The sequence below is a fragment of the Streptomyces sp. NPDC058741 genome, from assembly GCF_042746715.1.
Lineage (GTDB): Bacteria > Actinomycetota > Actinomycetes > Streptomycetales > Streptomycetaceae > Streptomyces.
The window spans coordinates 1-54,734 of sequence record NZ_JBHYQH010000003.1; the positions used below are offsets into that span (position 1 = coordinate 1).

General features: G+C 69.3%; 47 protein-coding genes and 2 tRNA genes. 23 read left to right on the plus strand and 26 right to left on the minus strand.

The genetic code is table 11. From position 1 onward, the window contains the following. The 7 genes from ACFW6P_RS02835 to ACFW6P_RS02865 all read left to right on the plus strand — a co-directional run. A partial coding sequence (locus ACFW6P_RS02835) for an FHA domain-containing protein (RefSeq protein WP_386422789.1) occupies window positions 1-473 on the plus strand: 473 nt, incomplete at its 5' end. Window positions 474-483: 10 nt separating this feature from the next. Then, the gene (locus ACFW6P_RS02840; protein WP_356441868.1) at window positions 484-993 is read left to right on the plus strand and encodes an FHA domain-containing protein; all 510 of its coding nucleotides are present in this window, start codon (window positions 484-486) and stop codon (window positions 991-993) included. A gap of 140 nt (window positions 994-1,133) precedes the next feature. Next, window positions 1,134-2,672: a Stp1/IreP family PP2C-type Ser/Thr phosphatase gene (locus ACFW6P_RS02845; protein ID WP_386422793.1), complete on the plus strand. Its 1,539-nt coding sequence runs from the start codon at window positions 1,134-1,136 to the stop codon at window positions 2,670-2,672. A gap of 27 nt (window positions 2,673-2,699) precedes the next feature. Continuing rightward, a complete protein-coding gene (locus tag ACFW6P_RS02850; RefSeq protein WP_386349317.1) occupies window positions 2,700-4,154 on the plus strand; it encodes an FtsW/RodA/SpoVE family cell cycle protein in 1,455 nt (484 codons plus the stop codon). Beyond that, on the plus strand, window positions 4,151-5,629 hold the full coding sequence (locus tag ACFW6P_RS02855; protein WP_386349314.1) for a peptidoglycan D,D-transpeptidase FtsI family protein: 1,479 nt from the start codon (window positions 4,151-4,153) through the stop codon (window positions 5,627-5,629). The genes ACFW6P_RS02850 and ACFW6P_RS02855 overlap by 4 nt, the downstream gene beginning before the upstream one ends. A 168-nt stretch (window positions 5,630-5,797) precedes the next feature. Then, on the plus strand, window positions 5,798-7,825 hold the full coding sequence (gene pknB / locus ACFW6P_RS02860) for a Stk1 family PASTA domain-containing Ser/Thr kinase (protein ID WP_386349311.1): 2,028 nt from the start codon (window positions 5,798-5,800) through the stop codon (window positions 7,823-7,825). 167 nt (window positions 7,826-7,992) lie between these two features. Then, the gene (locus tag ACFW6P_RS02865; RefSeq protein WP_386422794.1) at window positions 7,993-9,018 is read left to right on the plus strand and encodes a restriction endonuclease; all 1,026 of its coding nucleotides are present in this window, start codon (window positions 7,993-7,995) and stop codon (window positions 9,016-9,018) included. Here the strand turns inward: ACFW6P_RS02865 and ACFW6P_RS02870 are convergent. The 5 genes from ACFW6P_RS02870 to ACFW6P_RS02890 all read right to left on the minus strand — a co-directional run bounded on the left by ACFW6P_RS02870 (window position 9,015) and on the right by ACFW6P_RS02890 (window position 12,807). Continuing rightward, on the minus strand, window positions 9,015-9,761 hold the full coding sequence (locus tag ACFW6P_RS02870; protein WP_386349305.1) for a class E sortase: 747 nt from the start codon (window positions 9,759-9,761) through the stop codon (window positions 9,015-9,017). The two genes, ACFW6P_RS02865 and ACFW6P_RS02870, sit on opposite strands and share 4 nt — an antisense overlap. 13 nt (window positions 9,762-9,774) lie before the next feature. Continuing rightward, entirely contained in the window at window positions 9,775-10,938 is a 1,164-nt protein-coding gene (locus ACFW6P_RS02875; protein WP_386422795.1) for a class E sortase, read from the minus strand. Beyond that, entirely contained in the window at window positions 10,935-11,573 is a 639-nt protein-coding gene (locus ACFW6P_RS02880) for an aminodeoxychorismate/anthranilate synthase component II (RefSeq protein ID WP_386349299.1), read from the minus strand. Before ACFW6P_RS02880 ends, ACFW6P_RS02875 begins: the two co-directional genes overlap by 4 nt. Next, complete coding sequence (locus tag ACFW6P_RS02885) at window positions 11,570-11,767, minus strand: hypothetical protein (RefSeq protein ID WP_033309918.1); 198 nt, start codon at window positions 11,765-11,767, stop codon at window positions 11,570-11,572. The genes ACFW6P_RS02880 and ACFW6P_RS02885 overlap by 4 nt, the downstream gene beginning before the upstream one ends. A gap of 260 nt (window positions 11,768-12,027) precedes the next feature. Next, window positions 12,028-12,807, minus strand: coding sequence for a DUF881 domain-containing protein (locus tag ACFW6P_RS02890; protein ID WP_386349296.1), 780 nt, complete (start codon window positions 12,805-12,807; stop codon window positions 12,028-12,030). Between the two features lie 139 nt (window positions 12,808-12,946). Between ACFW6P_RS02890 and crgA the strand changes: the two genes are divergently transcribed. Then, window positions 12,947-13,201 (plus strand): cell division protein CrgA, encoded by a 255-nt coding sequence (crgA, locus tag ACFW6P_RS02895; protein WP_386349293.1) that lies wholly within the window; start codon window positions 12,947-12,949, stop codon window positions 13,199-13,201. 254 nt (window positions 13,202-13,455) lie between these two features. On the opposite strand, the gene ACFW6P_RS02900 is transcribed toward crgA, so the two are convergent. Both ACFW6P_RS02900 and ACFW6P_RS02905 read right to left on the minus strand, forming a co-directional pair. Next, on the minus strand, window positions 13,456-14,346 hold the full coding sequence (locus tag ACFW6P_RS02900; RefSeq protein WP_386349290.1) for a rhomboid family intramembrane serine protease: 891 nt from the start codon (window positions 14,344-14,346) through the stop codon (window positions 13,456-13,458). A gap of 91 nt (window positions 14,347-14,437) precedes the next feature. After that, complete coding sequence (locus ACFW6P_RS02905; protein ID WP_386349287.1) at window positions 14,438-14,965, minus strand: peptidylprolyl isomerase; 528 nt, start codon at window positions 14,963-14,965, stop codon at window positions 14,438-14,440. Window positions 14,966-15,303: 338 nt separating this feature from the next. Between ACFW6P_RS02905 and ACFW6P_RS02910 the strand changes: the two genes are divergently transcribed. Beyond that, window positions 15,304-16,005 (plus strand): DUF5324 family protein, encoded by a 702-nt coding sequence (locus tag ACFW6P_RS02910; RefSeq protein WP_386349284.1) that lies wholly within the window; start codon window positions 15,304-15,306, stop codon window positions 16,003-16,005. Window positions 16,006-16,187: 182 nt separating this feature from the next. On the opposite strand, the gene ACFW6P_RS02915 is transcribed toward ACFW6P_RS02910, so the two are convergent. Then, window positions 16,188-16,260 (minus strand) — tRNA-Ala (locus ACFW6P_RS02915). A 179-nt stretch (window positions 16,261-16,439) separates the two neighbouring features. Here ACFW6P_RS02915 and ACFW6P_RS02920 point away from each other — a divergent pair. Together ACFW6P_RS02920 and ACFW6P_RS02925 are read left to right on the plus strand one after the other, a co-directional pair. Further along, the gene (locus ACFW6P_RS02920; protein WP_386349281.1) at window positions 16,440-16,988 is read left to right on the plus strand and encodes a helix-turn-helix domain-containing protein; all 549 of its coding nucleotides are present in this window, start codon (window positions 16,440-16,442) and stop codon (window positions 16,986-16,988) included. A gap of 311 nt (window positions 16,989-17,299) precedes the next feature. Then, on the plus strand, window positions 17,300-18,820 hold the full coding sequence (locus ACFW6P_RS02925; RefSeq protein ID WP_386349278.1) for a protein kinase: 1,521 nt from the start codon (window positions 17,300-17,302) through the stop codon (window positions 18,818-18,820). Window positions 18,821-18,849: 29 nt separating this feature from the next. Here ACFW6P_RS02925 and ACFW6P_RS02930 read toward each other — a convergent pair whose 3' ends face one another. Beyond that, a complete protein-coding gene (locus tag ACFW6P_RS02930) occupies window positions 18,850-20,199 on the minus strand; it encodes a hypothetical protein (RefSeq protein WP_386349275.1) in 1,350 nt (449 codons plus the stop codon). A gap of 143 nt (window positions 20,200-20,342) precedes the next feature. After that, complete coding sequence (locus ACFW6P_RS02935; protein WP_003999697.1) at window positions 20,343-20,471, minus strand: DLW-39 family protein; 129 nt, start codon at window positions 20,469-20,471, stop codon at window positions 20,343-20,345. A 337-nt stretch (window positions 20,472-20,808) separates the two neighbouring features. On the opposite strand from ACFW6P_RS02935, the gene ACFW6P_RS02940 reads away from it, so the two are divergent. Continuing rightward, complete coding sequence (locus tag ACFW6P_RS02940; RefSeq protein WP_386349272.1) at window positions 20,809-21,162, plus strand: DUF6344 domain-containing protein; 354 nt, start codon at window positions 20,809-20,811, stop codon at window positions 21,160-21,162. A gap of 319 nt (window positions 21,163-21,481) precedes the next feature. Beyond that, window positions 21,482-22,618, plus strand: coding sequence for an FUSC family protein (locus tag ACFW6P_RS02945; protein WP_386349269.1), 1,137 nt, complete (start codon window positions 21,482-21,484; stop codon window positions 22,616-22,618). A 145-nt stretch (window positions 22,619-22,763) separates the two neighbouring features. Here ACFW6P_RS02945 and ACFW6P_RS02950 read toward each other — a convergent pair. From ACFW6P_RS02950 to dnaA, 9 genes are all read right to left on the minus strand, one after another. Beyond that, window positions 22,764-22,840: transfer RNA gene (locus ACFW6P_RS02950), tRNA-Ile, on the minus strand. Between the two features lie 123 nt (window positions 22,841-22,963). After that, the gene (locus tag ACFW6P_RS02955) at window positions 22,964-23,725 is read right to left on the minus strand and encodes a DUF3566 domain-containing protein (RefSeq protein ID WP_386349266.1); all 762 of its coding nucleotides are present in this window, start codon (window positions 23,723-23,725) and stop codon (window positions 22,964-22,966) included. An 18-nt stretch (window positions 23,726-23,743) separates the two neighbouring features. Next, window positions 23,744-26,335, minus strand: coding sequence for a DNA gyrase subunit A (gyrA, locus tag ACFW6P_RS02960; protein ID WP_386349263.1), 2,592 nt, complete (start codon window positions 26,333-26,335; stop codon window positions 23,744-23,746). A 42-nt stretch (window positions 26,336-26,377) separates the two neighbouring features. After that, window positions 26,378-28,438 (minus strand): DNA topoisomerase (ATP-hydrolyzing) subunit B, encoded by a 2,061-nt coding sequence (gene gyrB / locus ACFW6P_RS02965; protein WP_386349260.1) that lies wholly within the window; start codon window positions 28,436-28,438, stop codon window positions 26,378-26,380. Window positions 28,439-28,825: 387 nt separating this feature from the next. After that, window positions 28,826-29,356: a DUF721 domain-containing protein gene (locus tag ACFW6P_RS02970; RefSeq protein WP_386349257.1), complete on the minus strand. Its 531-nt coding sequence runs from the start codon at window positions 29,354-29,356 to the stop codon at window positions 28,826-28,828. Then, entirely contained in the window at window positions 29,353-30,474 is a 1,122-nt protein-coding gene (recF, locus tag ACFW6P_RS02975; protein WP_386349254.1) for a DNA replication/repair protein RecF, read from the minus strand. Before recF ends, ACFW6P_RS02970 begins: the two co-directional genes overlap by 4 nt. A 36-nt stretch (window positions 30,475-30,510) precedes the next feature. Beyond that, window positions 30,511-31,386, minus strand: coding sequence for a phosphogluconate dehydrogenase (NAD(+)-dependent, decarboxylating) (gene gnd, locus ACFW6P_RS02980; protein WP_386349252.1), 876 nt, complete (start codon window positions 31,384-31,386; stop codon window positions 30,511-30,513). A 208-nt stretch (window positions 31,387-31,594) separates the two neighbouring features. Then, window positions 31,595-32,725 carry a DNA polymerase III subunit beta gene (dnaN, locus tag ACFW6P_RS02985; RefSeq protein ID WP_386349249.1) on the minus strand — a complete coding sequence of 377 codons (1,131 nt, stop codon included), beginning with the start codon at window positions 32,723-32,725 and terminating at the stop codon, window positions 31,595-31,597. 924 nt (window positions 32,726-33,649) lie between these two features. Beyond that, a complete protein-coding gene (gene dnaA / locus ACFW6P_RS02990; protein WP_386349246.1) occupies window positions 33,650-35,740 on the minus strand; it encodes a chromosomal replication initiator protein DnaA in 2,091 nt (696 codons plus the stop codon). 375 nt (window positions 35,741-36,115) lie between these two features. Here dnaA and rpmH point away from each other — a divergent pair, with 375 nt between their 5' ends. The 9 genes from rpmH to ACFW6P_RS03035 all read left to right on the plus strand — a co-directional run bounded on the left by rpmH (window position 36,116) and on the right by ACFW6P_RS03035 (window position 43,050). Further along, a complete protein-coding gene (gene rpmH / locus ACFW6P_RS02995; RefSeq protein ID WP_003956500.1) occupies window positions 36,116-36,253 on the plus strand; it encodes a 50S ribosomal protein L34 in 138 nt (45 codons plus the stop codon). A gap of 21 nt (window positions 36,254-36,274) precedes the next feature. Further along, on the plus strand, window positions 36,275-36,646 hold the full coding sequence (gene rnpA / locus ACFW6P_RS03000) for a ribonuclease P protein component (protein ID WP_386349242.1): 372 nt from the start codon (window positions 36,275-36,277) through the stop codon (window positions 36,644-36,646). Beyond that, window positions 36,643-37,017, plus strand: coding sequence for a membrane protein insertion efficiency factor YidD (gene yidD / locus ACFW6P_RS03005; RefSeq protein ID WP_386349239.1), 375 nt, complete (start codon window positions 36,643-36,645; stop codon window positions 37,015-37,017). Before rnpA ends, yidD begins: the two co-directional genes overlap by 4 nt. A 3-nt stretch (window positions 37,018-37,020) precedes the next feature. Then, a complete protein-coding gene (gene yidC, locus ACFW6P_RS03010; protein WP_386349237.1) occupies window positions 37,021-38,304 on the plus strand; it encodes a membrane protein insertase YidC in 1,284 nt (427 codons plus the stop codon). A 15-nt stretch (window positions 38,305-38,319) separates the two neighbouring features. Continuing rightward, the gene (locus tag ACFW6P_RS03015) at window positions 38,320-38,832 is read left to right on the plus strand and encodes a protein jag (RefSeq protein ID WP_386349234.1); all 513 of its coding nucleotides are present in this window, start codon (window positions 38,320-38,322) and stop codon (window positions 38,830-38,832) included. 123 nt (window positions 38,833-38,955) lie between these two features. Then, window positions 38,956-39,672 (plus strand): 16S rRNA (guanine(527)-N(7))-methyltransferase RsmG, encoded by a 717-nt coding sequence (rsmG, locus tag ACFW6P_RS03020; protein ID WP_386349231.1) that lies wholly within the window; start codon window positions 38,956-38,958, stop codon window positions 39,670-39,672. Window positions 39,673-39,937: 265 nt separating this feature from the next. Continuing rightward, window positions 39,938-41,014: a ParA family protein gene (locus ACFW6P_RS03025; RefSeq protein ID WP_386349364.1), complete on the plus strand. Its 1,077-nt coding sequence runs from the start codon at window positions 39,938-39,940 to the stop codon at window positions 41,012-41,014. After that, on the plus strand, window positions 41,011-42,111 hold the full coding sequence (locus ACFW6P_RS03030) for a ParB/RepB/Spo0J family partition protein (protein ID WP_386349228.1): 1,101 nt from the start codon (window positions 41,011-41,013) through the stop codon (window positions 42,109-42,111). Before ACFW6P_RS03025 ends, ACFW6P_RS03030 begins: the two co-directional genes overlap by 4 nt. A 321-nt stretch (window positions 42,112-42,432) precedes the next feature. Further along, the gene (locus ACFW6P_RS03035) at window positions 42,433-43,050 is read left to right on the plus strand and encodes a GNAT family N-acetyltransferase (RefSeq protein WP_386349225.1); all 618 of its coding nucleotides are present in this window, start codon (window positions 42,433-42,435) and stop codon (window positions 43,048-43,050) included. A gap of 94 nt (window positions 43,051-43,144) precedes the next feature. Here the strand turns inward: ACFW6P_RS03035 and trxA are convergent, their stop codons facing one another. The 7 genes from trxA to ACFW6P_RS03070 all read right to left on the minus strand — a co-directional run bounded on the left by trxA (window position 43,145) and on the right by ACFW6P_RS03070 (window position 52,850). Continuing rightward, complete coding sequence (gene trxA, locus ACFW6P_RS03040) at window positions 43,145-43,477, minus strand: thioredoxin (RefSeq protein WP_356441927.1); 333 nt, start codon at window positions 43,475-43,477, stop codon at window positions 43,145-43,147. Window positions 43,478-43,518: 41 nt separating this feature from the next. Further along, a complete protein-coding gene (trxB, locus tag ACFW6P_RS03045; RefSeq protein WP_386349221.1) occupies window positions 43,519-44,487 on the minus strand; it encodes a thioredoxin-disulfide reductase in 969 nt (322 codons plus the stop codon). A gap of 165 nt (window positions 44,488-44,652) precedes the next feature. After that, window positions 44,653-45,576, minus strand: a complete 924-nt coding sequence (locus ACFW6P_RS03050) for an anti-sigma factor family protein (RefSeq protein WP_386349218.1) — start codon at window positions 45,574-45,576, stop codon at window positions 44,653-44,655. Then, a complete protein-coding gene (gene sigM, locus ACFW6P_RS03055) occupies window positions 45,573-46,298 on the minus strand; it encodes an RNA polymerase sigma factor SigM (protein WP_386349214.1) in 726 nt (241 codons plus the stop codon). The genes ACFW6P_RS03050 and sigM overlap by 4 nt, the downstream gene beginning before the upstream one ends. Before the next feature lie 27 nt (window positions 46,299-46,325). Then, window positions 46,326-48,023, minus strand: a complete 1,698-nt coding sequence (locus tag ACFW6P_RS03060; protein WP_386349211.1) for a protein kinase family protein — start codon at window positions 48,021-48,023, stop codon at window positions 46,326-46,328. A gap of 140 nt (window positions 48,024-48,163) precedes the next feature. After that, window positions 48,164-50,431, minus strand: a complete 2,268-nt coding sequence (gene murJ / locus ACFW6P_RS03065) for a murein biosynthesis integral membrane protein MurJ (protein ID WP_386422796.1) — start codon at window positions 50,429-50,431, stop codon at window positions 48,164-48,166. 43 nt (window positions 50,432-50,474) lie between these two features. After that, window positions 50,475-52,850, minus strand: a complete 2,376-nt coding sequence (locus ACFW6P_RS03070; RefSeq protein ID WP_386422798.1) for a DUF6049 family protein — start codon at window positions 52,848-52,850, stop codon at window positions 50,475-50,477. 258 nt (window positions 52,851-53,108) lie between these two features. Here ACFW6P_RS03070 and ACFW6P_RS03075 point away from each other — a divergent pair, with 258 nt between their 5' ends. Further along, window positions 53,109-54,554, plus strand: a complete 1,446-nt coding sequence (locus ACFW6P_RS03075) for a CCA tRNA nucleotidyltransferase (protein WP_386422800.1) — start codon at window positions 53,109-53,111, stop codon at window positions 54,552-54,554. The last annotated feature ends 180 nt before the right edge of the window (window positions 54,555-54,734 follow it).

Sequence of the window (54,734 nt, forward strand, 5' to 3'; positions counted from 1 at the left end):
CAGCAGCGCGGCGAGCAGGACGAAGGGGTTCGCCAGACGGGGGCGGGGGGCCGGTGCCGTCTCCAGTTCCGGTTCCGCGTCCGCGACCGCCTCCGGGCTTCGCCGGCGGCGGAGGATTCGGGCCAGGCGGCGGCGCTGCAGGGCGTCGGCCCGCCCCCGGCGGAGCCGCTCCCGCGTCCTCCCCGGGCGCCCCGCGACGCCACTGGATCGAGATCAACGGCACCCGCCACCAGATCTCCCGCCCGACGCTCGTGCTGGGCCGCAGCACCGACGCCGACGTGCGGATCGACGACCCCGGTGTCTCCCGCCGGCACTGCGAGATCCGGACCGGAACGCCCTCGACGATCCAGGATCTCGGGTCCACCAACGGCATCGTGGTGGACGGGCAGCACACCACCCGCGCTACGCTCCGCGACGGCTCGCGGATCGTCGTGGGCAGCACCACCATCATTTACCGGCAAGCCGAAGGGTGAAGCGGGGGCAATGTCAGAGCTGACCCTCACGGTCATGCGGCTGGGTTTCCTGGCCGTACTGTGGCTGTTCGTGATCGTGGCCGTGCAGGTCATCCGGAGCGACCTGTTCGGCACGCGGGTCACGCAGCGCGGTGCACGTCGCGAGGCCGGCCGGCAGCAGGCCGCCGCCCGCCAGGCGCCGCCGCAGCAGCGCCAGCAGTCCGGCGGCGGCCGGCGCGGCCGCAACGCCCCCACCAAGCTGGTCGTGACCGAGGGCACCCTCACCGGCACCACGGTCGCGCTCCAGGGCCAGACGATCACCCTGGGCCGGGCGCACGACTCCACGATCGTGCTGGACGACGACTACGCCTCCAGCCGCCATGCCAGGATCTACCCGGACCGCGACGGCCAGTGGATCGTCGAGGACCTCGGCTCCACCAACGGCACGTACCTGGACCGGAACCGGCTGACGACTCCCACACCGATCGCGCTGGGCGCGCCGATCCGCATCGGCAAGACCGTCATCGAGCTGCGGAAGTAGTGCTACATCATGGATAGGCGCGAGCGGAGCGAGCACGCGGTGGCGGGCCCCATCCCGGCCCCCCGCGCGCTCCCGACCGGAGGGTGGGCAGTGTGGCTCGACACGACCGGCTGTACCCGGAGCCGACGGGCGAGGTGCGCATGAGTCTGTCACTGCGCTTCGCGGCCGGATCACACAAGGGCATGATCCGGGAGGGCAACGAGGACTCCGGTTACGCAGGCCCCCGCCTGCTCGCCATCGCCGACGGCATGGGCGGCGCCGCGGCCGGTGAGGTCGCCTCCTCCGAGGCCATCTCCACGATCGTCGCGCTCGACGACGACGTCCCCGGCTCCGACCTCCTCACCTCGCTCGGCACCGCGGTCCAGCGCGCCAACGAACAGTTGCGCTCCATGGTCGAGGACGACCCCCAGCTGGAGGGCATGGGGACCACCCTGACCGCCCTGCTGTGGACGGGCCAGCGCCTCGGCCTGGTGCACGTCGGCGACTCGCGCGCGTATCTGCTGCGCGACGGCGTCCTGACGCAGATCACGCAGGACCACACCTGGGTGCAGCGCCTGGTCGACGAGGGCCGCATCACCGAGGAAGAGGCCACGACCCACCCGCAGCGCTCGCTGCTGATGCGCGCGCTCGGCTCCGGCGACCACGTCGAGCCGGACCTGTCCATCCGTGAGGTCCGCGCCGGCGACCGCTACCTGATCTGCTCCGACGGCCTGTCCGGCGTGGTGTCCCACCAGACCCTGGAGGACACCCTCGCCAGCTACCAGGGCCCGCAGGAGACCGTCCAGAACCTGATCGAGCTGGCCCTGCGCGGCGGCGGCCCGGACAACATCACGGTGATCGTCGCCGACGTCCTCGACCTGGACACCGGTGACACCCTCGCCGGGCAGCTGTCCGACACCCCGGTCGTGGTCGGCGCGGTCGCCGAGAACCAGCACCAGTTGCACGACAACGGCATCATGCAGACCCCGGCCGGCCGCGCCGCCGGGCTCGGCCGCCACGGGCAGGGCGGAGGCGGCGAGTTCGGCCCGCCCGGCTCCGGCGACACCACCGGCTACATCCCGGCCGCCGGTTTCGACTACGGCGACGACGACTTCAGCAAGCCCCGCAGGAAGGGCCGCTGGCTGAAGAGGTCCTTCTACGGCGTGCTCGCGCTGGCCGTCGTCGGCGGCGCCCTGTACGGCGGCTACCGCTGGACACAGACGCAGTACTACGTCGGCGTCGAGGACGAGCACGTCGCACTGTACCGGGGCATCAGCCAGGACCTGGCCTGGGTGTCGCTGTCGAAGGTCGAGCAGGACCACCCCGAGATCGAACTCAAGTACCTGCCGCCCTACCAGCAGAAGCTGGTCGAGGCGACCATCGCCGAGGGCGGGCTGAAGAACGCCCGGGCGAAGATCCAGGAACTGTCGGTGCAGGCCTCCGCGTGCAAGAAGCAGGCGCAGCGGCGCGAGGCCGAGAGCAAGAACAACGCCAGGACCGGCGAGGGCGAGGCCGGGGGCACCACGGGAACCACTCCCGCCTCCTTCACGTCCAAGGCCACACCGACACCGAACCCGTCGGGCTCCCCGTCGGCGCCGGAGAAGTCCACGCCCCCGACCACGACCGCACCCACTCCCAGCCCCGGCCCCAGCCTCTCGGAGGAAGAGCAGAAGGTCGTCTCGCTGTGCGGTAAGCAGTAGGCAAGCCGTGAGAGGCCCTGTCACAAGATGAGCGGTACGAACACGTCGCACTCGGCGACGCACCACACGTCCACGATCGGCGCGATCGGCGCGCCGAGCAGACGCAACACCGAACTGGCGCTGCTGGTCTTCGCCGTCGTCATCCCGGTGTTCGCCTACCTCAACGTCGGCCTGGCCATCAGCGACGAGGTGCCCTCCGGACTGCTGAGCTACGGCCTGGGTCTGGGCCTGCTGGCCGGGGTGGGGCATCTCGTCGTACGGAAGTTCGCACCGTACGCGGACCCGCTGATGCTGCCGCTGGCGACGCTGCTCAACGGCGTGGGACTGGTGGTCATCTGGCGGCTGGACCAGTCGAAGCGGCTGCAGGCGAGCAACTCCTTCGTCGAGGCGGCACCGCGCCAGCTGCTGTACTCCGCGATGGGCGTCGCGCTGCTGGTGGCCGTACTGATCTTCCTCAAGGACCACCGCGTCCTGCAGCGCTACACCTACATCTCCATGGCGGGCGCGCTGTTCCTGCTCGTCCTGCCGCTGGTGCCGGGCCTCGGCGCGAACATCTACGGCGCCAAGATCTGGATCAAGATCCCCGGCCTCGGCACGCTGCAGCCCGGTGAGTTCGCGAAGATCGTCCTCGCGGTGTTCTTCGCCGGCTACCTCATGGTCAAGCGGGACGCCCTGGCGCTGGCCAGCCGCCGCTTCATGGGCCTGTACCTGCCGCGCGGCCGCGACCTGGGCCCGATCCTCGTGGTCTGGGTGATCTCGATCCTCATCCTGGTCTTCGAGACCGACCTCGGCACGTCCCTGCTGTTCTTCGGGATGTTCGTCATCATGCTGTACGTCGCCACCGAGCGGACCAGCTGGATCGTGTTCGGTCTGCTGATGTCCGCGGTCGGCGCCGTGGGCGTGGCGAGCTTCGAGCCGCACATCCAGACGCGTGTGCAGGCCTGGCTGGACCCGATGCGCGAGTTCGAACTCTCCCGCGCGGGCGTCCAGGACGGCATCGTCCACTCCGAGCAGGCCATGCAGGCGCTGTGGGCGTTCGGCTCCGGCGGCACCCTCGGCACCGGCCTCGGGCAGGGCAACTCCGATCTCATCGGCTTCGCCGCCAACTCCGACTTCATCCTCGCCACCTTCGGCGAGGAGCTCGGGCTGGCCGGCGTCATGGCGATCCTGCTGCTCTACGGGCTGATCGTCGAGCGCGGTGTCCGGACGGCGCTGGCGGCCCGCGACCCGTTCGGCAAGCTGCTGGCCATCGGCCTGTCCGGTGCCTTCGCCCTCCAGGTCTTCGTCGTGGCCGGCGGTGTCATGGGCCTCATCCCGCTGACCGGTATGACCCTGCCCTTCGTGGCCTACGGCGGTTCCTCCGTGATCGCCAACTGGGCCCTGATCGGCATCCTGCTGCGCATCAGCGACACCGCACGCCGTCCCGCCCCGACCCCGGCAGGCAACCCCGACGCCGAGATGACTCAGGTGGTCCGCCCGTGAACAAGCCCCTGCGCAGAATCGCGATCTTCTGCGGTCTGCTCGTCCTGGCCCTGCTGATCCGCGACAACTGGATCCAGTACGTCCAGGCCGACGAGCTGAAGTCCGACAAGAACAACCGGCGCGTGGTCATCCAGCGCTACGCCTCACCGCGCGGCGACATCATCGTCGACGGGAAGCCCGTCACCGGCTCCACGGAGACCTCGGGCAGCGACTTCAAGTTCAAGCGGACCTACAAGGACGGCGCCATGTGGGCGCCGGTCACCGGCTACGCCTCGCAGGCCTTCGGCGCCACCCAGTTGGAGTCGATCGAGGACGGCATCCTCACCGGCAACGACGACCGGCTGTTCTTCCGCAACACCCTCGACATGCTCACCGGCAAGAAGCAGGAGGGCGGCAACGTCGTGACGACGCTCAACACCGCCGCGCAGAAGGCCGCGTACAACGGCCTGAAGCAGCAGGGCGGCAAGGGCGCCGTCGCCGCCATCGAGCCGTCGACGGGCAAGATCCTGGCCCTGGCCTCCTACCCGTCCTACGACCCGTCGTCCTTCGCGGGCAACTCCACGACGACGGACACCGAGGCCTGGCAGAAGCTGCAGAAGAAGAACAACCCCAACGACCCGATGCTCAACCGGGCGCTGCGCGAGACCTACCCGCCCGGCTCCACCTTCAAGGTGCTCACCGCGGCCGCGGCCCTGGAGGACGGGCTGTACACGGACCCGGACGGCAAGACCGACTCGCCGGACCCCTGGGTCATGGAGGGCACCACCACGAAGCTGCCCAACGAAGGCGACATCCCCTGCGAGAACGCGACTCTGCGGGTGGCCCTCCAGTACTCCTGCAACACCGTCTTCGGCAAGATCGGTTCGGACCTCGGCAACGACAAGATGCTGGACATGGCGAAGAAGTTCGGCTTCGGCGAGGAGCACTTCACGCCCGTCCGCTCCAACGCCTCGGTCTTCTCCGACGACATGAACCCGTCGGAGACCGCGCTGTCGTCGATCGGCCAGTTCAACACCGCCGCGACCCCGCTGCAGATGGCCATGGTCGCCTCGGCCGTCGCCAACAACGGCACGCTGATGAAGCCGTACATGGTCGACGAGCTCCAGGCCCGCAGCGTCGACACCATCGAGAAGACGGACCCGGAGGAGTACAGCCGGCCCCTGTCCTCCGAGAACGCCCAGAAGCTGCAGTCGATGATGGAGACGGTGGTCGAGGAGGGCACGGGCTCGAAGGCCAGGATCCCGGGCGTCACGGTGGGCGGCAAGACCGGTACCGCCCAGCACGGCGTGGACAACAGCGAGAACCCCTACGCGTGGTTCATCTCCTACGCCAAGACAGAGGACGGCAGCTCGCCGGTGGCCGTGGCGGTCGTGATCGAGGACGACAACGCCGTCCGTGACGACATCTCCGGCGGCGGCCTCGCGGCGCCGATCGCGAGGAGCGTGATGGAGGCGGTCGTCGACAGCAAGAAGTGACCCCGCTCACGTCTGCTTCACATCGCCGCACGTTGCGATACCGGTCCTGTATCGGCTGACGGGCTTGGCCAGGTCACACAATGCGAGCCGGGTACGGTAGGCCCGGACGGCAGTCTCCGACCGCACAGACTTCCGGTCGGGACCGACGGAGAGGGCTGGTAGGTAGCTATGGAAGAGCCGCGTCGCCTCGGCGGCCGGTACGAACTGGGCCAGGTGCTCGGGCGTGGTGGCATGGCGGAGGTCTACCTCGCGCATGACACCCGCCTCGGCCGCACCGTGGCGGTGAAGACGCTGCGCGCGGACCTCGCGCGTGACCCTTCCTTCCAGGCCCGGTTCCGCCGGGAGGCCCAGTCGGCCGCCTCGCTCAACCATCCCGCGATCGTCGCGGTCTACGACACGGGCGAGGACTACATCGACAACGTGTCGATCCCGTACATCGTGATGGAGTACGTCGACGGCTCCACCCTCCGTGAGCTCCTGCACTCCGGCCGCAAGCTGCTGCCGGAGCGGGCCATGGAGATGACCATCGGCATCCTCCAGGGCCTGGAGTACGCCCACCGCAACGGCATCGTCCACCGTGACATCAAGCCCGCGAACGTCATGCTGACGCGCAACGGCCAGGTCAAGGTGATGGACTTCGGCATCGCCCGCGCCATGGGCGACTCCGGCATGACGATGACGCAGACCGCGGCCGTCATCGGCACCGCCCAGTACCTCTCCCCGGAGCAGGCCAAGGGCGAGCAGGTGGACGCCCGCTCGGACCTGTACTCCACCGGCTGCCTGCTGTACGAGCTGCTGACCGTCCGTCCGCCCTTCGTCGGCGACTCCCCGGTCGCCGTCGCGTACCAGCACGTGCGGGAGGAGGCGCAGGCCCCCTCGGTCTTCGACCCCGAGATCACGCCCGAGATGGACGCGATCGTCCTCAAGGCGCTCGTCAAGGACCCCGACTACCGCTACCAGTCGGCGGACGAGATGCGCGCCGACATCGAGGCCTGCCTGGACGGCCAGCCGGTCGCGGCGACGGCCGCGATGGGCTCCGTGGGCTACGGCGGCTACCCCGACGACCAGGCGACGACGGCCCTGCGCGCGGACTCCGGCGCGCCCACGTCGATGCTGCCGCCCATGAACCCGAACGACGGCGGCTACGGCTACGACGAACGCCCCGACCGGCGCCGCGGGCAGCAGCGCAAGTCGAACACCTCCACGGTCCTGCTCGTGGTGGCGGGCGTCCTGGTGCTCGTGGGGGCCATCCTGATCGGGCGCTGGGCGTTCAGCGGCGACGGGATCGACAACAAGACGATCCCCGCTCCGCGCCTCGTCGGGGAGAAACTGGCCGACGCCCGGCAGTTGGCGAAGAACAGCGATCTCAAGCTGAGCACCACCGACAAGCCCTGCGAGAACCAGAGCAAGGGCAAGATCTGCGAGCAGGACCCGAAGGCGGGGGTGGACGTCAAGAAGGGCGACACCATCAACGTCGTGGTGTCCACCGGGGCGCCGAAGGTGGCGGTGCCGAGTGTCGTCGGCGACAGCCTCGACGACGCCAAGGCGACGCTGGAGAGCGACAAGTACGAGTTCGAGGTCGAGACCAGGACGAAGGTCTCCGGCGAGGAACCCGGCACCGTCCTGGCGCAGGACCCGGAGCTCGGCGCGGAGGTGGAGAAGGGTTCCACGATCACCCTCACCGTCGCCAAGGCGGAGGAGAAGTCCACCGTGCCGGACGTCCTCGGCCAGTCCTGTGACGCGGCCAAGCAGCAGATGCAGGCCAGCGACCTGGTCGGCAACTGCACCGAGGTGGAGACGGACGTCGACAACCAGGTCGGCAAGGTCATCGCGACCACGCCGCAGGCCGGCTCCTCCGTCGACAAGAACTCGTCGGTCAACATCCAGATCGGCAAGAAGAAGCAGAAGCAGAAGACCCGCGTGCCTCAGGTCGTCGGCCAGACGGTCGGCCAGGCCAAGCAGACCCTCGCGCAGGCCGGCTTCACCAAGATCCAGTTCGCGGGCGGCAGCGACCAGAGCGACAACGCCCTCGTCGCGGCGCAGAACCCCCAGCCCAACCAGGAAGTCGACGACCCGGCGGGCACGACGGTCACCCTCCAGACCGTGGGCCTCGGCGGCAACAACGGCGGAAACGACAACGGCGGCGGCAACAACGGCGGCATCTTCGGCGGCATCACCGGCCGCCAGGAGAACTGACCCCAGGACCCCCGCGACTCGCCCGACCAGGGCCCCGGCCCCCTCGAGGGGCCGGGGCCCTGGCGTGTGGGTGCGTCCGACGATCGTGTCTTCACATGTGACGACTCGTTCACCGGGTGGGGTGGGTCATCGGGACCGGCCCCGCGTCGCGAGTCGAAGGGCAGGACGTGATCGACGAAAGGGCTCTGCTGGAGTCGCAGACTCTGCGCAGCAGTGTGCTGGAGCGCACCGACGTACTCGACAAGGTCAAGACGCTGTCGTTGCTGCCGGACGGGCTGCATGTGACGACGGCGATGGTGGCGGCGTACTTCGAGGTCGGTCTCGAGGCCGTCAAGTCACTCGTCAAGGACCACCGAACCGAACTGGAGGCCAGCGGCTACCACTTGCTGACCGGTGAGGAACTGAGGTTCTTCAAGAACCTCAGTGGAACTCAGTCACGCACCCGCTCCCTCGCCCTCTTCCCCCGACGTGCCGTCCTCAACGTCGCCATGCTGCTCCGCGACAGCGAAGTCGCACGTCAGGTGCGTGTGTACCTGCTGGACATGGAGCACCTGGCGCGTACACAGCCTGTGGACAACCCGTCCTCGCGGGAGGACGGCACGTCCCTCGACCATCGCATCGACCGGCGTATCAGCCACATCCTCGGCAAGAGCGTCCTGCCGTTGTTCAACGCCCTCATCGAGTCCTCCGGCGAGCAGCGCCGTGAACTGGTGGAGCTGCGCGCGGACATCGAGAACGTCGAACGCCGGCTCTGCCTGCACCACAGGCGCCTCAGCGCCGTGGAAGGGGGGACGTCGACGGGCCGCGCCGCGGTCACGCTCCCGACCATGACATGGCAGGCCCTGGAGCGTCATGTCGCCGGACTGCTAAGCCGGGACGGCTGTACGGAGGTCGTGATCCGGCGGGTCCGTGACGACCGGGGTGTCGACGTCACCGCGCGCACCGCCGACGGCCGCTGCGTCGCCGTCCGGTGTGCATCCCGGGCCGGGCGGGCGTTCCTCCCCGGCGCGGACATGCGGAAGTTCACGGGTGCGGTGCGGACCGTCGACCGCGTAGACGTCGCCCTGTTCGTCACCACCTGCGCCTTCAGCCGCGAGGCGCAGGCGATCGCCGGCCTGACCGGCGTCGTCCCGGTGGACCGCGCCGCGCTGCAGACGTGGAGTGCCGGCGAGCGGCTCGACGCGCTGCGCTAGGAGCGCAGTTCCTTCGGCGGTGTCCGGTCCTCATCGACCTTCTCCACCCGCTCCAGCTCGCCCCACACGACGTACCGGTACGTGCTCGTGTACAGGGGCGTGCACGTCGTCAGCGTGATGTAGTGGCCCGGCTTCTTCCTGCCGGACTCCTTCGGGATCGGCGACAGGACCTCGACGTTGTACTTCGAGGTCTCCGGGAGGATGCCGTAGACCTTGTAGACGTACCAGTCGTCCTTCGTCTCGAAGACGATCGGGTCGCCCTTCTCGATCTTGTCGATGTTGTGGAACTTGGCGCCGTGGCCGTCGCGATGGGCGGCCAGGGAGAAGTTGCCGGTCCTGCCCGACATCGGCAGGGTCGCCTTGACGGGGTCGGTGTAGTAGCCGGCGACACCGTCGTTGAGGATCTTGCTCGAAGTGCCCTTCTCGACCAGGACCTCGCTGCCGCTCATCGCGGGCACGTGCAGGAAGCCGATCCCGTTCTTCGTGTCCAGCGCACCCGGACCGCCTCGCCCGCGCGCCCAGTCGTCACGCACCTGGTCGGCCTGCTTGCCCGCGGCCCGGTCGGCGACGACGTTCGTCCACCACAGCGAGTAGACGACGAACAGGCCGAGGATCAGGCCCGTGGTGATGAGGAGTTCCCCGAAGAGGCTGACCGCCGTCGCGGTCGGGCCGGAGCGGCGCCGTGCCGCGGGGGGCCTGGACGCCGTGCCGGTGTGCTCTTCGTGCTCGGTGGTCGCTGCCACTGGTCATCTGCCCTTAACTGACGAGCGCATCCGGCTTGCCCTTGCTGCGCGGCCGTTCCTCGACCATCTTGCCCCAGACGATCATCCGGTACTTGCTGGTGAACTCCGGCGTGCACGTGGTCAGCGTGATGTAGCGGCCGGGCTCGGTGAAGCCGGACCCCGCGGGGACCGGGTTCAGGACGCTGGTGTTGCTCGGTGGTGTCACCGGCAGGATCGACGCCATCTTGTAGACGAAGTACTCGTCCTGCGTCTCCACGACGATCGGATCGCCGGGCGAGAGCCTGTTGATGTACCGGAACGGCTCCCCGTGCGTGTTGCGGTGCCCCGCCAGACCGAAGTTGCCGGTCTTGTCGCCGGGCATCGCGGTCTTCAGCGCGCCCTCGGCGTAGTGCCCGACCATGCCGCGGTCGAGGACGCCCTTGCTGCTGGTGCCCTCCGCGATCGGCACCACGACGTCCAGCTTCGGGATGTGCAGGATGGCGAACCCCTGCCCCGGCTCGAAGGCGCCCGGGTTGCGCTTGCCGTTGGCCCAGTCGTTCTGGAGGCTGCTGGCCTCCTTGCCCGCCTGTGCGTGGGCCCGGACGTTCGTCCACCACAGCTGGTAGGTGACGAACAGCAGCATCAGCACGCCGGTGGTGATGAACACCTCACCGATGGCCCGGCTGGCCATGACGGCCGCCCCCGGCTTGCGCGCCCGCGCCTGCCGCCGGGCCTCGACCCGCGACAGCGGCGCCCCGGACGCCGCCCGGGCCGGGACCTGCCCTCGCGGGGACGCCTCCGCGGCCCCGCCATGACGCCCGTGGCGGCCCTTGGCGGCCTTTCTGCGGGCCGCGCGGCCACCGGGTGAGGGTCCGTCGCGGCGCACGGCCGACGCGGCGCGAGAGCCCGCTGCGGACTCGCCCGCCCCGGGCGGCGGATCCGGGATCCGCAGCGCCACCGTCTCCTCGTCGATCACGGGCGGCGGCCGATACCCCTCCTCCGCGGCGGGCTGGTACGGCGCCGCGTACGGCTCCGGCTCCGGCACGTGGGGCCGCGGGCCGGGCCCGGGCGCGTACGGCTGCCGCGCGGCGGCCTCGTACGCCCCTGTCCCCGACCAGTCCTCGAACGCGCCCGGCGCCCCGTACGACTGCTGCCCGTACGAGGTGTCGGACTCGCGCTCGGGGCGCAGCGCGGTCACGCCGTGGCCCTGCCCACCACCGGGGCGAGCCCGGCCGACCTCGCCACCGCGTCCTGGTCGCCGCACTCCACCAGCCAGTTGGCCAGCATCCGGTGCCCGTGCTCGGTCAGCACCGACTCGGGGTGGAACTGCACGCCCTCGACGGGCAGTTCGCGGTGCCTGAGGCCCATGACGATGCCGTCGTGCGTCCGGGCGGTGACCTCCAACTCGGGCGGGACCGTGGCCGGCTCGGCGGCCAGCGAGTGGTACCGCGTCGCCGTGAAGGGCGAGGGCAGGCCCGCGAAGACGCCCCCGCCGTCGTGCTCGACCAGGGACGTCTTGCCGTGCAGCAGCTCCGGAGCGCGGTCCACCACACCGCCGTACGCCACCTGCATCGACTGCATGCCCAGGCAGACGCCGAAGACCGGGACGCCCGTGCCGGCGCAGTGCCGGACCATGTCGACGCACACACCGGCCTGCTCGGGCGTGCCCGGTCCCGGGGAGAGCAGGACACCGTCGAAGCCGTCCTGCGCGTGCGCCGTCGAGACCTCGTCGTTGCGCAGGACCTCGCACTCGGCGCCCAGCTGGTACAGGTACTGGACCAGGTTGAAGACGAAGCTGTCGTAGTTGTCGACGACGAGAATGCGCGCGCTCACTGGTTGTCCACCGTCACATCGTTGAAGGGCAGCAGCGGTTCCGCCCACGGGAAGACGTACTGGAAGAGGACGTAGACCACGGCCACGACCAGGACGAGCGAGATCACTGCCTTGACCCACGTGTTACCCGGCAGATGCCGCCAGATCCAGCCGTACATGCCGTCCCTTCCGTCGTACCACGGCACCAGACCCACGCCGTACAGCCACCAGACTAGCGGCGCGACCCCTGCGGTTTCCCGGCCTCCGCCGGCTGGGCCGAGTCCGGATGCGCCCGGACGGTCAGCCGACGACCGCGCCCGCTCCGGTTCGCACCCGCACGCCTGCACCCCGAAGTACGGGTGACGGGGCCGATCACCTCGATGTCCGAGGGCACTCTCCTGCGCGGACTCGGTGACGCGCGGTTCCCCGAGTGCCCCGACGGTCGGCGCCGGCCGGCGGCTCCCCGGCCCGGCCGCTACTCCACGGGCTCCGCGTAGTGCAGGTCCACCGTGCCCGAGTACCCGGGAAGCGTCACCGGGCCGTTCTCCTCGACCTTCCAGCCGAGCCCGTAGACGTTGACGTAGACCATGTAGTTCTGGATCGCCGGGGACTCCGCGAGCGCCTTCCTCAGCCTGCCCGGCTCCCCGACCGCGGTGATCTTGTACGGCGGTGAGTAGACGCGGCCCTGGAGGATCAGGGTGTTGCCCACGCAGCGCACCGCGCTGGTGGAGATCAGCCGCTGGTCCATGACCTTGATGCCCTTGGCCCCGCCGAGCCACAGCGCGTTCACCACGGCCTGCAGGTCCTGCTGGTGGATGACCAGGTAGTCGGGCTGCGGCTCGGGGTAGCCGGGGAGCTTGGCCGTGGCGTCCGGCGGGGCGTCGTTGAGTGTGACGGTGACCGACTCGCCCGTGAGCTTCTGCGTGCCCGCGCGCTTCTCCAGGGCGGCGAGCTTGGCGTCCTCCGCCCGGGTGGACCCGTCGTCGCGCTCGGCCAGGGCCTCTATGTCGTTGCGCAGTACCCCGTTCGTCTCGTCCAGCCGGCCGTTCGCACGGCTGCGCTCCTGGATGAGGTCGGACAGCTTCAGCAGCGAGGTGTCCGTGCGGATGTTGGTGCCCTTGGCGGTGTCGAAGCTGGTGAAGAAGATGAGCCCGGCGAGCGCGAAGACGGCGGCCGTGAGGATCCGCACGGGCCGGAAACGGCGCACGCGCCCAGGGGTGGATCCCGTCCCGGGGGAGTCGGCAGAATTGCTCAACGTACCCTTATCTCCTTCGGCGCGGCGGAAGCACTACGCTAACGGACGCCCGGGGGAGCAATCGGAATCCCCTCACGCTGCCCCGAGACCGACCCAGATACCTGCGCGGCCACGCAGCGCATCGACAGGAGAGACCCTCGTGCCGAAGTCACGTATCCGCAAGAAGGCCGACTACACGCCGCCGCCGTCGAAGCCGACGACCGCGATCAAGCTGAACAGCCGCGCCTGGGTCGCCCCGGTCATGCTGGCCATGTTCCTCGTCGGTCTGGCCTGGATCGTCGTCTTCTACGTCACCGACGGCACGCTGCCCATCGACACGCTGGGCAACTGGAACATCGTGGTGGGCTTCGGTTTCATCGCCGCCGGATTCGGCGTCTCGACCCAGTGGAAGTAGCGGCCACCGGAAGGTGAACGCAGCTCTGCCCAGGCCTGTCCGCCGAGTTATCCACAACCGTTATCCACAAGTGGAAAAGAAAGACGATCTGTGGATAACTCGTCGGACGTTGACGCCGGTATGACGGAAGTACTAGCTGTCGAAAGTATGTTCGCCCCCTGCCTCACCTGCGGAAACGTAGGTCAGTGACAGGGGGCACATGTGTTCCCGCACCCTATGCACAAGATCCGGCACCCGCTGTGGATAAGCCCTGCTCAGCTGAGCTGCGCAGTCCTCAGCAGGGTCAGCAGAACGACCACGCCCAGCACCAGCGCGCAGGTGCCGTACTGGACCAGGGCGCGCCGCTCGCGCGGGGCGTGGACCATGGCGTATCCCACCACGACACCGGCGACGAGGCCGCCGATGTGGGCCTGCCAGGAGATGTTGAACCCCGGGGCGAAGGTGAAGATCAGGTTGATCGCCAGCAGCGCGATGATCGGCCGCATGTCGTAGTTGAGCCGGCGCATCAGCACGGCCGTGGCCCCGAAGAGGCCGAAGATCGCTCCGGAGGCGCCCAGCGTGGCCGTGCTCGGCGAGGTCAGCAGATAGGCCAGCGCGCTGCCCGCGAGTCCGGAGACGACGTACAGCGCGAGATAGCGGACCCGGCCGAGGGCCGCTTCGAGGGGGCCGCCCAGCCACCACAGGCTGAGCATGTTGAACGCGATGTGCCAGACCTCCTGATGCGTGAACATCGAGGTCACCATGCGGTACCACTCGCCTCCCGCCACGCCCTGGGTGGGCGTGAAGGGCGCGGGCGGCCAGGCGCCGAGCAGGACGATGTCGGTCAGGGCCGACTCGCGGACCTGGACGAGGAGGAAGACCGCCAGGTTGATACCGATGAGGACCTTGGTGATCAGACGGGGGTCGGACGCGACGGTGCCGCCGGCGATCGTGCGGGGCAGGGCGGCCGTGGGTGCGTGGCCGGTGCCGGAGCCGGTGCGGACGCACTCGGGGCACTGGAAGCCGACGGAGGCGTTGACCATGCACTCGGGGCAGATCGGGCGCTCGCAGCGGGTGCAGCGAATGCCGGTCTCACGGTCCGGGTGGCGGTAGCACAGGGGGACGCTGTGGGCGTCCCGCGGCGTGCCCGCAGCCTGGTCGTCCATGGGATCCCCTCGGTCGTCGCGGAAAAGCCCGCCCTGCTCATCCCTACGGATGAGCAGGGCGAATGGTTCCCTGTGGGGCCTGGTGCTCGCCTCAGCGGGTCTCGACGACGACCGACTCGATGACCACGTCGTTGAGCGGCCGGTCGGTGCGCGGGTTCGTCTGGATCGTGGCGATGGTGTCCACGACCTTCTGGCTGGCCGCGTCGGTGACCTCGCCGAAGATCGTGTGCTTACGGTTCAGCCACGCCGTCGGGGCGACGGTGACGAAGAACTGCGAGCCGTTGGTGCCCGGGCCGGCGTTGGCCATCGCCAGCAGGTAGGGCTTGTCGAAGCGCAGGTCCGGGTGGAACTCGTCCTCGAACTGGTAGCCGGGACCGCCGGTGCCGTTGCCCAGCGGGTCACCGCCCTGGATCATGAAGCCGCTGATCACCCGGTGGAAGACCGTGCCGTCGTAGAGCCTGTCCGTGGTCTTCTGCCCCGTCTCCGGGTGGGTCCACTCCCGCTCGCCCTGGGCGAGCTCGACGAAGTTCTTCACCGTCTTGGGGGCGTGGTTCGGCAGAAGCCGGACGTCGATGTCGCCGTGGTTGGTCTTCAGGGTGGCGTAGAGCTGCTCAGCCACGATCTGCCTTCCGTTGTCTTTCTGTGACTCCCCGATCCTCGCATGGACGGGGCTCCGCGTCGCCCGCCCTCCGTTGACCGGAGCCAAAGCGGCACGGGCGGTTGCGGACATACCGGTCGAGTGGTCTCGCGTCGGGAGCGTACGGCCACGATCCGTGGCATTGTCGACGACAAGCACCTGTTGCCACCGATTCATCCGCTATGCCACGTGAGCGGCACGAGAGACCGGCTTGCGTGACCCGGATGCCCCTTCGCGCATGCCTGGCAGTGCCCCGGGAGGCATGATCCGTAAAAGGGTGGAAAGTCGAAATACCGTACGCCACCGAGGAGGAGGAACCCGTGACCCGCATCGACAGCGTGCGCGCCGCGACCGGTTCGGCGAAGGACAGCGTGCTGCACGCCGCGGAAGTGGTGGCGCCCTACGCCGACACGGCCAAGGACAGGGCCGCGCACTACGCACACGAGGCGCGCGTACGGCTGGCGCCCAAGGTGACGCAGGCCGCCGGGCAGGCACGTGTCCAGTACGGCGCCCATGTGCAGCCCTATCTGGAACAGGCCCGCTCTCATGTGCCGCCGAAGGTCGACCAGGCCGCCCATGAGGCCGCCGTGCGCACACGCAAGGCCGCCCGTCAGGCGGCGGAGTATTCCCGTCCGAGGATCGAGCAGGCCAGGGCCGCGGCCGGGCCGATGACGACCGAGGCGGCCGCCCGGAGTGCGGCCGTGATGGCCGCGCTGCGCGGTCAGGTCTCACCGAAGGAGATCCAGAAGCTGGTCCGCAAGCACGAGCGGCGGGCCAAGGCCGGCAAGGCCGTGAAGACGCTGATGATTCTCGGCGCCGTCGCGGGCGGGGCCTTCGCCGCGTGGAAGTGGTGGGACAAGCAGGCCAACCCGGACTGGCTGGTGGAGCCGCCCGCCGCGACGGAGGTCCCCGAGTCGGGCCGGCTGTCCTCCGTGGACGGCACCGGCCAGGCAGCCCTCGACCCCGAGGTCGAGGCCAAGGAGGCCGAGGAGGAGGCCGCCAAGCGCGACGACCCTTCCTGAACTGCCGCCGGATCCGGCAGCACGGATTCAACGGCACGGCGGGGCGGGAGACTTGAGGGCATGCCTTGAGGTCTCCCGCCCCGCCGTGCTGTTTCACGTGAAACCAGGCCGCCGACCGGCGGGTCAGGACGCGACAATGCCCTCCGACCTGCGTTCCCGCTGGTCGGAGGGCATTGTCAGAGTGGAGCCTAGGGGAGTCGAACCCCTGACATCTGCCATGCAAAGACAGCGCTCTACCAACTGAGCTAAGGCCCCTCACGAGGACGTCCGACGGGGGAACCGCTGCCCGGCGGGCGTCGGAGACCAGAGTACCGGGTCCCCCCCGTGATTCCGCAAAAGGATTGGGGTCCCCGTCGCCGACCACGCTCCGTAAGATGCTCGGCGTGGTTCGCTACCGCGAACCGCCGTACTCGGGGAAGCGATGGGGAGACGCAATGGACGCCGCACAGCAGGAAGCCACCGCAAGAGCGCGGGAGCTGCAGCGGAACTGGTACGGGGAGCCGTTGGGGGCGCTCTTCCGTAGGCTCATCGACGATCTCGGTCTCAACCAGGCTCGACTGGCGGGGGTGCTGGGTCTGTCCGCGCCGATGCTGTCCCAGCTGATGAGCGGTCAGCGGGCGAAGATCGGCAACCCGGCTGTCGTGCAGCGGGTGCAACTGCTGCAGGACCTGGCGGGGCAGGTCGCGGACGGCAGTGTGAGCGCGGCCGAGGCCACCGAGCGCATGGACGAGATCAAGAAGTCGCAGGGGGGCTCGGTGCTCAGCAACACCACGCAGACGACGAGCACTTCGGGAGCGCCCACGGTCAAGCGGGTCGTCCGCGAGATCCAGTCGCTGCTGCGCTCGGTGGCGGCCGCGGGCGACATCATCGACGCCGCGGACACGCTCGCCCCGACCCATCCGGAGCTGGCGGAGTTCCTCCGGGTCTACGGCGCCGGCCGCACCTCGGACGCGGTGGCGCACTACCAGTCCCACCAGAGCTGATCCACCGCCCGGGCGCCGAAGGCGGGTTCGGCGAGCGGGCTGTGAGGGAAGTGACGGTGGTCGCTTCGCGCTACGAACGGGTACGTGGGGGCGTGCGCCGTACGGGAAACCGGTCGACGCGAGGGGACAGAGCGCTCACTGGAGAGCCGGGGGCCTCGAAGAATTCGGGGACATCGGGGGAGCCGGGGGACTCAGAGATGCGCAAGGGGACTGGGGGAGCCCCGGGAGCCGTTTCGCCCGTCGGGGAGTCACCGCACTCGCCGAGGGGGAAGCAACGGGAAAAGCCGCAGGGGGAGGAGCGATGTACAGCCATGGGTGAGGTCTTCGCCGGCCGGTACGAACTGGTCGACCCGATCGGACGGGGAGGCGTGGGCGCGGTCTGGCGCGCCTGGGACCACCGGCGCGGTCGTTACGTGGCCGCCAAGGTCCTGCTGCAGAGCGACGCCCACTCCCTGCTGCGCTTCGTCCGCGAGCAGGCCCTGCGGATCGATCACCCCCATGTGCTCGCCCCCACCAGCTGGGCCGCCGACGACGACAAGGTCCTCTTCACCATGGATCTGGTCGCCGGCGGATCACTCGTCCATCTCGTCGGGGACTACGGCCCCCTCCCGCCGGCGTTCGTCTGCACCCTGCTCGACCAGCTGCTGGCGGGCCTGGCCGCGGTGCACGCGGAGGGCGTCGTGCACCGTGACGTGAAGCCGGCCAACGTGCTGCTGGAGGCCACCGGCACGGGCCGGCCGCGGCTGCGGTTGTCCGACTTCGGGATCGCGATGCGGCTGGGCGAGCCCCGTCTGACGGAGACCAACCTCGTCGTGGGAACGCCCGGTTACCTGGCGCCCGAGCAGCTGATGGGCGCCGATCCGGACTTCCCCGCCGACCTGTTCGCGGTGGGACTGGTCGCGTTGTACCTTCTGGAGGGCGCTAAGCCGGACAGCAAGGCGCTGATCCAGTACTTCGCCGAGCACGGGACCCCGGGTGCGCCCAAGAGCATCCCGGAACCGCTGTGGCAGGTGGTGGCCATGCTGCTGCAACCCGACCCGGAGGCACGGTTCCGCACGGCCACGGGCGCCCGGAAGGCCCTCGCCGCGGCGGCGGAGCTCCTCCCGGAGCCGGGCCCGGACGACGAGCTGATCGAGATCTTCGACCAACTCGGGCCGCTGCCCAAGGGATTCGCAGCGGAGGGGCCGCTGGAGAGGGCCCGGAGGCTGGGACCGGGAGAAGCGCCCTCGCGCGACGAGGTGCCCCGGAACGAGGTCCCGGCCCCCACGGGAACGGGCTCCCGGCAGCGCGCCGAGTCCACAGGCGACGGCACGGGAACCGGCACCGGCAGCGCCCCTGGTGGTGCCCAGGCCTCGGATCCCGACCCCCGCCGAAGCACGGAGCCCCCGGACTCCCCGTCCTCCCCGTCCCGGCCCGTCTCCATGTCGGACACCGGCAGCTTCCACCTGCCGCCGCCCAAGGCCACGGTGACCTCCTCCCCCGCAGCCGGTCCGCCGCACCAAGGCCGGTACCGGGCTCCGTCCCCGCCGTCCCCCGTCGCCCCCTACGACGTCACGTACCCGCTGCACACGCGGCCCCCGGCCCAGCCGCTTCCGCCTGCCCGTCCGAGCCTGCCCTTGCCCCCCGTGGAGCAGGAGCCGTACCGGGTCGACACGTCCACCGCCTCCTACACCGCTCAGACGTCCCAGACCACACCGGCCGGCCGGACACCCTCACGGCACCGGGCCCGGCGGTCTTCCCGCCCCGGTCCTCCGGCCAGGGTGGCGGTCCCGGTCCTGCTCCTGGCCCTGGTCTGTTACGCGGTGGGCTTCTGGGCGCTGGCCCGCATCTGATCACGCGCAGGGCGGGCCACCGCACTCCGCTACGCGACGCCCCGCCGCCGTGCCAGCGCGGTCCACACGCCGAGCCCCACGAGCAGCGCGCTGCCGGTGCCGATGCCGCCCACGGCGAGCACTCGCATCGCGGTGTCGCCGCCGGTCACGGGCACGCCCTCCGCCGCCGCCTCGCGGTCCTGGTCGGAGACCTCGAAGGCGCCCTCCGGTACGGACTCCCCCGCGTATCCGGGACCGCCGCGGGGCTCTCCGCTCACGCGCACGCGCAACGTCATGGCGAAGGGCCCGTCCCCGAAGGTGTCGGCGACGCTGTCCGCGAGATGGGCGACGAGGTAGTAGGAGCCGGCGAAGCGCATCGCGCTCACCTGGGCGACGGCGGCGTTGCGGTTGGCGTGGTCCACCGGGGGCAGGGGCGGCAGGCTGCCGGAGGCCTGTTCGCCGTCGTAGCCGACGCTCACACCGGCGGTGTGCCCGCGCGCGGGGTTGTAGAGAGCGAGATCGAGGGCGCCGGGGGTGTAGCCGGTGCCGCCGGACGGGATGCTGCCCAGGTCGGCGGTGACGGCGAGTTGCTGGCCCCAGTCGGCCGGCACCGCGTAGAAGAGGGTCTGGCCGGGCCGGATGTCGTCGCGCCAGACGCCCTGGTCGAGGGGGGTCGCCCCGGTGAAGCCGGCACCGCCCCGGCGGCGCTCGGTTCCGCCCTGGAGCGGCTGGGGCGTGGCGGAGTTCCAGGCGCCGGGCGCGCCGGTGGCCGCGGCCTTCGCCGTCCGCGGCTCCGTCATGGCGAGGAGTTCCAGGTCCCAGGCGTCCGGCGAGGAGCCCTCGCCCTCGGGGTCGGCGCGCTCGACGGTCACGTAGTACGCGCCGGCGCTCCGGCACAGGGGCTTGGTGGGCGAGATCTCGCGCCGGCCCCAGGCCGCGATGGGGTGCGGGCTGCGGGCCGCGCCGAAGCTGACGGTGTCGTCGGAGCAGGAGTTGCCCTGAGCGTCCTGCACGGACACCTTGAGCCCGTCGATGACGGAGACGGTGCTGCCGGGGGAGGGGACGGCGGTGACGGAGACGTACGCGTTCGACGTCGCGTCGAGGCGGAGGCTGTAGCTGACCGTGCCGCGGCTCGGCAGGGAGCTTCGGTAGGCCGTGCCGGGCTCCAGAGGAGGGGCCTCCGCCGTGCTCCTGGCTCCTTCGATGCTGCGGGCACCGTCGGTGAAGGCGTACGGGGCCGGTGTCCCGGAGGCCTCCGTGGCCGCGGCGGTCGCTCCCGGCCCCACCGCGGCGGTCGCCCCCAGCAGCACCGCCACGGCGCCCAGGCGCACGGCCGTGGACGACAGGGCGCTCCACGCTCCCCCGCGCGGCCCTCGTGCCGTACGACACCGTCCCCTCACGCGCCACCCCTCCCCGTCACCGGACCGCGCAACCGTGAACCGTGGCCCATCCTGCCTCGTCGGCCGGGCTCACGACCGTCCCTCGGCACACAAAACCCCGACCGCGAGGCGGCCGGGGTGTGCTCGATAGGGGTTGTCGTGACTCACGAACCCGTGGGCACGGAGTCAGTCGCCTCCGTCCACAGATCCTGCTCGGCGCGATCCGCCTGGATCTGGCGGTACACGAGGAGCCCGCCGATGGCGGCCAGTGCGACCAGGAGAAGCTTCTTCACCGCGCGACCTCGTCTTTCCTTGACGTAGGGGACCTCTGGCGCCCGACTATACACACCGGCCGATACCGATCGGTGACCTGCGTCGGCCCTCAACTCCCGCCCCGGACACCGGGATAGAAGCAGAGTACGCCGCTCCGACCGGAGGGTGATCACACCCCGACGGATGGTGACTTTTGACCGCCCTGCTCACCTCTCTCCACCTTATTACCCTCTTGCGCCCATCTGGGTGGTGTTCATCTGAACATCGCGGCGCGACGGGCGTCGGTCCACCACTTCACGTCCCGCATACACATCATGAGGAAAGTACGCAAATCGCCCGACCCGAAAGTGAGGGGCCATGGCCCGGAACAAGGTCATGAAGCTGTGGAGCACCATCGTCACCGCCTTCCTCGCGCTGTGCACGGCGCTCGGATTCGTCACCACGAACGCCGCCGCGGCGGTAACGCAGACGGAGCCGAAGCGCAACAGCGAGCGCGTCCCGCAGCAGCGGACGGCGCCGGCGGTCTCCCCCTGGACCCAGGCCAGGGACCTGCCCCCCACGATGAAACAGCGCATCCGCGCCGAGGCCCACGGCAAGACCCCCCGATGCCGCCACCGCTCCCTCCCGGACACGGCGACCTCACCCTGCACCGACCACTCCGACGACGCCCCGGACGCCGACGCGGACCACCTCACGCCGCTGCAGCGCTGAACACCCGACCCACCCGACCCGGCGAGATGCGTACAGGCCCGGCAGCTCGACAGAGCCGCCGGGCTTTCTCATGCCCGCCCACCGAGGCTGCGGGGCCGGCCTCGGCAGGCCCCTGACGAGCCCGACCGCTCACCAGCGGCACACCGGCCACGACGTACACCAGGCAGTGGTGCCAGATTCCGGGGCGGACCCGGCCAGTCGGCCACGAGCCCTCTCGCCCCCACCCTGCGGCGGGTCGCCGCCTGGAGAACCCGACGCAATCCGAGAATTCAGCACACAAGACATGAGCAGCGCGAATCAGGCTTGAAAGAGGGCGGCCGTGACCAGCGAGAGCAGACTCGGGGAACCACCCGCCCGCCGGGGGAAGGCCGTGACCTGGCTGTCGAAGGTGTTCGAGCTCAATCCTTCCGGGCTCAACTGGCCGAGAGCCGTGGCGTTCCTGGACGCCGCGCTGGTGCCGATGTTCGTCTTCTGGGCGATCGAGCATGAGGTGTACCTGCTCAGCGCGTTGTTCGGCCTTCTGTTCGCTGCACTGTCCGACCCCGGAGGCGGGTACGGACACCGGGCGCTCGACATCGCCCTCTTCTCGCTGGTCGGCGCCGGGATGACCGCGCTGGCCTTCAGCATCGGCTCAGGCGCCTGGGGCTGGCTCGTGCTCGTCGCTTTCACGGTCACGCTGGCGTCCGGGCTGACGGTCGCGTTCGGGGTGCGCAGATTCGTCAACGCGCTGCTTCTCAACATCTGGTTCATCGTCGCCGTCGGATTCGAGTTCGGCATCCATGACCAGGGCCACATCACCAGCTACGTCTGGGCGCAGGTGCTCTCCTGGACCGGCGGGGCGGCACTGTGGATCACGATGACCTTCCTGTGGTGGCTCGCCCGGGGGCGTACGGACCGGAGCCGGCCCGTCTCGGAGCTTCCGGGCGACGTGTCGCGAAGGAAGCTGACCCGCCCGCTGGTCCTGTTCGCGGTGATCCGCGCCGTGGTCGTCGCCGGTACCGTCGCGCTGGCCTTCGGGCTGGACCTGCCGTACGGCTCCTGGATCCCGATCGCCGCCATGATCGCGATGAAACCCAGTCTGGAGCAGGCCGCGCTCGTCGCCACGCAGCGCCTCACCGGTGCGTTGATCGGTGCCGTCGCGGCCGCGCTTCTGCTGTGGGTGCCCGCGAGCGAACACGGACTCCCGCTGTTCGCGGTGTATCGCGGACTCGAAGTGGTCGCCCTCGTGCTGTTGATGCACGGGGCAGGGATCCGCTTCTGGAACTACACGCTCTACAGCGCCGCCATCGCCGCCGGAGCGCTCGTCCTGGTGGACCTGCCGCAGCCCTCCGACAACGCGGCGGAAGGCTACCGGGTGCTGTGGACGTTGTGCGGCGTCGGGATCAGCCTGGTCGTCATGCTGCTGGCGGGACTGCTCGCCCAACGCACCGCCAGGACGCCACCACAGCAGACCTGAGGGCTTCCCTCCCCGCCACCCATCACTCCCAGCCCGACGGGGCGAGATCGCAAGACCAGATGAAGGTGCACCCCAAGGCCGCCCAATCCGTGTCAGCCGTGAACATCAAAAACCCCCAGCCGCTACCGACTGGGGGTCTTCTCGCTGGTGGGGCTAACAGGATTTGAACCTGTGGCCTCATCCTTATCAGGGATGCGCTCTAACCAACTGAGCTATAGCCCCGCCGCGCTCTGCGGTGGATGTCCCGCGCGCTGACTCCTGAAGATTAGCGCACGACACGGGCAGTCCCAAAATCGGTTGTCGGGGCGCTGCCGGCGGGACACAGGGGACCGTGTCGCAGGAGCGTCACTCGTCCTCGGCGAGCGTCAGCTCCACACCGCCCACGAAGCCCGCGGAGAGGTTGTAGATGAACGCGCCGAGCGTCGCGAGGGCCGTCGCGAGGACCACGTCGATGACCGCGATGATCGACGTGAACATCAGGACGTTGGGCAGCGACAGGAAGGCCTGCAGGTCGAAGCCGTTGGACTCGTTCGAGCCGGTGGCCTCGGAGATCGTGCCGCCGACCGACGAGAAGACGCCCATCGCGTCCATGACCATCCACAGCACGGCGGCGGCGACGATCGTGCAGATGCCCAGGGCGATCGACAGCAGGAAGCTGACCTTCATCACCGACCACGGATCGGCCTTGGCCACCCGCAGCCGCGCCTTGCGGACCCGCGGCGTGGTGCGCGCGCCCGTGCGCGGACGCCGTACCGCGCCGGTCGTGCCCTGCTGCGCGGGGTAGGCCTGCGGCGGGTGGTAGGGCCCGGCCTGCTGCTGTGTCCGCCGTTCTCCCGGCAGGGGGGAAGCCGTCTGCGCGGCGCCCTGGTCGGGGGCGGCGGAGGCGGCCGGGCCCGCGCCGGGCGCCTGCGGACCTCGCGTGTCCGTCACCGTTCCCCCCTGTGCTCCGTGCGTGGCGGGCGAGGACGCGTCCTTGGCCGGGGACTTGATCGCCTTCAGGTTCGTCGTGTGCGGATCCGCCGCACGCGCGGCGGAGCCACGGCCGCCGCCGTCCGTCTCCGTACCCTTCGGGGTACCGGCCGGTCCGGGGCCCGTGGCTCCGCTCACGCTGACTCACTCCTCGTGCTACTCGGCCGAGGGCGCCTCACCCTCGTCCGTGCCGGTGTCCCCGGCATTCTCGGGGGCGGTCTCGTCGACGGCCACGTCGCCGTCGACCTCCTCCGCCTCGCGCCCCGCCTCGGCGTTGCGAGCGATGCCCACGACGGCATCGCGCTTGCCCAGATTGATCAGTTGGACGCCCATGGTGTCACGGCCGGTTTCCCTGATCTCGTTGACTCGCGTACGAATCACACCGCCCGACAGCGTGATGGCGAGGATCTCGTCGGTCTCCTCGACCACCAGCGCGCCGACGAGGGATCCGCGGTCTTCCACGATCTTGGCGGCCTTGATGCCGAGACCGCCGCGACCCTGGACGCGGTACTCGTCGACGGCGGTCCGCTTCGCGTACCCGCCGTCTGTGGCAGTGAACACGAACGTACCGGGTCGAACAACATTCATCGAGAGCAGTTCGTCGCCCTCGCGGAAACTCATGCCCTTGACACCCGAGGTGGCACGGCCCATGGGACGCAGCGTCTCGTCCGAGGCCGTGAACCGGATCGACTGTGCCTTCCTGCTGATCAGGAGCAGATCGTCGTCGGACGAGACGAGCTCGGCTCCGATCAGTTCGTCGTCCGAACCGTCCTCCATGGCGCGGAGGTTGATCGCGATCACGCCGCCGGACCGGGGCGAATCGTAATCCTTCAGAGGCGTCTTCTTCACCAGTCCGGCCTTGGTGGCGAGCACCAGGTACGGGACCGCCTCGTAGTCGCGGATCGCGAGGATCTCGGCGATCGCCTCGTCCGGCTGGAAGGCCAGCAGGTTCGCCACGTGCTGGCCGCGCGCGTCCCGGCCGGCGTCGGGCAGTTCGTAGCCCTTGACGCGGTAGACGCGGCCCTTGTTGGTGAAGAACAGCAGCCAGTGGTGCGTGGTGGACACGAAGAAGTGGTCGACGATGTCGTCTTCCTTGAGCTTCGTGCCGCGCACGCCCTTGCCGCCGCGCTTCTGGGCGCGGTAGTCGTCGGTCTTGGTGCGCTTGATGTAGCCGCCCCGGGTGACCGTGACGACGATGTCCTCCTCGGCGATCAGGTCCTCGATGGACATGTCGCCCTCGTACGGGACCAGCTTCGTCTGGCGGTCGTCGCCGTACTTCTCGACGATCGCGGCCAGTTCGGCGCTGACGATGCCACGCTGGCGGACCGGGGAGGCCAGGATCTCGTTGTACTCGTTGATCTTCGTCTGGAGTTCGTCGTGCTCCTGGACGATCTTCTGGCGCTCCAGGGCGGCCAGGCGGCGCAGCTGCATCTCGAGGATGGCGTTGGCCTGGATCTCGTCGATCTCCAGGAGGTCCATCAGGCCGTGGCGGGCGATGTCGACGGTCTCGCTGCGCCGGATCAGCGCGATGACCTCGTCGATGGCGTCCAGGGCCTTCAGCAGGCCGCGCAGGATGTGCGCCCGCTCCTCGGCCTTGCGCAGCCGGAAGCGCGTGCGGCGGACGATGACCTCGATCTGGTGCGTCACCCAGTGGCGGATGAACGCGTCCAGCGAGAGCGTGCGCGGCACGCCGTCCACCAGCGCCAGCATGTTGGCGCCGAAGTTCGTCTGCAGGTCGGTGTGCTTGTAGAGGTTGTTCAGCACGACCTTGGCGACCGCGTCCCGCTTCAGCACGATGACCAGGCGCTGGCCGGTGCGCGAGGACGTCTCGTCGCGGACGTCCGCGATACCGCCGATCTTGCTGTCCTTCACCAGGTCGGCGATCTTCTGCGCGAGGTTGTCCGGGTTGACCTGGTACGGCAGCTCCGTGACCACCAGGCACTGGCGGTTCTGGATCTCCTCGACCTCGATGACCGCGCGCATCGTGATGGAGCCGCGACCGGTGCGGTACGCCTCCTCGATGCCCTTGCGGCCGACGACCAGGGCGCCGGTCGGGAAGTCCGGGCCCTTGATGCGCTCGATCAGCGCGTCCAGGAGCTCCTCGTGCGAGGCCTCCGGGTTCTCCAGGTACCACTGGGCACCGGCGGCGACCTCGCGCAGGTTGTGCGGCGGGATGTTGGTCGCCATGCCGACCGCGATACCCGCCGAGCCGTTGATCAGCAGGTTCGGGAAGCGGGCCGGCAGGACGGTCGGCTCCTGGGAGCGGCCGTCGTAGTTGTCCGTGAGGTCGACGGTCTCCTCGTCGATGTCGCGGACCATCTCCATCGACAGCGGCGCCATCTTGCACTCGGTGTACCGCATGGCCGCGGCCGGGTCGTTGCCCGGGGAGCCGAAGTTGCCGTTGGAGTCGACGAGCGGCATGCGCATCGACCAGGGCTGGGCGAGGCGCACCAGGGCGTCGTAGATGGAGGAGTCGCCGTGCGGGTGGTAGTTGCCCATGACGTCGCCGACGACGCGGGCACACTTGTAGAAGCCGCGCTCGGGGCGGTAGCCGCCGTCGTACATGGCGTACAGGACGCGGCGGTGGACGGGCTTGAGGCCGTCACGGACGTCGGGCAGCGCACGCGAGACGATGACGGACATCGCGTAGTCGAGGTAGGAGCGCTGCATCTCCGTCTCGAGCCCGACGGGCTCGACACGCAGCGTCTGTCCCTCGTCAGGCGTGAGGGGAGTGTTCTCGTCGGTCATTGCTGGTGAGGATCCTTCCTGGGGCGGTCAGCTGAGACCGACTCAGATGTCGAGGAAGCGGACGTCCTTGGCGTTGCGCTGGATGAACGCGCGGCGGGCCTCGACGTCCTCGCCCATGAGGACCGAGAACAGGTCGTCGGCCTGGGCGGCGTCGTCGAGGGTGACCTGGCCGAGGACGCGGTGCTCCTGGTCCATGGTCGTGATGCGCAGCTCCTCGGCGTTCATCTCGCCGAGGCCCTTGAACCGCTGCACGGAGTCGTCCCTGATGCGCTTGCCGGCGTTGCGGCCCATCTCGATCAGGGCGTCGCGCTCGCGGTCGGAGTACGCGTACTCGAAGTCGTCCTTGCCCCACTTGATCTTGTAGAGCGGCGGACGGGACAGGTACACGTGCCCGGCCTCGACCAGGGGCCGCATGAAGCGGAACAGGAACGTCAGCAGCAGGGTGTTGATGTGCTGGCCGTCGACGTCGGCGTCCGCCATCAGGATGATCTTGTGATAGCGCAGCTTCTCGATGTCGAAGTCCTCGTGGACCCCGGTGCCGAAGGCCGAGATCAGCGCCTGGATCTCCTGGTTCTGCAGGATCTTGTCGATCCGCGCCTTCTCGACGTTCAGGATCTTGCCGCGGATCGGGAGGATCGCCTGGTACTCCGGATTGCGGCCGGACTTGGCCGAGCCGCCGGCGGAGTCACCCTCGACGATGAAGATCTCGCACTTGGTGGGGTCGTTCGACTGGCAGTCGGAGAGCTTGCCCGGCAGGGACGCGGTCTCCAGCAGACCCTTGCGACGGGTGAGGTCGCGGGCCTTGCGGGCCGCGACGCGCGCGGTGGCCGCCTGGATGGCCTTGCGGATGATGTCCGCGGCCTCGTTGGGGTTGCGGTCCAGCCAGTCCGCGAGGTGCTCGTAGACGACCTTCTGGACGAAGGTCTTGACCTCGGTGTTGCCCAGCTTGGTCTTCGTCTGGCCCTCGAACTGGGGCTCGCTCAGCTTGACCGAGATGATCGCCGTCAGGCCCTCGCGGATGTCGTCACCGGTGAGGTTGTCGTCCTTCTCCCGCAGCAGCCTCTTGTCGCGCGCGTACTTGTTGATCAGCGAGGTCAGCGCGGCCCGGAAGCCCTCTTCGTGCGTACCGCCCTCGTGGGTGTGGATGATGTTGGCGAAGGAGTACACGCCCTCGGTGTAGCTGCCGTTCCACTGCATCGCGACCTCGAGGGACAGGAGCTTGTCCTTGTCCTCGGCCTCCAGGTCGATCACGGTGGGGTGCACCACGTCCCCCTTGCGGGAGTTGAGGTACGTCACGAAGTCGACGATGCCGCCCTCGTAGTGGTAGTCGACCGACCTGACCTCGGCCTTCTCGTCGGCGCCCGCCTCGTCGGCGCCCGACGTCGCCTTGGCCGACTCGCGCTCGTCGGTGAGGGTGATCCGCAGGCCCTTGTTGAGGAACGCCATCTCCTGGAAGCGCCGCGAGAGCGTCTCGAAGGAGTAGTCGGTGGTCTCGAAGATGTCCGGGTCGGCCCAGAAGGTGACCGAGGTGCCGTGCTCCTCGGTGGCCTCGTGCTTGGCGAGCGGGGCGGTCGGGACACCGAGCTTGTACTCCTGCGTCCAGCGGTGGCCGTCGGTCTTGACCTCCACGGCGACCCTGGTCGACAGGGCGTTCACCACGGACACGCCGACGCCGTGCAGACCGCCGGAGACCGCGTAGCCGCCGCCGCCGAACTTGCCGCCCGCGTGCAGCACCGTCAGCACGACCTCGAGCGCCGGCTTGCCCTCGGAGGGCACGATGCCCACCGGGATGCCGCGGCCGTTGTCCACGACCCGGACGCCGCCGTCGGCGAGGATCGTCACGTCGATCCGGTCCGCGTGCCCGGCCAGCGCCTCGTCGACGGAGTTGTCGACGACTTCCTGCACCAGGTGGTGAAGTCCACGCTCACCGGTCGAACCGATGTACATGCCGGGTCGCTTGCGGACCGCGTCCAGACCCTCGAGGACGGTGATGGCACTGGCGTCGTACGAGGCGGTGACCTCGCCGTTCGACGAGGTCACCGCGCCGTCGGCGCCGGCGTCAGTGGACGGGATGTTCTCGTTGGGGTTGCCGGAATCGGCCACGAAGCGCCCTTTCTGGCACAGCACGAGCCAGGCTCGTCGGCGGGTTGCCGGAGCGGCTGCGGCATGTTGCGTTGGTAAGCCTTGATCAGCGTTGCTCAGCTTTTCCCGGACGGTCCCCACGATGGGGGCGGGATTGCTTCCAGTCTACCGGTAGCACTGACACTGATGGGGGTTTGCCGGTACCTGAGTCCGCACGTGCCGCCCTCGACGGGTCTTGTCCGACTCCCGATATACGGATGGGGGCTCCAAGGGGCTCACGGCGGCACTCAGCGCTTCCGGCCGTCAACCCTTTGCTACTTCGCAGTCAGGTCCGGATTCGCAACCGTGTGCGGCGGCGTGCAGGGCTCTCCGCACCCGCCGAATCGAGGCGCGGATACGTGATGCATGTCACCTGTAGGTGTCGCCGGGTCCGGTGCTGCCCGGGGCGCGCAGAGGGCCGTAACGACGGACCGGCGCATTCGGCCCCAGCACCTTGATCAGCCGTACGGTGCCGTGCCCGAGGTCCTCGTTGAGGCGCGCGACCAGGGTCGGCGCGAGCAGCCGGATGTTCGTCGCCCAGGCCGTCGAGTCGCAGCGGACGATCAGCACGCGCTCGTCCTCGTCGTACTTCTCCGGCTCGCAGTGCTTGGCCACGTCCTCGCCGACGATCTGCGGCCAGCGCCCCATCACCCCGCCCACCGCGGCCGGGGCCTCCCAGCCGCGCTCGGTGATCAGCCGGTTGATCGCGGAGCCCAGCGCCATCGGGTCACGGCCGTCGGCCCGCGCGCCGGAGCGCAGCCCGCCGCCCCTGCGCGCCTGCTTCTTCTGCTGTGCCGCGTCCCCACGCGCGCGTGCGGCCTCCTTCGCGGCGCGCAGCGCCACGCGCGCGAGGTCGACACCGGACGGCTCGGGGTCCTTCTTCGGCTCCCGCGTGCTCATACGCGCTTCACCGCCCCCTCGGACACGGAGAACCGCGTCCCGGACAGCACATGCGGTACGTCGTCGTCGACCGCGGCGGTCACCAGGACCTGCTCACCTGGCGCGACCAGCTCGGCCAGGCGCTCCCGGCGACGGGTGTCCAGCTCGGCGAAGACGTCGTCGAGCACCAGCACCGGTTCGTTGCCCTCCGCCCGGAGCAGGTCGTACGAGGCCAGCCGCAGCGCCAGGGCGTAGGACCAGGACTCCCCGTGGGAAGCGTAGCCCTTGGCCGGCAGCCGGCCCAGTTTGAGCAGCAGGTCGTCCCGGTGGGGGCCGACCAGCGTGACGCCGCGTTCGATCTCCTGCTTGCGGACCTCGGCGAGCGCGGCCATCAGCTGCTCGAACAGGTCCTCGCGCGTGTGCGACTCGCCCGGCGCTGACGGCTTGTACTCCAGCGCGACCGGCCCGCCGCCGGGGGCGAGCTGCTCGTAGGCCTTGTCGGACAGCGGCTGCAGCGTGGCGATCAGGTCCAGGCGCTGTGCGAGCAACTCGGCGCCCACGCGCGCGAGATGCTGGTCCCACACGTCCAGGGTGGACATGTCCATGGTGCGGCCGCCGTGCCGGCGGGCGAGCGCCGCCGACTTCAGGAGCGTGTTGCGCTGCTTGAGGACGCGGTCGTAGTCGGAACGGACCCCGGCCATGCGCGGGGAGCGGGCCGTGATCAGCTCGTCGAGGAAGCGCCGCCGCTCCCCGGGATCGCCCTTGACCAGGGCCAGATCCTCCGGCGCGAACAGCACCGTCCGTACGATCCCCAGCACGTCACGCGGTCTGACCTGCGAGGACCTGTTGATCCGTGCGCGGTTGGCGCGCCCCGGGTTCAGCTCCAGCTCGATCAGCTGCTGCCGCTCGCCCTGCCGGACCTGCGCACGGATGATCGCGCGCTCGGCGCCCATGCGGACCAGGGGGGCGTCGGAGGAGACCCGGTGGCTGCCGAGGGTGGCGAGATAGCCGACCGCCTCGACGAGATTGGTCTTGCCCTGACCGTTCGGCCCGACGAAGGCCGTCACCCCCGGGTCGAGCGCGACCTCGACCCGCGGATAGGAGCGGAAGTCGGCCAGCGACAGATGCGTGACGTGCATGGTCGTTTCGCCGACCTCCCGGGGCTTCGGTGGTGCTTACTTCGTCTCGACCGCGTGGCCGCCGAACTGGTTCCGCAGCGCCGCGATCATCTTCATCTGGGGCGAGTCCTCCTGGCGCGAGGCGAACCGCGCGAACAGCGACGCGGTGATCGCCGGCAGCGGAACCGCGTTGTCGACGGCGGCTTCCACAGTCCAGCGTCCCTCACCGGAGTCCTGCGCATAACCCCGGAGCCTGTCCAGGTGCTCGTCCTCGTCGAGCGCGTTGACCGCGAGGTCGAGCAGCCAGGAGCGGATCACCGTGCCCTCCTGCCAGGAGCGGAAAACCTCGCGGACGTCGGTCACGGAGTCGACCTTCTCCAGCAGCTCCCAGCCCTCGGCGTAGGCCTGCATCATCGCGTACTCGATGCCGTTGTGGACCATCTTGGCGAAGTGGCCCGCGCCGACCTTGCCGGCGTGCACGGCGCCGAAGTCGCCCCCCGGCTTGAGGGCGTCGAAGACCGGCTGCACCTTGGCGACGTTCTCCGCGTCGCCGCCGTACATCAGCGCGTAGCCGTTCTCCAGGCCCCAGACACCGCCGGAGACACCGCAGTCCAGGAAGCCGATGCCCTTGGCCGCCAGCTCCTCGGCGTGCCTCTCGTCGTCCGTCCAGCGGGAGTTGCCACCGTCCACGACGACGTCTCCCGGCTGGAGCAGCTCCGCGAGCCGGTCGATCGTGGTCTGGGTGGCCTCACCGGCCGGGACCATCACCCAGACCACCCGCGGACCGCTGAGCTTGCCCACGAGTTCTTCCAGGCTGTGGACATCGGCGAGGTCCGGATTGCGGTCGTATCCGAAGACGGTGTGGCCGGCGCGGCGTATCCGCTCGCGCATGTTGCCGCCCATCTTGCCGAGGCCGACGAGACCGAGCTCCATCAGTTGTGTTCCTTAGGTTGTGCGACGTGGCGTGCCGGCACATGCGTACCGCGGGTCACTGGGGTACCCGCGTCCGAGCCTAAACCCGGACGCTCGCGCACATCTGTGGGCATACGCGCTCAGTCGTACGCCCTCACCTGCGGGTTTGTCCTCAGACTGTGGACAACCACCGACGGAGCCCAGCCGCTCACCGGTCGCCGGGCCGGGATCAGCCGCTGAGGCGCACCGGCATGATCAGGTACTTGTAGGCCTCGTCCGCCTCGGCGTCCAGCGCCGGCTTGCCGCTGAGCAGCGCGGGCTTGGTGGACGTCGTGAAGGACAGCTGGGCGACCGGGGAGTCGATCGCGCTCAGGCCGTCCAGCAGGAACGTGGGGTTGAAGGCGATGGAGATGTCGTCGCCCTCGAGCTGGGCGTCGACCCTTTCCACAGCCTGTGCGTCGTCGCTGGAACCGGCCTCCAGGATGAGCACGCCCTGCTCGAAGCTCAGCCGCACCGGGGTGTTCCGCTCGGCGACCAGGGCCACGCGCTTGACGGCCTCGACGAACGGCGCGGTCTCGATGACGGCGATGCTGTTGAACTCCGTCGGGAACAGCGTGCGGTACTTCGGGAGGTCGCCCTCCAGCAGGCGGGTCGTGGTACGGCGGCCGGCGCCCTCGAAGCCGATCAGGCCCTCGCCCGAGCCCGAGCCGGACAGCGCCAGGGTGACCTGGTCGCCGCTGGTGAGGGCCTTGGCGGTGTCCAGGAGCGTCTTGGCGGGCACCAGGGCGACCGCGGAGGCGTCCGGGTTCTCCGGCTTCCACAGGAACTCGCGGACCGCGAAGCGGTAGCGGTCGGTGGAGGCGAGCGTGACCGTGTCGCCCTCGATCTCGATGCGGACCCCGGTGAGGACCGGCAGCGTGTCGTCGCGGCCGGCCGCGATGGCGACCTGGGCGGCCGCGGAGGCGAAGACCTCGCCGGGGACCGTGCCCGTCGCGTTCGGCATCTGCGGCAGGGCCGGGTACTCCTCCACGGGCAGGGTGTGGAGGGTGAACCGCGAGGAACCGCAGACCACCGTGGCGCGTACACCGTCTGTGGAGATCTCCACCGGCCGGTTGGGGAGCGCGCGGCAGATGTCCGCGAGCAGGCGGCCGGAGACCAGGACCGTGCCCTCCTCCTCGACCTCGGCCTCGACGCCCACCCGGGCGGAGACCTCGTAGTCGAAGCCGGACAGGCTCAGCTGGCCCTCCTCGGCCTTCAGGAGCAGGCCGGCGAGGACAGGCGCCGGCGGACGGGCCGGGAGGCTGCGTGCCGCCCAGGCCACTGCCTCCGCGAGTACGTCGCGTTCCACCCGGATCTTCACTGTTGCCGCCTCCTGCTGTTGCCGGCGCTTCTCGCTCTGCCTGGCCCTCGTCGTCTGTCTCGGTGTCGACGGTCCCCGCGTCGGGGAGGACACCGGGAACCAGTCTGACGCACGGCACTGACAGTAGATGCCTCTCGGGGTCAAGTCGTGACGAGGGGCGGTCGGGCACCGGAGAGCGAGTTGTGCACAGGACCCGCTTCTAAACGAATTCCGCTCTCTCTCTGGTCAGACGTAGTAGTAGGGCCTGTGGATACCGTGGATAACCACGTTTGCCCTGCTCAGAGCGGAAATTTTGTCCACGGGGCCTGTGGGCGGCAGCGGTGGACAACCCGGCGTCGCTGTGGAGAACAGAAAGTTCTGCACACGCCGTGCACAGGGGGAGCCGAGTTCTCCCCAGTGCCGTCCCCAGATTTACCCACCTTTCCCACAGCCCAATCTGGCACCTTGGTGTGACGCCTTTCACTCGACCCGGTGAGGAGGCGCGTCCTGTTGCCGAACAGTGGACAGCCATGTGGAGAAGCAGCCGATCTCTGGGGACAACCGCCCCCAGCCTGTGGGTTGGCCGTGGACAACTCGGTGCACAGCCTGTGGATCTCTGCTTTGTCCACAGGCTGTGGAGATCGTTCGTCCACGAATCCACAAGCGGCTGAGCTGGTCTGATGGTCCTTCGGTAGACCCTGCTGTGGACACGGTATGGACAACTTCCCGGTCCCCAGGATGTGGATGGGAGAAAGTCCGCGAATCTGTGGAGGGAGGCCGTAACCCGGTGCTTGTTCGAACAGAGGGCTGTGGGGCGCGCGCCGCGCGAGGTGTCCCCGGGGCCGCGCGAGACGTCCGCAGAGCCGCGCGAGACGTCCGCGGACACGCGGAAGGGCGCCCCCGGAAGTTCTCCGGAGGCGCCCTGAGCGGCGTCGGGGGCGGCTGTCAGCCGTTCTTGATGCGGTTTGTCAGCTCCGTGACCTGGTTGTAGATGGAGCGGCGCTCGGCCATCAGATTGCGGATCTTGCGGTCCGCGTGCATCACCGTCGTGTGGTCGCGTCCGCCGAACAGCGCGCCGATCTTCGGCAGCGACAGATCCGTCAGCTCACGGCACAGGTACATGGCGATCTGCCGGGCGGTGACCAGGGCGCGGCCGCGGGAGGTGCCGCACAGGTCCTCCACGGTCAGCCCGAAGTAGTCGGCCGTCGCGCTCATGATCGCCGTGGAGGTGATCTCGGGAGCCGAGTCGTCACCCCCCGGGATCAGGTCCTTCAGGACGATCTCCGTCAGGCCCAGGTCGACCGGCTGCCGGTTGAGCGAGGCGAACGCCGTGACCCGGATCAGCGCGCCCTCCAGTTCACGGATGTTGCGCGAGATCCGCGACGCGATGAACTCCAGCACCTCCGGCGGCGCGTTCAGCTGCTCCTGCACCGCCTTCTTGCGCAGGATCGCGATCCGCGTCTCCAGCTCGGGCGGCTGGACGTCCGTGATCAGGCCCCACTCGAAACGGTTCCGCAGCCGGTCCTCCAGCGTCACCAGCTGCTTGGGCGGCCGGTCGCTGGAGAGCACGATCTGCTTGTTGGCGTTGTGGAGGGTGTTGAAGGTGTGGAAGAACTCCTCCTGCGTCGACTCCTTGTCCGCCAGGAACTGGATGTCGTCGACGAGCAGGATGTCCATCTCGCGGTACCGCTTGCGGAAGCTGTCGCCCTTGCCGTCGCGGATGGAGTTGATGAACTCGTTGGTGAACTCCTCCGAGCTCACGTACCGCACGCGGGTGCCCGGGTAGAGGCTGCGCGCGTAGTGCCCGATGGCGTGCAGCAGGTGCGTCTTGCCGAGCCCGGACTCCCCGTAGATGAAGAGCGGGTTGTACGCCTTCGCCGGCGCCTCGGCGACCGCGACCGCGGCCGCGTGCGCGAAGCGGTTGGAGGCGCCGATGACGAACGTGTCGAAGAGGTACTTCGGGTTCAGTCGCGCGGTGGGTTCACCCGGGCCGGTCGCCGGTGCCGGCTGCGCCGCCAGCGGGCCGGGCGCACCGGTCGTGGGCAGGTTCGGGCCCACCGGGCCGCCCCGGTGCACGTGCCCCGAGCCGGCGGGCGGCTCCGGCAGCTCCCGCCGGACCGGGTCGCGCTGGTCGTAGTCGGGACGCGGTGGCTCGTACGAGGAGCGCTCCATGGGCTGCGGACGGTAGTCCTGCCCCGGGGCACCGTAGGCGTCCTGCGAGCCGTACTTGTCCTGGGGCTTGTAGCCGTCCCGCGACCTGTAGGAGTCCTGGGAGCCGTACGAGTCCTGCGCCGGTGACGCGTACGGGTCACGCTCGGGGAAGCCGAGGCGCTGCTGCTGCCAGCCGTACTCGTCCTGCCGCGGCCAGGCGCCGGGCTCGGGTCGCTGGTACTCGGACGGATAGGCGGGCCGGGCCGTCGGGAGCTGATCTGCGCGCGTAGGCGGATTCTGGTCGCCGCCCGTGCCCGGCAGCGGCTCGGCGCGGTGACGGCCGTACCCCTCGTACGGGTCGCGGTCCTGGCGGCTGTCGTACGCCTCGCGGTCCTGGCGTCCGTCGTACCCGTCGCGGCGCTCCTGGCGGTCGTACGCGTCGCGGTCCTTTCGGGCGTCGTACGCGTCGCGGTCCTGCCGTCCCTCGTACGCGTCGCGTTCCGGACGGGCGTCGTAGCCGTCGCGGTCCTGGCGGGCGGACGGGAGCTCGGGCTCCTCGTAGCGCTGCGGGGGGCGGGCCTGGGGGGCCGGGGTGGACGGGGGCTCACCGGCCGAGTCGTCGACGGTGATCGCGATCCGGATCGGGCGGCCGCACTCGCGGCTCAGCGTCTCGCTGACCACGGGTGCGAGGCGCCCCTCCAGTACGCCCTTCGCGAATTCGTTCGGGACGGCGAGCAGCGCCGTGTCGGCTACCAGCGCGAGGGGCTGGCAGCGCCGGATCCAGTGCTCGTCCTTCGCCTCGACCCCCTGGCCGCGTCCCTCCCCCAGGAGCTGCTCCAGTACGCGTGGCCACACTGCGGCAAGATCGGCAGGTACGTCAGCCACAGGGCACGCTCTCTCACAGGTCCCCCGAAGGTGTGATCCGGGGACGGGTCGGGATGTAAATCGGGTCGGGCAGGGATAAGGGAACGAATCGGAGTCCAGTCACGGTAGTCAGGGCGGCGGGTAGGGTTCAAGTTGTTGTCCCCAGCCTGTGGACAAGTGCCTCCCGGGGGCACCTGGTTTGACCGGATGGCGTAGCCGCGCGTACCGTAACCAGGTCGAGTTGTCGATGGCTGCTGCCGCCTGCCTCCGATGGGCACAGATCACTGGGGTGATCGGTAAGCGGTGCACTCGGGCGTAACTGCGAGCTACTCGTGGGCGCACGGTGACAGCCAGGACGGCACCCCGCAACAACCGATTTCTTTCTGGAGCCCCCGAGTGAGCAAGCGCACCTTCCAGCCGAACAACCGTCGTCGCGCGAAGACCCACGGCTTCCGGCTGCGTATGCGCACCCGTGCCGGCCGCGCGATTCTCGCGTCCCGCCGTAGCAAGGGTCGCGCCCGCCTGTCCGCCTGATCCCGATCAGGTCATGACGTCGTGCTGCCCACCGAGAACCGGCTGAGGCGGCGCGAGGACTTCGCGACCGCGGTACGGCGAGGACGCCGGGCAGGACGCCCGCACCTCGTCGTGCACCTTCGAAGCGGTGCCACGGACCCGCATGCGCCTGGGGAGAGCGCTCCCCCGACGCGTGCGGGTTTCGTCGTGAGCAAGGCTGTCGGCGGCGCGGTCGTGCGCAACAAGGTCAAGCGCAGGCTTCGCCACCTGATGCGCGAGCGAGTCGCCCAGCTGCCCCCCGGTAGCCTGGTAGTCGTACGAGCGCTGCCCGGATCGGGCGACGCCGACCAAGCACAGCTGGCCCGAGACCTGGATGCCGCTCTCCAGCGGCTGCTGGGAGGGGGCGCGCGATGAAGTACCCGCTGCTGGTTCTGATCAAGCTCTACCAGTGGACGATCAGTCCGCTGCTGGGGCCGGTCTGCAAGTACTACCCGTCGTGCTCCCACTACGGCTACACGGCCATCGACCGGCACGGTGCCGTCAAGGGAACGGCACTCACGGCCTGGCGCATCCTGCGGTGCAATCCGTGGTCGCTGGGCGGTGTGGACCATGTCCCGCCGCGCAAGCGCCCGCGGTGGCACGAAATGCTGCGTAACGCCTGGCGTGCACGCAAGGGCGGGCCCTCCGCCGCCGAGCCGGCCAGCGAGGGACAGACTCCTCCCACCAGTCCGTCCCGTCCCTCGAGCCCGGCCGCAGAGACACCGTCCCATGCCCAAGGAGCATGATTAGTGGACACGATTGCCAGCCTCTTCAGCTTCATCACCACACCCGTCTCCTGGGTCATCGTCCAGTTCCACTCGGTGTACGGTGCCATCTTCGGCCCCGACACCGGCTGGGCCTGGGGGCTGTCCATCGTGTCCCTGGTGATCCTGATCCGTATCTGCCTGATCCCGCTCTTCGTGAAGCAGATCAAGGCGACCCGGGCCATGCAGACGCTCCAGCCCGAGATGAAGAAGATCCAGGAGCGCTACAAGAACGACAAGCAGCGTCAGTCCGAAGAGATGATGAAGCTGTACAAGGAGACGGGCACCAACCCGCTCTCCTCGTGCCTTCCCATCCTGGCGCAGTCCCCGTTCTTCTTCGCCCTGTACCACGTGCTCAACAGCATCGCGTCGAACGACACCATCGGTGTGATCAACGAGCGTCTGCTGGAGAGCGCGCAGAAGGCCCACATCTTCGGTGCGCCGCTCGCGGCGAAGTTCACCGACGGCGCCGCGAAGGTGGAGGCCCTCGGGTCCTCCATCACCGACGTCCGCGTCGTGACCGCCATCATGATCGTCCTGATGTCGGCCTCCCAGTTCTTCACGCAGCGCCAGCTGATGACGAAGAACGTCGACACGACGGTGAAGACGCCGTTCATGCAGCAGCAGAAGATGCTGATGTACGTCTTCCCGATCATGTTCGCCGTCTTCGGCATCAACTTCCCGGTCGGTGTGCTCGTCTACTGGCTGACCACCAACGTGTGGACCATGGGCCAGCAGATGTACGTCATCCGCAACAACCCGACCCCGGGTTCCAAGGCCCAGGCCGCCTACCTGGAGCGCCTGCACAAGCACGTCGCCGAGCACGGCAAGGTCAGCCGGCGCCGTGACAGGGCCATCATCAAGGCGATCGTCGCCAAGGGCCGGGACCGCAACGAGTTCGAGCGCAAGTTCATCAACGGCCTCAGCAAGGTCGGCCTCGTCGCCCAGACCGACGGCACCGTCGTCAAGGGCGAGTCCGCGGTCGCGGCGCAGGCCGATGACGGCACGCCCGTGACCGCCACCGGCACCCCGAAGCGGCAGCAGCCCAAGCGGCAGAGCAAGGCCCAGCGCCAGTCCGGCGCCGCCAAGGCGGCCGGTGAGCACCATGAGCCGAAGACGTCGCTGAGCAAGTCCGACGAGCCCGAGGCCGCCAAGCCCGCCGCCGCTGCCAAGAAGGGTGGAGGCCAGCCCGGCAACGGCACCCGTAGCAAGGCCCAGTCCGGGCAGCGCAACGGCCCGCAGCGGCCCAAGTCCCCGTCCAAGAAGTAAGAAGGAGTCCATCCCGTGACGGAAGGCACCACCTCCGCCGCTGCCGAGGGTGCAGACACCCTGACCCGCCTGGAGCAGGAGGGCGAGATCGCGGCGGACTACCTTGAGGGTCTGCTCGATATCGCCGACCTCGACGGTGACATCGACATGGACGTCGAGGCCGACCGCGCCTCCGTCTCGATCATCAGCGACATGGGCACGCGTGACCTGCAGAAACTGGTCGGCCGTGACGGCGAGGTCCTGGAGGCGCTCCAGGAGCTCACCCGTCTGGCCGTGCACCGGGAGACCGGTGACCGCAGCCGCCTGATGCTCGACATCGCGGGATACCGTGCCCGGAAGCGCTCCGAGCTGTCCGAGCTGGGTGCCAAGGCCGCTGCTGAGGCCAAGAGCAGCGGCGAGGCCGTCAAGCTCGAGCCGATGACGCCGTTCGAGCGCAAGGTCGTGCACGACGCGGTCAAGGCCGCCGGGCTGCGCAGCGAGTCCGAGGGCGAGGAGCCGCAGCGCTTCGTCGTCGTGCTGCCCGCCTGATCGGCCCCCACGTTCCCCGGCCCCGTCTGTTGCGCAGGCGGGGCCGAACTTTGTCAGCCTGATAGTTCTGGTGGTTCTGGTGTCGGCGCGGGTGCGCTGACGCGTACGGAAGGACGGTCCCCCGTGACGGAGGCAGCGGAGCTTCCCACCGCGCCCGAGCAGGCGCGCGAGGTGTTCGGCGAACGTTTCGCGGATGCGGTGCGATACGCCGAGCTGCTCGCCGAGGCGGGCGTGCAGCGCGGTCTCATCGGGCCACGTGAAGTGCCCCGGCTGTGGGAGCGGCATCTGCTGAACTGCGCGGTGCTCTCAGAGGTCGTGCCCGACGGCGTGACCGTGTGCGATGTCGGCTCCGGCGCCGGCCTCCCCGGCATCCCGCTGGCGCTGGTCCGGGAGGACCTGAAGATCACGCTCCTGGAGCCGCTGCTGCGACGCACCAACTTCCTCACCGAGGTCGTGGAGCTGCTCGGCCTCGATCATGTGACCGTCGTGCGGGGCCGGGCCGAGGAGGTCATGGGGAAGATCCAGCCCGTTCATGTCGTGACCGCCCGCGCCGTCGCGCCCCTCGACCGCCTGGCTGCGTGGGGGATTCCGCTCCTGCGTCCCTACGGGGAGATGCTCGCGCTCAAGGGCGACACGGCGGAGGACGAGCTGAAGAGCGCGTCGACGGCGCTGAGCAAGCTGGGTGCCGTGGAGACGTCCATCCTGCACGTCGGTGAGGGCGTGGTGGATCCGATGTCCACGGTCGTGCGGGTCGAGGTCGGGGAGAGCCCGGGTGGGGTGCGCTTCGCAGCGAAGCGGGCCAAGGCGGCGCGCACGGGACGGACCCGTCGGAGGCGCTGATTCGTCCTGAGGACGAGACGTACTCCACACAAGCTGCTCAACCTGTGCATGCCGGAGTGTCGGGACGCTCCGGCCACGGCTGCCCTGCATCGTGTTTCACGTGAAACGTCGCTCACTGCTGCACGGCATCATCAGTCGTGGCCGCGCTGCGGCCGAACCCCGCGACCGAAAGCCTCTCGGTTCACTCGACGAGGGAACCGAGTTGTCCACAGAGGTGGATTTCTCCACAGAACGCCAGGCCTCACTGGTTCGTGACCCCGAAGACATGGCAGGCTCTGTTCATTGCGAGCCTGAAGTCGAGGAGAGTGAATCCGTGCGGTCCGACGCCAACATCGCGGGACCGATGACCGATCCGGTCCCCGGTCCCCGTACCGAGTCGATGGGAGCGGATGTTTCACGTGAAACACCGCCTCCGATGGACGACACTCCCATCGGTCGTGCTGCCCAACTGGCGGTAGAGGCTCTGGGCCGCGCCGGCGAGGGCCTCCCGCGGCCCGAGCAGACCCGAATCATCGTGGTCGCCAACCAGAAGGGCGGTGTGGGCAAGACGACGACGACTGTCAACCTTGCCGCCTCACTGGCTCTGCACGGTGGTCGCGTGCTCGTGGTCGACCTCGACCCCCAAGGCAATGCGTCCACCGCACTGGGCATCGACCACCACGCTGAAGTCCCGTCCGTCTACGACGTCTTGGTGGACAGCAGGCCTCTCTCCGAGGTCGTCCAGCCGGTCCCGGACGTCGAGGGACTCTTCTGTGCCCCCGCCACGATCGATCTCGCCGGTGCCGAGATCGAGCTCGTGTCTCTGGTGGCGCGGGAGAGCAGGCTGCAGCGCGCCATCCAGGCGTATCAGCAGCCGTTGGACTACATCCTCATCGACTGCCCGCCCTCGCTAGGCCTTCTGACGGTCAATGCGTTGGTGGCTGGGCAGGAGGTTCTGATCCCCATTCAGTGCGAGTACTACGCACTGGAGGGACTGGGCCAGCTGCTGCGCAACGTCGACCTGGTACGAGGGCACCTCAACCCCGCCCTGCATGTGTCGACCATCCTGCTCACCATGTACGACGGCCGGACGCGGCTCGCGTCCCAGGTCGCCGAAGAGGTGCGTACGCACTTCGGGGACGAGGTCCTGCGGACGAGCATCCCCCGCTCCGTCCGTATCTCCGAGGCGCCGAGTTACGGCCAGACGGTTCTGACCTACGATCCTGGTTCGAGTGGTGCCCTCTCCTACCTTGAGGCGGCACGAGAGATCGCGCTGAGGGGTGTGGGCATCAGCTATGACGCCACACACGCGCACATCGGCACACAGCAGAACGACCCGAGCATGGTGGAGGGCATTCAGTGAGCGAGCGACGGAGGGGGCTGGGCCGTGGTCTTGGCGCACTGATCCCAGCTGCGCCGACGGAGAAGTCGGTGGCCCAGGCTGCGGCAGGCAACGCCGCTCCGACATCCCCCGCGGCAGCGCCCTTGCTGCCGACCGACCGCGGAGTGGCTGCGGCGAGGGTGGCCGGTCTGCCGTCTGTTTCACGTGAAACAGAGCAGTTGCTCCAGCCGAGCGCTCCCACCCAGCCTGTGGCGCCCGTCGGTGCCCACTTCGCCGAGATCCCCCTCGATGCCATCACGCCGAACCCTCGGCAGCCACGAGATGTCTTCGACGAAGATGCCCTGTCGGAGCTCATCACTTCCATCAAGGAAGTGGGCCTCCTCCAGCCGGTGGTCGTGCGGCAGGTGGGTCCCTCCAGCTACGAGCTCATCATGGGTGAGCGCCGCTGGCGTGCCTGCAGGGAAGCGGGGCTCGAAGCGATCCCTGCGATCGTGCGGGCCACGGAGGACGAGAAGCTCCTTCTGGACGCCCTGCTGGAGAACCTGCACCGCGCCCAGTTGAACCCGCTGGAAGAGGCAGCCGCCTACGACCAGTTGCTGCGGGACTTCAACTGCACACACGATCAGCTGGCGGACCGCATCGGCAGGTCCCGTCCGCAGGTCTCCAACACCCTGCGTCTGCTGAAGCTGTCGCCGGCCGTGCAGCGCCGGGTCGCCGCCGGGGTGCTCTCGGCCGGTCACGCGCGGGCGCTGCTGTCCGTCGAGGACTCGGAGGAGCAGGACCGTCTGGCTCACCGCATCGTCGCCGAAGGGCTCTCGGTGCGGGCGGTGGAGGAGATCGTGACCCTGATGGGATCGCGGCCGCAGAAGGCTCAGAAGCCCAAGGGCCCGCGGGCCGGGGGCCGTGTCTCGCCCGCGCTGTCCGACCTCGCCACGCGGCTTTCGGATCGCTTCGAGACGCGGGTCAAGGTGGACCTGGGGCAGAAGAAGGGCAAGATCACGGTCGAGTTCGCCTCGATGGAGGACCTGGAGCGGATCCTCGGATCACTCGCTCCGGGCGAGGGGCCGGTCCTGCAGAAGAGTCTGCTGGAGGGCGAATCCGAGGAGAGCGAGGCCTGAGACTTCGGCGGGAGTTTCGACCGTGCTTCCGCCAGAGCGGGCCGTGTCCGGTGTGTGCCGGAACATGGCCCGCTCTTTCCTTTTTGGCGGTATCGACGGAATCGCATCGTGGATACGATGCGATCGAGTCCGGCGCGATCACCCGGCACCACCTCTGAGAGGGAAAGGCAGGGGCATGCGAACGATGAACCGGACCGGACTGGTGAGCGCCGGTTTGGGACTGGGAGCTGTCGGTGGGTTCATCTGCAGCCTCCTCAAGGAACGGAGCGCTCTGACAGCCGCCCGCGACGCGGCGGGGCAAGGAAGCGAGGATCAGCCTTCATGGGGCGCCGGCTCGTACCGCTCACTCTCGACAACCTTCAGGACCTTCCCCAGCGCTGTCGATCGTGCGTCTTCTGGGAGCTCGATCCGGTCAGCGGTGAAGCTGCGGTAAGAGCGGGAACGTCCGCTCTGGAGAAGGAAGCCTGGATCTCGGCAGTGCTCCTGGACTGGGGATCCTGTGGGCGGGTGGTCTACGTCGATGACGTCCCCGTGGGTTTCGTGTTGTATGCCCCTCCGGCCTACGTCCCCCGCTCGACGGCGTTCCCCACGAGTCCTGTCTCCCCCGATGCGGTCCAGCTCATGACCGCGTTCATCGTGCCGGGCTACCAGGGTCAGGGACTGGGGCGGGTGATGGTCCAGACGGTGGCCAAGGATCTGCTAAGGCGGGGGGTCAAGGCGATCGAGGCCTTCGGCGACGCACGCTGGAAGGAACCTGCCTGTGTGCTGCCTGCCGACCACCTCTTGGCGGTCGGCTTCAAGACGGTTCGGCAGCACCCCGCTCATCCACGGCTGAGGCTGGAGCTGCGATCGACGCTCTCCTGGAAGGAAGACGTGGAGATGGCGCTGGACCGGCTGCTGGGAGCTGTGCAGAAGGAACCGGCACTGCGTCCCCTGTAGAGGTGGGCAGTCAAGCGAATGGGCCAACCGTTTCCGGTTGGCCCATTGGTGTTTCACGTGAAACATGCACCGCCGAGGCGGCGGCTCAGCGACATCACTCGGAGATGAAATCCTCGAGGTCGCGGACGATCGCGGCCTTCGGCTTGGCACCCACGATGGTCTTGGCGACCTCCCCGCCCTGGTAGACGTTCAGGGTCGGGATGGACATGACGCCGTACTTGGCGGCCGTACCCGGGTTCTCGTCGATGTTCAGCTTGACGACCTCGATCTTGTCACCGTACTCGGCGGCGATGGCCTCGAGGGACGGCGCGATCTGGCGGCACGGACCGCACCAGGCGGCCCAGAAGTCCACGAGAACGGGCTTGTCGCTCTTGAGGACGTCCTGCTCGAAGGAGTCGTCGGTCACATTCTTCAGGGTGCCGGCCACGGCGGGCTCCTTAATCGTTGGTGCGTGGGGCGGGTAGGGGGTCAGACCGAGGTCTTCTCGGGCTCGGCCGGCTCCTCGTCCGCCAGGGCGGCGAGGAAGCGCTCGGCGTCGAGAGCGGCGGAGCAGCCGGTCCCGGCAGCGGTGATCGCCTGTCGGTAGGTGTGGTCCACCACGTCGCCCGCAGCGAAGACACCTGTCAGGTTGGTGCGCGTGGAGGGGGCGTCCACCTTCAGGTAGCCCTCTTCGTCCAGGTCGAGCTGACCCTTGAAGAGCTCGGTGCGGGGGTCGTGGCCGATGGCGATGAACAGGCCGGTCACCGGCAGGTCCGCGAGCTCGCCGGTCTTGAGGTTGCGCAGCTTCAGGCCGGAGAGCTTCGGGTCGCCCTGGATCTCGGCGACCTCGCTGTCCCACACGAACGAGATCTTCGGGTCGGCGAACGCACGCTCCTGCATCGCCTTGGAGGCGCGCAGGGTGTCACGGCGGTGGACGATCGTGACGGACTTGGCGAAGCGGGAGAGGAAGGTGGCTTCCTCCATCGCCGTGTCACCGCCCCCGATCACGGCGATGTCCTGGTCCTTGAAGAAGAACCCGTCACAGGTGGCGCACCACGAGACGCCGCGGCCGGAGAGGGCGTCCTCGTTCGGCAGACCGAGCTTGCGGTGCTGCGAGCCGGTGGCGACGATGACGGCCTTCGCGCGGTGGACCGTGCCCGCGGTGTCCGTGACGGTCTTGATCTCCCCGGTCAGGTCGACGTTGACGATGTCGTCGGGGACGAGCTCGGCGCCGAAGCGCTCGGCCTGGGAGCGCATGTTGTCCATGAGCTCGGGGCCCATGATGCCGTCCTGGAAGCCCGGGAAGTTCTCGACCTCGGTGGTGTTCATGAGCGCACCACCGGCGGTGACTGCGCCCTCGAACACCAGTGGCTTCAGCGACGCGCGCGCGGTGTAGAGCGCCGCCGTGTAGCCGGCGGGCCCGGAGCCGATGATGATCACGTTACGGACGTCGCTCACAGCTTGTTCCTCGTCTCTGGACTGCGTCGTTCGACCGGTGGGAGCTTCTGTCAGAACTCTCATCCCACCCAACGGATCCTAAGGGGCGCGCATTCCCGCTGTGTCCGGGCACACGGAGATGCCACGCCGTGCTCATCACCATGTGGGCGTAGACGGAGCGCGCGCTCACGCGGACGGGTAGGTACGCTTCAGGAGGACCTTGCCGGCGGAGGCGGGCGCCTCGTGATCCACGCAGGTCGCGTCGACGACGTAGGCGGTGACCCGGCTGTCGTCGGATGTGTCGGGAAGCAGCACCAGCATGGCCTTCTTCCCCTGATACCTGCCGTTCTCGACGGCGAGGGCGGCGTCGTCCCGCCCGATGCCGTCACGGACGCAGGCGGGCGCTACCGGTTCCCTGAACACCTTGGGCTGGTTCGGGCTCGGGGCGGTCTCGGCGCCGAAGGGAGTGCGGGAGCCCTCGCCTCCGCCGCTCTTGCTCTCGGCCAGGAGCACGGTGACCTGCTGGTGCAGCTTCCCCTCGGAGAAGGTGTCACCGGGTGAGGGCCGGCCGCTGCTCGCGGTGTCCTGAGGATGCTCGCCCTCGCCGAGCGACGACAACAGGACGGAGCCGAATCCCAGGGCTGCCGCGGTGAGGACGGCTCCCAGCACGGCGATCCGGCGGCGTCCGTTTCGCGTACGGGTCTTGCGCCCGGGTCCCGTGGTGGAGGAGCGCGGGCGTCCTGCGGGCCGGTCGGCGGGCGCAGACGTTTCACGTGAAACATGCGTCCCGCTGTCGTCCTCGGACGCGGACAGCGCAGCAACCGTCGTACGGTCTTCCGTGACCTCCGGTTGTGCGGCGTTCAACAGAGCCTCGGCGGCGAGGGCGGCATCGATGCGGTGCGCGACGTCGTCGGGCATGCGGGGCGTGCCCGGCAGCGTGCCGAGCAGACCGCGGATCTCCTCCAGGGAGGCGTAGACATCGTCGCAGAGCTCGCAGTCGTCCAGATGCCGACGCAGGTCCCTGCTCCTGGCCGGTGGGAGGAGGCCCTCGGCGAGGTCGGAGATCTCCGCGACGTCCGGGTGCCCGGCCATATCAGTCGTCGGCGTCACGCTCGTCCACCTCCGCCCCTCACTGCAGCTGAGTCGTTCGGTCCTGTGTCCCCGGGGTCCGCTCGACGCGGTCCCGCTGCGGGTGGGACGGTCGGCCGGGGTGTCCGGTTCCCTGCCCCGTCCGGCTTCTTGCCGTCGCTGCCTCGGTCCGGCCGGAGATGCGTGAGCAACGGGAGGAGTCTTGCTCTGCCGCGTGCGCATCGGCTCTTCACCGTGCCCGTCGGCACATCGAGGATCCGGGCCGCTTCCGCGACCGGGTAGCCCTGCATGTCGACCAGGACAAGTGCGGCACGTTGATCGGCTGGGAGGGTGCAGAGGGCTTCGACGAGCTGGCGGTGGAGATCCTTGCGCTCCGTCGGCGCCGAAGCCGACTCGTGCGGCTCCAGCAGCTGTTCCAGACGCTCGGTGTCGTCGACGGGAGAGGTCTTCCGGGAGGCGGCCTTGCGAGCACGGTCCAGGCAGGCGTTCACCGTGATCCTGTGCAGCCAGGTCGTGACGGCCGACTGGCCCCGGAAGGTGTGGGCGGCCCGGTAGGCGGACACGAGGGCGTCCTGGACCGCGTCAGCGGCCTCCTCGCGGTCCCCCAGCGTCCGCAGCGCGACGGCCCAGAGTCGATCCCGGTGCCGGCGCACGATCTCGCCGAAGGCATCGGGGTCGCCTTGGACGTGGTGGGCGAGGAGGTCCTGATCACTCACTCCGTCGTACCCGGTGCCGTCTGCCATCGGCCCCCTTCCTCGAGGCAGATGCCGTCAGCTGCTCACCTTGATGTCCGCCAGCCGGCCGCGCCACTTGCCGTCGTCCGGCTGCATGGGCAGCTTGGTGAGCCACACCAGGAGGTACCGGCTCTCGACGGACTTGCCGGGCTTCAGCTCCACCGTCGTCCCGCTGCCCTCGGCGACCTTCGAGTAGGCGTCGAACGAGGTCGGCCGCGCGTCCGCGTCCGCGCTCGCGCTGCGGAGCTCCACCGAGGTGTCCCCCATGAAGGTGACCGTCACCTTCCCGACCTGCTGCGTCTTGCCGAGGTCGAGGATGATGCCGACGCCGGGCTTCAGGCGGCCGAAGTCGGAGCTCAGGTAATAGTCCGTCTGCCAGTACGTGGCGGTGCTGTCGTCGTAGACCTTCCCTATGTCGGAAGGCTTCTCGGACTGGTCGCCGTAGGGGTCGAAGTCGCGGGCGCCGCTGATGGCGACGGGTTTGCCGGGTACGGGCTTCTTCTGGGGCTTGTCGTCCCCGTCGTTCGTCTGGGTCTGGCCCGGGTCGTCGTTCTTGTCGCCCTGGTCCATCAGGGCGTCCGCCAGTTGCCAGCTGCCGAGGCCCAGGGCGGCGATCAGAAGTGCGGCGACAGCCCACTTCAGGGCCTTGCCCGTGCGGCTCTGCAGCGGGGGCGGCGGGGCCGTCATCGGCTGGGTGATGCCGGGGCGGGGCGTTTGACGGCCGTACGAGCCCTGCTGGTACGTGGTCCGCGCGTACTCGGGCGGCGCGGTGAACGCCGGCTCGGGCGGGGGGATACGCGGCATCTCGCCGATCGCTTTCACCAACTCCTCCGGAGTGGTGCAGGGCGCCTCGTGGCGGGAGGCTGTCGCACCGTCGTTGGCGAGCGCGCGCATGGAGAGCTCGGACAGGCCGCGGTGCACTCCTGCCCGCACCTGGTCGGGCGCGATCAAGCCGATGTCCTTCGGCAGGCCCGACAACCCGTAGGCGTCGTTCTCGTAAGGCCAGCGCTGGGTGAGTGACGCGTACAGCAGGGCGCCGATGGCCTCGGTGTCGGCGCGCTGGGGAGTGTCGGACGAAACACCCCGCAGTGCGGCGTTCACGGCGAGACCGCGGATGCGCCACTGGCCGGTCGAGGTACGCAGGACGGCATTGGGGTTCAGCCGCAGATGCGCCAGGCCCTCGCGGTGGGCGGCGGCCATCGCGGCGGACACCTGACTGACCATCTGGTAGGCGTCGTACGGCTCCAGCGGCCCGGCGGCGAGAAGCGTGGTCAGTTCCGTCGCGTCGGGGAGCCACTCGTGGACGACGTAGACGACGTCGTTCTCCTCCACCGCGTCCAGCACCTGGACGAACCGGGGGTCGCCCAGGAGGGCCGAGGAGCGCGCGGCGGCCAGCACGGAGCGGGCGCGTGAGTGGTCCGCGGGCAGGATGTGCACGCCGACGGCACGGCGGAGCTTCTCGTCCACGGCACGCCAACTGCTGAAACCGTCCAGACGGGTGACGCACTCCTCGAGGCGGTAGCGTCTGGCGAGCTTGTGACCGCTGTGCAGTGCAGGCGGCGAGGAGTGTCCGGGCCCGTCGGTCCGGATGCTCTCCTGTACCTCGTCGCTGTCCGTGTCCCGCTCCCGGTTCTTGGCCACCCCGTCGGCCGTGGACTGGTCCGCCTGTGCGGTCAGCGACGTCTCGTCGCTGTTGTCTGCCACGTCGACGGCAGCCGTACTCCGTTCCGCCACCGTCGTTCCCGCCTCCCCATCCATTGCGCGCCGGTCGGCGACCTTGCGCGCCGTCCGACGCCGAAACCAATTGTGCCCACAGTCCGCCGCTATGCACGACACGCGGTGGCTGACGATGGTTGTGCGCCTACCCCCCCGACTCAGCGTCCCAGGCGTCCGCGAACCATGCCGACCAGGGAGTTGAGTTCCTCGATCCGCATGCGGCGGGCGGCGAAGAAGAAGCCCACGAGGAGTACGGCGCCGCCCGCGAGCACCGCGGCCAGCGAGCCCACGACACCCTGGCCGAGCGTCTGGCCGATGCCGTAGCAGGCCGCGCCGCTGAGCAGGGCGGCCGGAACCGACGCGATGCACAGCCGGGCGTAGGTACGCAGGACCCGGGCTCCGTCCAGGTCCCCGCCCAGCCGCTTGCGCAGCCGGCGCCAGGCGACACCCACGCCGATCGCGTAGGCCAGTCCGTAGGAGGCGGCCATGCCGACCACGGCCCAGCGCGACGGGATGACGAAGAAGCAGATCGCCGAGGCACCCGCGTTGACCGCGGCCACGATGACCGTGTTGGAGAAGGGAGTTCGGGTGTCCTCGTAGGCGTAGAAGGCACGCAGGACGACGTACTGCACGGAGTACGGGATCAGCCCGAGACCGAACGCCATCAGCATGAAGCCCATGTTGGTGGCCTCGCTGGTGCCGGAGGAGCCGAACATCAGCGTGCACATGGGGATGCCGAGCGAGAGGAAACCGAAGGCGATCGGCACGATCGCGACGGCCGTGTTGCGCAGGCCCTGGGAGATGTCGTCCCGGACGGCGCCGCCGTCGCCCTCGGCCGCCGAGCGCGACAGACGCGGCAGCAGGGCGGCCATGAGGGAGACCGTGATGATGGCCTGCGGCAGGCCCCAGATGAGCTGGGCGTTGGCGTAGGCGGCGAAGCCGGTGCCGTCGACGGGCGAGGCCTTGCCCGCCGCGGTGGACAGCTGGATGACGATCATGGCGCCCGCCTGGTTGGCGAGGACGAACAGGACCGTCCACTTGGCGAGCGTGACGGCCTTGCCGAGTCCCTGGCCCTTCCAGTCGAAGCGCAGCCGCAGCCGGAAACCGGTCTCCCGCAGGTAGGGGATCATGGCGAGCGCCTGGACCACGAGTCCGAGCAGGACGCCGATACCGAGGAGGCGCTGCCCCTCCGGCGGAATGGTCGAGGCCTTCATCCCGGAGTCGCCGGCGGTGCCGTAGACGTAGATGAACATGCCCAGCGTCACGATGATGACGATGTTGTTCAGGACCGGGGTCCACATCATCGCGCCGAACTTGCCGCGGGCGTTGAGGATCTGGCCCATGACCACGTGGATCCCCATGAAGAAGATCGTGGGCAGGAAGTACTGGGCGAACGTGACGGCGACCTCGTTCGCCGCCGGGTCGCTGGCGACCGGGGCGGACAGCAGGCGGACCAGGAGCGGCGCGCCGAGGACCGAGAGGGCGGTGAGCGCGCCGAGCGTCACGACGACCAGGGTGAGCAGGCGGTTGGCGTAGGCCTCGCCACCGTCCTCGTCCTCCTTCATAGCCCGGACCAGCTGCGGCACGAAGACGGAGTTGAGACCGCCGCCGACCGTGAGGATGTAGATCATCGTCGGCAGCTGGTAGGCGACCTGGAAGGTGTCACCGAGAAGGCCGACGCCCAGGGCCGAGACGATCAGCGCGGAGCGGATGAAGCCGGTGAGACGGGAGACCATCGTGCCGGCCGCCATCACGGCGCTGGACTTCATCAGGCCCGCGGCGCGGCCGGTCTTCTTCGGGGCCTGCGACTCGGCGGGTTCCGGTTCGGGGGTGTCGTCGGCCAGGGGAGCCGCGACGGTCTGCTCGGGCGCCGTGTACCGGCCCTGAGTCACGGGCGCAGGGGACGGGCCGGGCACCGAGGCCGCCTCGTACGAGGGGTGACCGCTGCTCTGCTGGTCCCTGAAGAGGTGTGCGAAGGCGTCCGGCTCCCGGCGCGGCTCGCCCGCCTGGGAGACGAGGTCGTCCACGCCCACGAACTGGGTGGTCCGGGGGTCGTCGCCGTAGGGCAGGTGCTGCGTGAGGCCGTCCGGCTCCGGCGCGGGCGTCTGCGCCCACACCTGCGGGTCGGGGGCGTACGGCGACTGCGGCGGCTGGGCGTACATCTGGTGCTGCGCCTGGTACGCGCCCGGTGGGGGCGGCTGGTGTGCGGCGCGGTCGTAGGGCGCGTCGCCGACCGGCGGGGCCTGGGCGGAGAGGTCCTGAGCGCTGTACGGGTCCATGGCGTGGGCGCCCTGGAGGTACATGTCCGCGGGCGGCTGCGGCGGCAGCTGGCCATGCTCGGGAGGCGTGCCCTCAGGCCCGCCCGCCTCGGGGTGGCCCGAGCCGCCCACGGCACGGCCGCGATCACCGTCGTACGGCGCGTTCATGGTTACCCCACCTCATCGTCCCGGGCCCACCGGCCACGACATCTCAACGGTCCACTCTCTCACCCGTGCCGGACGGGTCGGCACTTTCGGCTGCGGTGTCCGGGGCCGGGTCACTCGGCTGCTCGGGGGCGTCTGCCCGGGAGCCGGCGTCGGACTCTCCCTTGAGACGTTCGTCGGCGGGCTGCGGGTTCTGTGCTGCGGCGGCCGGGCGGTCGGCGGCGTCCTCGGCCGCCTCGCGCGCCGCGGCACGCTTGCGCTGGGTGTACATCCGGAAACCGGCGAGGACCAGCAGCAGGACACCGCCGCCGATGACCAGCATCACCGTGGGGGTGATCTCGGTGACCTTCACATCGAAGGTGACCGGGTCGCCGTAGGGCCGGCCGTCCTCCGTGTACAGCTGCGCCTCGACTTCCGCCCGGCCGTTGGCGTTGGCGGACGTGGTGAACTTCACGGACTGGCTGTGGCCGCCGTTGACGGTGACGGGCCGCTCATCGTAGGCGGCGTCACCGATCTTGAGGCGCGTCGGATTCTTCGACGTGAGCCGTAGCTCCAGGTGCTCCACGCCCTGGACCAGGTTGTTCTGGACGGTCACCGGGATCGTGGCGCTGCGCCCGGAGAGCTTGGTCTCGGACTTCTGGATCAGCTTGACCCCGTCGATGAGCCCGTCGAGGTAGGACTCCATGCCGTCGCGGTACCCCACCGCCGCTACGCCCCGGTTTCGCCAGGACGTGGACATCTCACGGTTCATGGCCCGCCCGAACGGAGTCACCACGCGGGACTGGCGGGTGAGGATCACCTTGAACTTGTCGAGCTTCTCCTTGGTCCTGGCGATCTGCTCGAACGCGGCCCGCGGCAGCTCCTGCTTGCGCAGGGAGGCCGGGTAGGCCGAGCCCGGCGGAACGCTGGTGTTGGCCGCGGGGTCCGGTTTGGCCTTCGCGGCGTCCGCGAGGTCCTGAGACTCCGACCAGTTGCCGCCCTGGAGGGCCGCGAGGGCTTCGGCCATGGCCCGTGCCTGGCTCACGGACGGCATGCGCTGCGGGGCGACGACGACGCTGCGCCGCTTGCCCGTCTGCTGCTCCAGGGCCAGGCTCTGGGCCAGGAATCGCTGCACGGCGAGCGTCGAGGCGGAGGCCTTCGTCAGGTCGCCCTGGAACACCGTGGACATCCTGGCGTCCGCGACGACCGCGGTGGTGCCGCCGCCGATGGGGCGGGCCGCGGAGGGCGTGTACGACAGGTTGTCCTGGAGGCTGTCGCTGCGGGCGATCACCTTGTCGGCCCCCGCGGAGGTCGCGACCTTCACGATCGAGGGGTCGACGGCGCCGTCGACAGGCCAGGCGAAGTCCGTGGACGCTTTGACGTGGAGGATCACGTCCACCGTGTCCTCGGCGACGTCGGCGGCCTCCTTGAGGTGGCTCAACGAGCCGGTGACGTTCGTGCCGTTGTGGGCGAGAGAGGCCAGGTCGGGGTCGCCGAACGGCAGGGCGACAACCTCCTTGCCCGCGACCGCCTGCTGCAATTCGGCGAGCCAGCGCCTGGCGAGCTCCTGGTTCGTGCCCTCGGTGTTGGTGCCGTCCGTGTCGCTGACCTCGTAGGTCTTGGTCATCGCGTCGACGGAGGCCAGCAGGTCCGGGTCGACCACCCAGGTGACGTCGAGGCCCTTGCCCAGCGACACCATCTGGTCGAGGCGGCCGCCCGGGGCCAGCTTCTCGGCGAGCTTGTTGTCGCGGAACACCGGCGTCTGCTGCTCGTTCGAGCCCGTCTCGGCCGCCATGTGGGCGTCGGAGACGAGCGGCCACAGGACCGTGGTCTTCGTCTTGGAGCCGGCGCTCTCCGGCTGCCACGGCAGGAACGTGCGCTGGATGCCGAGGATCTGCTCCCAGGGCTGTGCCGACGTCTCTCCGGAGAGGGTGACACCCAGGGGGTAGACGCCGTCCTGGCCGAGGTCCAGCTCGTCGACCGGCACGGAGATCGTGAAGGGCTCCGCCACACCCGGGGTGAGTTTGGAGAACTTCTCGGTGTACTTGCCGCCGACCTTCTCGCCCAGAGGTCCCTGGACGTCGCTGCTCTTCCTGGCGAGTGTGTCGATGGACGACCGGGTGCCCATGGGCGGGCCCACAAGGAGATCGACACGGGCGTCGGTGACGGGCTGCTTGCCGTTGTTCGTCACCGTGCCCGACACGGTCACCGTGTCCCCCTCCGTGGGGGCGCCGGGAGTGAGGGAGTCGACCGCGACGGACACCGAGCCCGCACCGGACACGGCCTGCGGGGACTCCTGAGCTGCGGCGCCAGCGGGGGCGGCGGCCGGCAACTGGAGCAGCCCGGCCAGCAGGGGCGCCCCGGCGAGAGCTGCCCCGGTGCGCCGCAGCCACCGGCGGGCAGGTGAGGCACTGGTCCCCTGGAAGTCTGCCGCGTCGGCCACGCGCTCGCCCGTCCCTCGTCGTCGTCAGTGGTCGTCGGAATGTGCGTCCACGCATGGTAACGATGCCCGCTGAGGGGAAGTGCCGCGGTCCGCTCCACAAGATCGCGGGCAAGCGGTCTCCCTGTCTGGTATGCAGGCCTTTGCGGGGGAGCGGGTTCTTGACTCCCCGGGGCGCGTCTTGTGCCTCTGTCCAGGGACGCCTCCGCAGCCGAAATACGGGGAGCTGCGGTGCGCCCCGGCCACGTACCCTCTTCTGTTGTGCCGAACGCCAACGAAGAAACGTCCCGTGCCCTGAGCCACGTGCAGCAACGCGCGGTGAGTGAACTGCTGCGGGTCGCTCCTGTCGCCGACGACCTCGCCCGCCGCTTCCAGGAGGCCGGGTTCTCACTCGCCCTGGTCGGCGGCTCGGTACGGGACGCGCTGCTGGGCAGACTCGGCAACGACCTGGACTTCACGACCGATGCCCGTCCCGGGGACGTCCTCAAGATCGTGCGCCCCTGGGCGGACGCCGTCTGGGAGGTCGGGATCGCCTTCGGCACGGTGGGGGCCCACAAGGGTGGCTACCAGATCGAGATCACCACGTACCGGTCGGAGGCGTACGACCGCACCTCACGCAAACCCGAGGTGTCGTACGGCGACTCCATCGAGGAAGACCTCGTCCGCCGTGACTTCACGGTCAACGCGATGGCCGTTGCACTGCCGGAGAAGGAGTTCATCGACCCGCACGGTGGGCTCGAGGACCTGGCCTCACGTGTGCTGCGCACCCCTGGAACCCCGGAGCGGTCGTTCTCCGACGACCCGCTGCGGATGATGAGGGCCGCGCGTTTCGCGGCGCAACTCGACTTCGAGGTCGCTCCCGAGGTCGTCACGGCGATGACGGACATGTCCCGGCGCCTCGAGATCGTCTCGGCCGAGCGGGTGCGGGACGAGCTGAACAAACTGATCCTCTCCCCGCACCCCCGCAAGGGCCTGACGCTGCTCGTCGAGACGGGCCTCGCCGACCAGGTGCTGCCCGAGCTGCCCGCCCTGCGCCTGGAGCGTGACGAGCACCACCGGCACAAGGACGTCTACGACCACACACTGATCGTCCTGGAGCAGGCGATGGAGCTGGAGGACGACGGTCCCGACCTGACACTCAGGCTGGCCGCTCTGCTCCACGACATCGGCAAGCCCCGCACGCGCCGCTTCGAGAAAGACGGCCGGGTCTCGTTCCACCACCACGAGGTGGTCGGGGCGAAGATGACCAAGAAGCGCATGACAGCGCTGAAGTACTCCAACGAGCTGGTGAAGGACGTCTCCCGTCTGGTCGAGCTCCACCTGCGCTTCCACGGCTACGGCACCGGCGAGTGGACGGACTCCGCAGTCCGGCGCTACGTCCGTGACGCCGGCCCGCTCCTCGACCGTCTCCACAAGCTGACCCGCTCCGACTGCACCACGCGCAACAAGCGCAAGGCCGCAGCCCTCTCGCGTGCGTACGACGGCCTGGAGGAGCGGATCGCCCGGCTGCAGGAGAAGGAGGAGCTCGACTCCATCCGCCCGGACCTCGACGGCAACCAGATCATGGAGATCCTCGGCGTCGCTCCCGGCCCGGTCATCGGACGCGCGTACAAGCACATGCTGGAACTGCGGCTGGAGCACGGGCCGATGGAGCACGATGCGGCGGTGTCCGCGCTCAAGGACTGGTGGGCCGAGGAGGAGAGCTGAGACAGGAGATCGGGGTCATGTTTCACGTGGAACATGACCCCGAACCGAGGTGCGGTTCTTCAAAGGCAAGGGGCGTCGCACCCGTGTCAAACGGGGCTCGCCCCCAGCGGCCCTTGGTTTTAAGATGAAAAAAAAAAATTATGTGGGCAGAGAGAATGTAATTAAACCAAATTAACAAAA

Bases quoted from the DNA above. Each gene is read 5' to 3' on its own strand.
- ACFW6P_RS02840 (WP_356441868.1), top strand. From the start codon at position 484: ATGTCAGAGCTGACCCTCACGGTCATGCGGCTGGGTTTCCTGGCCGTA.
- ACFW6P_RS02845 (WP_386422793.1), top strand. From the start codon at position 1,134: ATGAGTCTGTCACTGCGCTTCGCGGCCGGATCACACAAGGGCATGATC.
- ACFW6P_RS02850 (WP_386349317.1), top strand. From the start codon at position 2,700: ATGAGCGGTACGAACACGTCGCACTCGGCGACGCACCACACGTCCACG.
- pknB (WP_386349311.1), top strand. From the start codon at position 5,798: ATGGAAGAGCCGCGTCGCCTCGGCGGCCGGTACGAACTGGGCCAGGTG.
- ACFW6P_RS02900 (WP_386349290.1), bottom strand. From the start codon at position 14,346: ATGGACGACCAGGCTGCGGGCACGCCGCGGGACGCCCACAGCGTCCCC.
- ACFW6P_RS02920 (WP_386349281.1), top strand. From the start codon at position 16,440: ATGGACGCCGCACAGCAGGAAGCCACCGCAAGAGCGCGGGAGCTGCAG.
- ACFW6P_RS02925 (WP_386349278.1), top strand. From the start codon at position 17,300: ATGGGTGAGGTCTTCGCCGGCCGGTACGAACTGGTCGACCCGATCGGA.
- ACFW6P_RS02940 (WP_386349272.1), top strand. From the start codon at position 20,809: ATGGCCCGGAACAAGGTCATGAAGCTGTGGAGCACCATCGTCACCGCC.
- gyrA (WP_386349263.1), bottom strand. From the start codon at position 26,335: ATGACCGACGAGAACACTCCCCTCACGCCTGACGAGGGACAGACGCTG.
- ACFW6P_RS02970 (WP_386349257.1), bottom strand. From the start codon at position 29,356: ATGAGCACGCGGGAGCCGAAGAAGGACCCCGAGCCGTCCGGTGTCGAC.
- recF (WP_386349254.1), bottom strand. From the start codon at position 30,474: ATGCACGTCACGCATCTGTCGCTGGCCGACTTCCGCTCCTATCCGCGG.
- gnd (WP_386349252.1), bottom strand. From the start codon at position 31,386: ATGGAGCTCGGTCTCGTCGGCCTCGGCAAGATGGGCGGCAACATGCGC.
- yidD (WP_386349239.1), top strand. From the start codon at position 36,643: ATGAAGTACCCGCTGCTGGTTCTGATCAAGCTCTACCAGTGGACGATC.
- ACFW6P_RS03025 (WP_386349364.1), top strand. From the start codon at position 39,938: ATGGCAGGCTCTGTTCATTGCGAGCCTGAAGTCGAGGAGAGTGAATCC.
- ACFW6P_RS03035 (WP_386349225.1), top strand. From the start codon at position 42,433: ATGGGGCGCCGGCTCGTACCGCTCACTCTCGACAACCTTCAGGACCTT.
- sigM (WP_386349214.1), bottom strand. From the start codon at position 46,298: ATGGCAGACGGCACCGGGTACGACGGAGTGAGTGATCAGGACCTCCTC.
- murJ (WP_386422796.1), bottom strand. From the start codon at position 50,431: ATGAACGCGCCGTACGACGGTGATCGCGGCCGTGCCGTGGGCGGCTCG.